The organism is Nocardia sp. NPDC003963, from assembly GCF_053605105.1.
Genome location: NZ_JBSGIP010000003.1, coordinates 1 through 57,671, shown reverse-complemented (window position 1 = coordinate 57,671; position 57,671 = coordinate 1). Strand labels below are relative to the sequence as shown.

Genomic DNA, 57,671 nt, shown 5'->3' with positions numbered 1-57,671 from the left:
ACCCCGCCACGGGGACCGAAGTCACCTTTCCGGTGGTTACCCGACCGGGCGGTTCCTGAGCGATCAGGGCAGCGGGGCACTCCAGTTCAGCAGTGTGCCGCCCGATGGATTCGCGCTCGTGCGGCACTCGCCGCCCGCACGTTTCGCGCGTGCGGCGAGATTGGCCAGGCCGCTGCGGCGATCGATATCGGGAGACAGGCCGATGCCGTCGTCGGCGACCTCGAGAGTGACCTCGTCACCGATCCGAAGGTCGACCGAGAGTGCGGTGGCGTGGGCATGCTTGACCACATTGCTGATCGCCTCGCGCACCACTGCCTCGATATCGTCGGACAGTGGTGGGGTGAGGACGGTGAGTGGGCCTGCCAGCCGGATCGAGGTACGCAACTCTGTTTCGGCGGTCATCTCGGCCACGATCGCGTGGAGATGTTTGCGGAAGTCGGCCGATTCGACTGCCGTGCTGCTGTGCAGATCGAAAATGGAGTGGCGGATATCCTCGACAATGGATTGCAGGTCGTCGATCGTCTCGCCCAATCGGGCCTTCACTTCCGGGCTGCGAGCGCGCTGGAGCGTGGTCTGTAGCCCGAGCCCCACCGCGAACAGTCGCTGGATGACATGATCGTGCAGGTCGCGCGCGATCCGGTCGCGATCGGCGACGACATCGAGTTCCCGCATCCGGTGCTGGGTCTGCGATAGCCGCAGTGCCAGTGCGGCCTGGTTGGCGATCACGGTCATCATTGCCCGCACCGCAGGGTCCAGACATTCGGCACCTGCCGGTTGAACCGTGGTCAGGACCCCGATGACGTTCTCGCCGGCCAGCAGGGGAAGGACCAGGGCAGGTCCGAATTCAGGGGCGAATTCCGGGAGGATATCGGCCGGGAGTCGTTCCAGAGTGATCGTCGAGGCCTGCCGGAATGCCTGGTCGGCCCGGGATTCGGCCAGCGGCAGCCGCTGACCGCGCAGGGCGTCGGCCCGGTCGCCGGCTGCGGCGGCGACGGTCAACTCGTGAACCTCGTGGCGTGGCTGTTCCGGGTCGTCGGGCAGGGCGACGAAAGCGGTGGCGGCCCTGGTGAGGAGGCGGGCGCGTTCGGCGACCAGATCGAGCACTTCCGCGGGTTCGCCGCCGGCGAGTAATTCGGTGGCGACATCCCGGGTCGCCTCCAGCCGGCGGTACCGCATGCGCGACTGTTCGTAGAGCCGGGCGTTCTCGATGGCGATACCGGCGGATGCGGCCAGCGCCCGGACGACGGCCTCGTCGTCCTCGGTGAACTCCGCGGCGCCGATCTTGTCGGTGAGGTACAGATTGCCGAAGACTTCGTCGCGTACCTTCACCGGGACTCCGAGGAAGCTGTGCATCGGTGGATGATGGGCCGGGAAGCCGACCGAGGAGGGATGGCTCCCGATATCGGGAAGGCGAATCGGCTCGGGCTGGTCGATGAGCAGGCCGAGGACGCCGCGACCGCGCGGGAGGTTGCCGATCAGCTCCCGGGTGCGGTCATCGATGCCTTCGTAGACGAATTCGGCCAGTTCGCGGCTGTTCCTGTCGGTGCCGCGCACACCCAGCGCGCCGTAGCCGGCATCGACGAGCTCGATGGCGGTGTGCACGATGGAACGTAGAGTTTCGTCGAGGTCCAGCCCCGCGGTGATGGCCAGCATCGCCTCCATCAGCCGGTCCATCCTGTCGCGTACGTCGACGATCTGCGCGATTCGGTCCTGGACCTCGTCGAGGAGTTCGTGCAGCCGGAGCTGGGACAGCATCTCGGTCACCGGTGGCCGATCGCCCGCTGCGGACACCTGGCCTTCCATGGCCGCTATTCTTCCATCGCCGGTGCGCGGTTGCCAAGGATGAGATCACGGACGGTGCAGGTCCAGGTCACTTTTCTCGGTCGAGCCCAGCTTCGTGGCGATGACGGCGGCCTGGGTGCGGCGCTCCACCCCGAGCTTGGTGAGCAGCCGGGAGACGTAGTTCTTCACGGTTTTCTCGGCCAGGAACATCCGTCCGGCGATCTGGCGGTTCGTCAGGCCCTCGCCGAGCAGTGCGAGAAGTGTGCGCTCCTGTCCGGTCAGTCCCGCCAGTGGTCCGGTCGCGGCTTCGGCCTCGGCACGGAAGCGGGCCATCAGAGTGGCCGCGGCACGATTGTCCAACAAGGATTTGCCTGCGCCGACCTGCCGGATGGCACCGACCAGGTCCAGGCCGGTGATGTCCTTGACCACATAGCCGCTGGCCCCGGCCAGAATGGCATCGAGCATGGCTTGTTCGTCGGTGTAGGAGGTCAGCATCAGACAGTGCAACTCCTCGTTGGCGGAGAGGAGCTCCCGGCACAGTTCGATACCGTTGCCGTCGGGTAACCGGACGTCGAGGACCGCCACGTCGGGGCGCAGCGCCGGGATCCGCGCGAGCGCCTGGGATGCGTTGGCCGCCTCCCCGGCGATCTCCATATCCGGTTCCGAATCGATCAGGTCGGCCACGCCACGACGCACTATCTCATGGTCGTCGACCAGGAACACCCTGATCATGGTCCACCTCTCTCTCCGCCGCTGGTCTCAGGGTACGGAGCATCGTCGGCTCGACGAGCCGGAATCGGGCCCGCATCCGAGGACAGGGCGGCCTCATGTCGAGGGTCCAGAGACTCTTGACCGAGGTCCGCGCGGCAGACAGCTGCCACGCCGTCCAGGATTTCCCGTAGGCGTCCTCCGAGTTCACCGGCCTGTAGCACCGATATCTGTGGGTCACCGAACGGCGGCAGCTGTTCCGGATCCAGCGCTTCGACGATGGTGGAACCGGCTTCGGCGCGCAGCGCCACCGTGCAGGGCAACAACGGCGCGATCCGGCCCGTCGTACCGAGCGCCCGCCCGGCGAGGCCCGGGTCGTGGACGGAGAGAAGAAGCTGAACTCCCGGTCCGTGGTGCGGTCGATCTCCCAGGGGCTCTGGAATACCGACTTCACCGACGATGTCGAACCCGTATTCGCGCAGTATTTTCCGGGTCGCCTCGACGACCTTCTCGAAGGGCCCCGGTGTGCGAACGGTCAGCAGGGCGGCGGCGATCGGCACGCGGATCTCGGTGACCATGCCGGCTGGAGTGACCGCCTCATCGGGAGCGACATGGTATACCTCGGTCGGCGGTCCGACCGCCTGGAGACCGGCCGCCAGGATCCAGCGGTCGAGGGCTCGATACGCGTCGGCGAGTCCGCCGTACCCGCCACGATGGCTGGTATGGGCGAAGCGCTGGCGGTCGGTACGGCGAATCGTGAATTCCTCGGTGGTGCCACCACCGGGGCACAGGGTGATGGGGAGTTCGAACTCGGCCCTGTTCGTGGTTCCGGGCCCGAACAGGCCGTAGTAGGTGGTGCGCGGCGAGCCGATCGGTGCCGCTCCGAGCGAACGTGCGAGCCGGTAGAGCTCGGCCGTACCCGCTCCGATATCGTCACGGGCACGGTCGCTCGATACCGCCCGGCGCAGCACCAGTACGGTGTGCGGTTCGGATTCGTCGATACCGACCCGGTAGTCCATCGATCGATACCTCCTCACCGCGGGATTCTGGGCCGGTGGGTGCCACGTTTCCGCGACTCCGGCCGCGCTCGGCGGCCGGAGGAGACGCCGATATCCACGCCTTCGGTGACAGCATCACAGCGGTGACAGCATCACAGCCGGCTGCGTGTTCAGTTCCATCGACCATCCGACCTTACGTGCCCGGCCGGTGGCCGCCCAGTGCCGCTGGACCTCGGACGGTGGGGACCTACGCATCCGATTCGGGCCCCGGAAACCCCGCCGGACAACGTGGAGCCGGCAGCACCGGGATATGGGTACTTGGTGGGTGCCGCCGAGGGCGTCCGACCCTGCCCCGTCCCGGTCTTCGATGGTGGTATCGACTGGAAGCACCGAAGTAGGAAGCGGTGACACGACGTGTCCGGAGCCGATGAATCCCTGGGCCCGCGCCTGATCGTGGAAATCGGGCGCGCCGAGGCCCTGCGTCTGCTCGGATCGACGTCGCTCGGACGTATCGTCTACACCGACGACGCGCTTCCGGCGGTGCGTGCGGTGAACCATCTGCTCGACCCGGACGGATCGTTGATCATCCGGACCACCCCGTTCAGCGGGCTGGACGGTAGCCTCCGCGGCCGACCTGTAGTGGTGGCCTATGAAGCCGACGATATCGATCCCGTACGGCGGATCGGGTGGGCGGTGCTGATCACCGGCCCGGCGCGGGTACTCACCCCTGGCGAACTGGCGGCGGAGTACACGCGGCGGCTGGGGCTCTGGGGAGATCAGGCCGCCGGGATGGTGATCGGTATCGATCCCGTTCTCGTATCCGGCACGAGACTGATCGAGGAGGTGGCGGTATGAAGCCCGGGCGGGCCTGCCCGGCGGAGACGATGCGCGCGTGGCGAGTCGATTCACCGCGTGGGATCGACCGCAAACCGCTCGTTCAGCGAACCGAACCGCTCCCCGAACCCGGCGCCGGTGAGTTCGTGGCCAGAGTTCGGGCCTGCGGCGTCTGCCGGACGGATCTGCACGTCGCCGAGGGCGATCTCCCGGTGCACCGGGAGCATGTCGTCCCCGGACACGAGATCGTCGCGGAGGTCGTCGATACCGGTCGTGGGGACTCGGCCGGGTTCGCGGTCGGCGACCGCATCGGTATTCCCTGGTTGCGCCATACCTGTGGAGAGTGCGCGTGGTGCCGACGCGGCGCGGAGAACCTCTGCGCACAGTCGCGCTACACCGGTTGGGACGCCGACGGCGGCTACGCCGAGTACACCACCGTCCCGGCGGAATTCGCGGTGCGATTACCCGGTGGATATGACGACCGCGAGCTCGCGCCACTGCTGTGCGCGGGGATCATCGGGTACCGGGCCCTCGCCCGGGCCGCCGTACCCGTCGGCGGCGTGCTGGGTATCTACGGTTTCGGCGGCAGTGCCCACCTCACCGCGCAGGTCGCGCTCGCCCGAGGTGTCCGGGTGCACGTCATGACCCGGGGCGCTGCCGCGCGGGCGCTGGCGCTCGCACTCGGTGTCGCCTCGGCGCAGCACGCCGCAGATCCGCCGCCGGAGCCGTTGGATTCCGCGATACTGTTCGCGCCGGCAGGCGAGTTGGTGCCGCCCGCGCTGGAAGCGCTGGGGCCGGGCGGCACACTGGCGCTGGCCGGTATCCATCTCAGCGAGATTCCGCCGCTCGACTATCGGCGCCATCTCTTCCGGGAGAAACAGCTACGCAGTGTCACCTCCAATACCCGGGTCGACGCGCGCGAGTTCCTGGCCTTCGCGCAAGATCACCGTCTCCGGGTGACGACCCATCCGTACCCGCTCGACCGCGCCGACTGCGCCCTGGCCGATCTGTCGCACGGCCGGTTCGACGGCGCGGCCGTCCTGGTGCCGTGAACCGTACGGCATCGACCCGGCCACCCGGCCGATCCCGCAGGAACTCGGCGGAGAACCGCCGCAGGAAAATCGCGATCGAAGGAGTTCGATATGAAGTCAGTGGAAGAACTGATGCATTCCGAGATCGATTCGATCGGTGTGCGCGACACCATGGATATCGCCGCCGCGAAGATGCGGCAGCGCGATATCGGTTCGCTGCCGATCTGTGACGGCGAAGGCCGTCCGGTGGGTATCGTCACCGATCGCGATATCGTCGTCGAATGCCTTGCCCTGGGGCATCATCCGGAGACCGCGACCGCCGGCGAATTCGCGCAGGGTGACGAATTGCGTACCGTCGATATCGGTGCGGGTATCGACGAGGCGCTCGCCGTGATGCGCCGATACCAGATTCGCCGGCTGCCGGTGACCGATCACGGACGGCTGGCCGGAATGATCACCGAGGCGGATATCGCGCGTGGGCTGCCCGACGCCGATGTCGCCGGATTCGTCGAGGCGGTGTGTGCGCAGAAACTTCCCGCCACCACCAGTTGAAGGTCGCCGGCGGCGTGGCGGGAACCGTGTTGTGCTCCGCCCGGCGTCAGGCGCGTGGGCGGGCGATGATCAGCGGCACCGCCACGCCGTGCAGGACCGCCTGGCTGGTGGAGCCCAGTGCCATTCCGGCGAAACCGCCCTTCCCGCGGCTGCCCACCACGACCAGTTGCGCGCCCTCGGATTCCCGCAGCAGACGGCGGGCGGGCCGGTCTTCGGCGACAGAATGGGTCACCGCTACGTCCGGACAGGTTTCCGCGTAGCCGGCCAGGCTCTCGGCCTGGAATCCGCGGGCCTGCTCCTGCATTTCGGCACGGGAGATGTAGCGAAAGAACTCCGACCAGGTGGTGACCGCGACGAGTCCGACGCCGAATCGACTCGCCTCGGCGAATGCGATATCGACCGCTTCCCGGCTGTACGCGGATCCGTCGACCCCCACGACCACCGGCATACCGGTTCGCTCGCCGCCGTCCCGGTAGGACTCCGGGATCACGGCGACCGGGCCGTGCGCGTACCGGGCGAGCGACGTGCTCACCGAGCCGAGCAGGCCGCGTCCGATCGCGCTGTGACCATTGGTCCCCACCACTACCGTGCGTGCGGTACGCGAGCGTTCGATCAGTACGGGTGCGGGATCCGGATCGACGACATAGGTGACGATCACCAGATCGTCGGCGAGTTCGCGAGCGACCTTCGCGGCCGATGCGCAGACCGCCTCGCCGTCGGCGCGCATGGCCTGGTTGTCGAATCCGACAACCCCCAGGCCGGGGCCGAAATCGATCGGCGCACCGACTGCGTACACGATGTGCAGTGGGGCGTGGTAGTAGGCGGCTGCCCGGGCGGCCCAGTGTAGGGCGGCCATGGAGGTGGACGAACCGTCGATGCCGACGACGACGGGCTGTTCGGTGTGTGTGCTCACAGGGCGCCTCCCACTCGACGGCTCGGGAGCTGTGCCGGGGACGGTCGCGGACGCTGCGCCGCTGCGGCTGCTACCGGTACTGCGACCGTAGGGCACCGCGGGCGTCGTCGAAGCGGGCCTTGGTCCCGGTTCCGGGAGTCCGAAGTCGTCTCCGCTCCGAGCGGGAAGGTACCGGCGCGAGCCGGTGCGGATCGTTCGAACGCGGTATCGGCGGGGAACACCGCACGAACCGCGGGTCGACTCGGGGCTTTCGGCATTTACCTCTCGGACCCCGGTCCGACAGGGTGTCGCAAGGGGTAGCGGACGAGCGTTGCCGCTCCGCCCTCGCGGCGGCCGGGGATCGGTGACCTTCGCCTCTCCCGGGTTCGCGGTGCCGATACGACAGTGGATATGTCGGCTCATGCGGGCCGGCCGATGGACGAAGGCGGCCGAGGATGGGTTCTCGCGAATCCCATATGACGCAGTCGGACCTGTTCACCTGGAGTATGGAGCAGGACCCGGTACTGCGGTCGACGATTGTGTCCGTGCTGGTTCTCGACACCGAACCCGAGTGGGACAGAGTGGTCGGCCTGTTCGATCGGGCGACCAGGGTCGTTCCGAGATTCCGGCACGTGCTGTCGTCGGCACCGTGGGGCCTGGCGCCACCCCGTTGGGAATCGGACCCCGGTTTCGACCTTTCCTGGCATCTGCGCCGAGTGGCATTGCCGCCACCGGCGGATCGGGCGGCGGTGCTGGAGTTCGCCCGCAACGAGATGATGACGGCATTCGACCCGGCGCGGCCGCTGTGGACCTGCACCGTTCTCACCGGGTCGCCCGAGGGCGGCAGCGCCGCTGTCCTGAAGGTTCATCACAGCCTCACCGACGGCGTCGGCGGGATGGAGATCGCCGCGCAGATTCTGGATACGACCAGGGCGGGGGTCGTCCGCGAGCCGGGCCTCACCTGCGCAGAAGCGGCGCCCGGACCGCTGACCGATCTGCTGAAGTGGAACGTGGTGACCGGATATCGTCTGCTCAGAGCCGGAGTATCCGCGGTGCCGGCGGCCGCTCGTGGTGTGACCGATCCGGCCGGGACCGTGCGCGGCGCGGTGCGGCTCGCGTCCTCGCTGGGGCGCCTGGCCCGTCCGGTCACCCGGACGATGTCGCCGGTGATGACCGAACGTGGCCTCGGGCGCCGGTTGACTGTGCTGGAGGTGCCGCTGGCACCCTTGGCCGCGTCGGCGCTGCGGGCGGACTGCACCGTGAACGACGCGTTCCTGACCGCGCTGCTCCTGGGGCTGCGTTCTTATCACCGTCGATACGACGCACCGCTCGAACAATTGCGAGTGACGATGCCGATCAGTGTCCGGGCCGAAGGCGATCCGCTCGGCGGTAACCGGATCACCCTGGCGAGATTCGCGGTTCCGGCGGGAATCGATGATGTCGTGGACCTGATGTGGGCGGTACACGATCTGGTCGACAGGTGGCGCCGGGAACCGGCGATACCGTGGTCGAACGAGGTGGCGGCCGTATTCAACCGCCTGCCCGCCGGCGCGATCGCGCAGATGCTCAAACATGTCGACTTCGTCGCCTCCGATGTGCCCGGTTCGCCGGTGCCGCTGTTCCTGGCCGGCGCCGAGGTCGAACACGTGTACGCGTTCGGCCCGACCATCGGTACCGCGTTCAATGCCACACTCGTCTCCTATCTCGGAACCTGTTGTGTGGGAATAAATGCCGATACGGCGGCCGTCCCGGATCCGGCGGAACTCACCGCATGTCTCGAGTCCGGATTCTGGGCGGTGCTGGCACGGGGAGTCGGTGAGAGCGCTCCCGCGCGAGGACGCCGAGATGTGCCGGCGGGGGCGTCTCGTCCCGACTCGGGAGAGGATCCTCGATGACCTGCCCACGAACGTTCCGGCGCCGGTGACCAGCGCCCGAGGGCGTCGCTAGAGTGACGGTCGTGGGTGCATGGGGAGTCAAGGCGCTGGAGAGCGACGAGGGTCTGGAAGTGCTGGCTCTGGTCGAGCAGATCTCCGACGGCCGGGATCGGGTCACGGCCGACGACCTGGTGAACGCCGCCGGTGCGGAAGGGTTGCTCGGCGGAGATCCGGCCGGCGACGAGTACCTGTACGACGTGACCGCCCTGGCGCTCGCCGAGATCCTCACCGGAGATACCGCGCAGCTCGCGGACCCGGCGTTCGGCGGGACTGTTTTCGTCCCGACCCCCACGGGCACCGCGGCGCTGATCACCTGGCTGACACAGCTGCGTGATGCGGGCGCGGACCGGGAGTTCCGGGAATTGTGGACGAGCGAACCACGCCACATCGTGCACATCACCGCGACCCTCGCGGCGCTGAGTCGCACCCAGGACGCTCCATAGCCGCTCCTGCCGCGGGGAGTGTGCCGAGTTCGTCGTAGTCGAGTCGCCGGTGGATCACACCCGTCGCCGACCGCCCGTCGACGGATGCGGCCGCGGTATCGGACGCTCGAGTCATCAGCATTGGACGTTTGTTCAAACGGGTGTTCACTCGGCGCAGAATGGTATTCTGAGGGGCATTCTCGAGCAGGAAATGCCTATGCCGGAAATCGACTCGAGTGCAACGCGGCCGCACGCGATTGCCGAGAAACTCGCAGCAGCCGGATTCACCGATCCATTCGAGATCGGGCGAGGCGGATTCGGCGCGGTTTACCGCTGCGCTCAGACCGGATTGGATCGCGTTGTCGCGGTCAAAGTGCTCCTCGCCGACCTCGAAAAGGAAAACGCGGATCGGTTCGTCCGGGAGCAGCTGGCAATGGGGCGGTTGACCGGACACCCGAACGTCGTGGAGGTGTTGCAGGGTGGCACCACCGCATCCGGCCTTTCCTACCTGGTGATGCCCTACTATCCCCGCGGTTCCGTCCACGCGCGGATCCGGCGCTACGGCCCTTTCTCGACGGCGGAAACCCTTCGGCTGGGAGTCGAGATCGCCGGGGCGCTCGAGACTGTGCATCGCCTCGGGATCCTGCATCGGGATATCAAACCCAGCAATATCCTGATCACCGATTACGGTGAACCGGTATTGACCGATTTCGGGATCGCGCGTGTCTCAGATAATTTCCGCACCGCCGCCGGAACGATCACAGGCTCGACGGCCTTCACGGCCCCGGAAGTCCTGTCGGGGGAGGAGCCCACCCGGGCGGCGGATGTGTACGGTCTCGGCGCGACACTGTTCGCCGTCTCGACCGGCCATGCGGCGTTCGAGCGCCGCAGTGGGGAAGAGGTGGTGGCCCAATTCCTGCGGATAACCACCCAGCCGGTCCCGGACCCGCGCGAGTACGAGATCGCCGAGGATCTCGCGCGGGTGATCGAACACGCGATGGCCCGGGATCCTGAACGGCGGCCCACCGCGCAGGCGCTGGGTGCGGAATTGCAGCGGGTGCAGGCAGCGCGCGGATGGCCGGTCGACGAGATCGCATTGCCGGTCGGGTCGGGCCCTCGGCCGGAAACCGGGAAAGCGGTGCGGTCCGTCCCCTCGACCGCGGACCTGCCGCGGACGCAGCCGCCGCTGCCATTACGGCCCGCGGTCGAGGAAAAGCGAATGCTTCCTCTCGAGATGACGAACTTCGTCGGTCGGCGTAAAGAACTGGCCGCGGTCAAGAGACTGCTGGGGAGTTCCCGGCTGGTGACGTTGACCGGTATCGGCGGGGTCGGCAAGACGCGTCTGGCGTTGCGGGCCGCGACAAGTGTGAAACCGGATTTCGACGACGGGGTGTGGCTGGCCGAGCTCGGGGAAGTGCGCGATGGTGCGCTGCTGCCGACGGTGATCGCCGCCGCGGCGGGGATCCGCGCGGCCGGGCAGCCGGTACTGGATATCCTGGTCGCCCACCTGGCCTCGAAACAGGTGCTTCTGGTGCTCGACTGCTGTGAACATGTCGTGGCCGATACGGCCGCGGTCGCCGAACATCTACTCCTGGCCTGTCCGGGGCTGCGTATTCTCGCGACCAGCCGTGAGGCCTTGAACGTGCTCGGGGAAGCGGTGCTGCGGGTTCCGTCGCTACCCGTTCCCGACTCGGACCGGCAGCCGCCGTCGGTATCGGCCGCGCCTCGCTACGACGCGGTCGGGATGTTCGTCGAACGCGCCGCCGCGGCAGTACCCGAGTTCGCACTCACCGAGGACAACGTCGCCACTGTCACCGAGATCTGCCGGCACCTGGACGGGCTCCCCCTGCTGATCGAGTTGGCGGCCGCCCGTCTCCGAGCGTTGTCACCCGAGCAGATCCTCCAGCGGTTGACCGATCGCTTCGCGTTGTTGACCAGTCGCAATCGCGGCGTACCGAGCCGCCACCAGACCGTGCGATGGTGCACCGACTGGAGTTACTCCCTGTGCAGCCCGGCCGAACAACTGGTCTGGGCCCGGATGTCGGTGTTCGTGGGCAGTTTCGCGCTCGATGCCGCCGAACAGGTGTGTCGGTGCGATCCCGAAGGCGAGGACCTGCTCGACGTGCTCGGAGCGCTGGTGGACAAGTCGATACTGATTCGGGAGGAGTCGGGTTCACTGGTGCGATTCCGCTTGCTCGAGACCGTCGGTGACTACGGTCGCGAGAAACTCGACGAGGCGGGCGAATACGCGGATCTGCGCCGTCGGCACCGGGATTGGTACCGGCAGTTGGCCGAAGGCACCGAAGGCGACCGAGCCGGCGCGACCCAGCTCGACTGGATCGAACGCCTCGACCGCGAGACACCCAACTTGCGTGCGGCGCTGGATTTCTCGCTGACCGACGACGAGCGGGATCCCGATGCCGGATTGTCGTTCGCGATCACGCTACGACTGTTCTGGCTGGCTCGTGGCCGACTGGACGAGGCTCTCTATTGGTATCACCGGGTGCTCGCCAACGGTGCTGCCCGGCCGACACCCGCGCGGGCAAAGGTGCTGCAGGCGGCATGTATGTTGTCCGACGCTCAGGGCGACTCCGCCGCGGCGGACGCGGCGGCGCGCGATGCGCGCACCCTCGCCGATCGAACCGATGATCCGCTGGTCCACGCGTACGCCGGTTTCACCGAGGGCAACCACGCGGTCTTCAGCGGTGAGCCGCAGCGGGCGCCCGCGCCACTGCAGGCGGCTCTCGCTGTACTCGGCGCTCAGGGCAGTGATACCTACGGGCAGGTCTCGGTACTGCTCTCGATCGGGTGGGCATACGAATTGCAGGGGAACAGTGCGGCGGCACTCCCGTATCACGAGAAGGCTGTCGCGATGGTGGAAGCCCGGCACGACGATGTCGACCGGGCTCCGGCGTTATGGGCCACCGCTGTCGCCGCCTGGCATCTCGGTGAGACCGAGCGTCCGCCGCGGCTGCTGCGCGATGCGCTGCGGTCCACCAGGCTGTTGAAGGACCCGCTCATGGCGGCCACCGTCCTGGAGACATTGGCATGGGTCATCGGCGTCGACGAGAACGCACGGAAGGTCTCTGTGCTCATGGGTGCGGCGGAGGTGCTGTCCCGGGCGACCGGGAGCTCGACCGCCATTTTCTCGAAACTTGTGGTGCACCACGACGAGTGTGTGCGTACGGCGCGACGCAGGCTGGGCGAGAAATCGTTCGGCGCGGCATTCCGGGAGGGAAACGCCATGGATCTCGACGCCGCGATCGACTACGCCCTGGGGGAGCGGTCGCAGACCGCGCGCGCGGGACCCACATCGGGATTGACCAAACGCGAACACGATGTCGCCCATCTGGTCGCCACAGGGCTGACCAACAAGGCGATCGCCGCCCGGCTGATGATCTCGCAGCGCACCGCGCAGGGACATGTCGAACATATTCTGACCAAGCTCGGATTCACCTCGCGGGCCCAGATCGCCGCCTGGGTCGCCGAGCAGAACTTGCCGAAGAACGGTTGACACCGTGGGCCGGCGCGGGACGGGTCAGCGCTCGGGTTTCGTATCCCGCTGGTGTCGCCCGGCGTCCGTGACGAGGGCCGGCACCACGAATGCGCGGATCTTCTCGCGCACCCGATCCAGGGAGCTCGCTTCCTCGGCGCCGCGGCTGATGTACATGATCTCGATTTCGGAGATCCATTCGCAGACCAGGCGCAGATCCAGCTCCGGCCGGATCTCGCCGGTCCGCTGCGCCGCGGCGAGTACCGGCTCCCACAATTCGTACGTGAGCTCGACCGCGCGTCCGGAATCGGTGAGCAGCGCAGTGGACAGGATCATCTCCTCCGGCGAGACCAGGCGGTGCATCATCGGGTCGAGCATGCCCTTGCGGATGTCCTCGCAGATTCCTTCGACCAGCTTGTCCTCGATCGCCGTCCAGCGTGCGATACCGGCGCGGGCCGGACCCATGTTCGCCCGGGCCCGGCGGGTCACGGATTCGGCGACCAGTGAATCGCGGTCGGTGAAATAGCGGTACACCGTGGCCCGGGAGACCGACGCCGCGCGCGCCACGTCTTCCATGGTCGTCTTGGTGATGCCGTAACGGGCGAAGCACGATTCCGCCGCGCCCAGGATGGCCGTCCGTGCGTCGTTCACTGTCTTCGTACCGCTCGCTGTCACGGATCGCACCGTACCAAGGCTGACATTTATCGAAAAGCTTTAGATAAGACGCTAGACAAAATTTGTATCACGTGCCACGCTCGATCGTATGGAGCGCGAGGAGAAGATCAGGCTCACGCAGCGGCTGATCGCTCATGTGGACAACGACACCACCGACTATGCGGACGATCTGCTCCGCGTGCCCTTCGCGGTGTTCGACGATCCGGAGCTGGCCGTCAAGGAACGCGAGGTGGTGCGCCGGTTTCCGCATATCGTGGCGCACGTCGACGAACTGCAGAAGTCCGGCGATTTCCTGACCACCGAGCTGATCGGCACTCCGCTGCTGGTGGTGAAACAGAACGACGGCAGTGTGAAGGCCTTCTCGAATGTGTGCCGGCACCGTGGTTCGAAGGTCGAATTCGGTGAGTCGGGGTGCAAGCGGGTCTTCTCCTGCCCCTATCACAACTGGTCCTACGGCAAGGACGGGTCGCTACGGGGGCTACCGCACGCCGACGGATTCGAGGGTATGGACCGCTCGGAATACGGACTGGTCGAGTTCCCGTGCGAGGTGCGGCACGGCTTGATCTGGGTGGTGCCGACCGTGGGCGCGGAGCTGGATATCGCCGCGGTACTCGGGCCCAAACACGACGCCGAGGTCACCGATACCGGGATGGCCGGCTCCTATCAGGTCCGCAAAGAGACCTGGCGGCTGGGTATGAACTGGAAGATCGCCGTGGACGGGGTGCAGGATTCCTATCACCTGTGTCAGTTGCACACCAAGACGGTCTGCAACTACCTCGAGGGCAATATCACCGCCTTCGACCCGGTGGGCCGGTCCTGGCGGCTGGTAGTGGCGCGTAAGGCGATCACCGAGGTACGAGACGCCGATCCCGACAGCTTCGACGTGCGTGACTACTCGCTGGCGAACTACACGGTGTATCCGGGCACCATGCTGGTCACCGAGCCCAACCACTTCGAGGTCTGGACCATCGTCCCGGACAAGGACGACCCCAACGTCAGCTACTGCACCATCCGGCTGCTGTCACCTCGCAAGCCGGAGACGCCGCGGGAGGAGCGGATCCTGGAGAAGAACTGGGAACTGCTCATGGAGACCCTGCACGCCGAGGACTGGTTCGTCACCAAGACGATCACCGACAATGCCGCGCACGGCCAGGTCCGCGAATTGATCTACGGCCGTAACGAACTGCCCGGTCAGATGTTCCACAATATGGTCGCCGCCGATGTCGCCACGCTCGATCGGGAGCGCACGGCCGCGCCGGTGCCCACCCGGTAGCGGCGTCGTGAGTGATAACGATCTCCTCGTGGACCGGCCCGCTCCGGGGGTGCTGCGGCTGACCCTGAACCGGCCCGCGGTGCGCAATGCGATCACCCTGTCCGCGCAACGGCGGATGGACGACGAGCTGTCCGCGGCCGCGGCCGACGATTCGGTGCGGGCCGTGATCCTCGCCGGCACGGGCGACCGGGCGTTCAGCGCCGGATACGATCTGGCCGAACTCGCCGCCCTCACACCCGCTCAGGCCGTGGCCGCGACCGCCGAGCGCGAGGAACTGCTGTGGCGGTACGTCACCTTTCCCAAACCGACCGTGGCGGCCGTGCACGGCGCGGCGCACGGCGCGGGCACCATGCTGGCCGTGTGTTCGGACCTGCGGGTCGGTGGGGCGGGGACCTCGATGGCGGTCTCCGCCGCGAAATACGGTGGTGTGAACCTCAGCTGGCTGCTCGATTCGCTGATCGGCGGGGCGCACGCTCGTGACCTGCTGTTGACGGCGCGCGAGGTGCGCGGCGCCGAGGCCCATCGGATCGGGTTGCTGCATCGCTACGCGGTCGATGTCGCCGCGGTCGCGGTGGACCTCGCGCAGCTGATGGCCGAGCGGCCCGCCGAGGGGTTACGGGAGATCAAGGCGCTGCTGCTGGAAGGCGCGGGCCGGAGTCTGCGTGACCGGTTCGACCGGGAGAACGCCGCGGTGCGGTCGAACCTGGCGGAGCAGCCGATCTCCGAGATGTTCTCGTCGTTCTTCGCAAGCCGGGGTCGGGTTCCGGAGGTCGAGGTATGAGCGGGCCGGGGGTTGTACCGCGGTACGAGCGCGCCGGGACCTCGGCTGTGTCCGGTGGGCCCGGCGCGAATGACCTGGGCTGGGACGATCCGTTCCTGCCGACCAGCGAGTCCGGTGACGAATACGCCGCACTCGTCCGGGCGCTGCGGGCCGTTCAGGAAGCGGTCACCAGGAGCCGCCCGACGCCGGCGGTCGCCGCCGCGGCGGGTGCGCGCCTGTCGGAGATCGCCGCCGCGATGCGGGAATTCGAAGTCGACGAGGATGCCCAGACTGCCGGCAAGCGCTGGGATCTGGCCGGGCGCGGGCACGCGCTGGCGCCGCCGCTGCATCTCGACGAGATCACCGCGACCTCGGCGCGGGGCCGGATCACGGTGGGTCGCTTCCATTCCGGGCGGTACGCGATGAACGGTGGCGTCACGCCGCTGGTCTTCGACGAGATCCTGGCCAGGCTCGCCAATCACGGCCGGCCGTGGGCGCGGACCGCGCATCTCGGTGTCGATTTCCGGGCGCCGGCGCCGTTGCACACCGAACTGACGGTGACAGCTCATTTCGTCCGGCAGGAGGGCCGCAAGCGTTTCCTGCGTGGCGCTCTCCATCACGGTGATCGGTTGCTCGCCGAGGCCGATGGTCTGTGGATCGAACTGAAACCCGAACAGACACACAATATTTCCGACGGACAGGAAGGAGCCGGGCGATGAGCGGCTTCTCGCTGCTGAACGGCGTGCGGGTACTCGAGGTGGCCCAGCTCGCACCCTCGTCACTGGGTGGGCATCTGGCCGATCTCGGTGCCGAGGTGATCAAGGTCGAAGCCGCGCCGGGCGGTGATCCGGTGCGGGTCGGCGGTAGCCGCGCGGTAGGCGCGCCGGACGGTCCGGCATTCATGCATCTGCGCTGGAACCGGGGCAAGAGGTCCGTGGCACTCGATCTGCGGACACCGGCGGGGAAGCAGGCGTTCCTCGATCTGGCGCGCTCCTGCGACGCGGTGATCGAGGGGATGCGCGGCGGATATCTGGACTGGCTCGGTATCGGCTTCGACGCACTGCGCGCCGTGAATCCGAAGATCGTGCTGTGCACCGTATCCGGGATGGGCACCGACGGCCCCTATCGCACGCTGGGCACCGGTGGCCCGGTGTTCGACGCCTACGCGGGACTGCGCGAAGTGACCACCCCGGACGAACCGCCGGTCGCCGGTATCGCCGGCTCGACCAGCCCGCCGATCGCCATGTACGCGCTCGGCGCCTACGGGGCGATGGGGCTGCTCGCGGCGCTGCACCGGGCCGCGAGCACGGGGGCCGGATGCCGGGTGGAGGTGTCCGGGATCGATATCGCGGCGGTGTGGATGCCGGATCTGGCCGACGCGGAGCTGAACCGTGACCGGTCGATGCCCCGGCCCACCTGGCTACCGGACGGTCGGCTGCCGGATTGGCCACGGCTGGAGGCATACCGCACCAAGGACGGCGCGGCGATCCTCTTCGGGTCCCATGTGGAGAAGTTCTGGCGCAATTTCCTGGTCGCGGTGGGCCGGGACGATCTGGTCGAGGTCGACCTGACCGGCACCGACGACGAGGCGCCCGCGCGCGCCGATCTCGTCTGGCGGGCGCTGACCGAGATCTTCGCGCAGCGGACCAGGGCCGAGTGGGTGCAGTTGTTCGTCGAGCAGCAGATCGCCGGCGGCCCGGTCAATACCGTGTCCGAGATGCTCGCCGATCCGCATTTCCGGGCGCGGGAGAACACCTATCGCGTCGAGTGCGAGGGCACCGGAGAGCTCGAGTTCCTGGTGAGTCCCGTCCGGGTGGCGGGGGAGAAGTTCGCGCCCGCTCTTCCACCGGCGGTGGGGGCCGATACCACGTGGGTGTTGCGTGAGATAGCGGGATACGACGACGAGCGGATCGCCACGGCTACCACTGGGCAATCGATACGTGAAGGAGCCTTCGCGGAAGGCTGATCCGGCGATACCCACGTAGTCGACGCCCCGGTGTGTGTTCCACCGCGGGTGTCGTCGGCGTGCGCGCGGGTGGATACGGGCATATCGCCGAAATCGGGTATTGCCCCAGCTATCTACAGGTGTTAGGTTTACGGCACGTAGTGAGCGCGATCACATCGCCCCTGTCTACGGCCGGCGTCTCCGGCGGATCACGAGGAGCTCAGATGAATCTTGCGGACTTGACTCGCTATTGGGGCAAGACCCGCCCGGACCAGCAGGCCGTCGTGTTCGGCGATACCGCCGAGACCTGGGCCGAGGTGGACGCGGTCACCGACGCGCTCGCCCGCGGTCTGGCCGCCCGCGGGGTCGGCAAGGGCGACCGGGTCGCGGTCATGATGCTCAACCGCCCGGAACTGGCGCACATCATCCTGGCCACGCTCAAACTCGGCGCCATCAGCGTTCCGCTGAACTTCCGGCTCACCGCCAAGGAACTGGCCCCGATGGTGCTGGATTCGGCGCCGCGGGTGGTGATCGTGGAGGACGATTTCGCGCCGCTGCTGGAGGTCGCCGCCGGACAGGCCGAATTCGAGACCTTCGCGATCGGTGGCGACGCGCATCGCCCGTACGGCGATCTGCTCGATCCCGGTCCGGCGGTCCGAGTGGATATAGCCGGCGACGACCCGGCCTTCATCTGCTATACCTCCGGCACCACCGGTGTCCAGAAAGGCGCCCTGGTCACGCATCGCAGCGCGATGGCGCCGGGTATCTCGCAGACCGTCAGCCACGGGTTCACCGCCCGCGACCGGGTGCTGTGCTCGGCACCCCTGGTGTACACCGGGTCGGTGCTGTCGATCTTCATGCAACTGGTGGTGGTTCCGGGCGCGACCATGGTGCTGCTCCGCGAATACGATCCGGAGATCGCGCTGGACACCCTGGAACGCGAGCAGATCACCGCGACCACCACGGTGCCGGTGATCTGGGAACGGATGACCACCCTGCCCGATTTCGGATCCCGGAAGCTGGCGAAGTTCACCTACGCCGGTACCGGGGGTGCTCCGGTGAGCCTGGACCTGGTCGACTTCTATCGTTCGCACGGGATTCCGCTCACCCAGGCCTACGGCCTCACCGAGGCGTCGGGTATGGTCTCCACGCTGAGCTTCGCCGATGCCCGCAGCCGGCCCGGATTCGCCGGGCTCGCGCTGGTCGGTACGCAGGTCAAGATCGGTGACCCCGGGGTCGATACACCGCCCGGTGAGGTCGGGGAGATCCTGGTGCGCGGCGAACACGTGATGCGCGGGTACTGGAACAAACCGGAGGCGACGGCGGCCACGCTGGTGGACGGATGGCTGCGTACCGGTGATCTGGGCCTGCAGGACGAGAGCGGGTTCCTCAAGATCGTGGACCGGAGTAAGGACATGCTGATCTCCGGCGGCCTGAATGTGTATCCGGCGGAGATCGAGCGGGCACTGCACGCGATCGAGGGTCTGGTCGATCTCGCGGTGATCGGGGTGCGCGACGACCGGTGGGGCGAGGTACCGATGGTGGTGTTCCACAGCGAGCGTCCCGCCGCCGAGATCGTCGCCGATATCGCCCACGTCTCGTCGACGGATCTCGCCAAATTCAAACGACCGAAACATGCTGTGGCACTGGGTGAACCGTTGCCACGTACCTTCTCGGGCAAACTCGCCAAACCGATGCTGCGGAAGCGGTTTCCGGAGGTGCCCGCCGAAGCGGTCGTGGTCGAGGGTCGGCCCGCCGGCGCATGAGTTTCCCACCGTGGCCGGCGATCGTCCGCTGTGCGCGGATCCGGCCGGGACGGCGCGATGAGGGGTCGTCCGGGCCGATGGCCGGGGAGAGGAACCGCGATGGCCGCTGCTGATGAAATCGGTACCTCCGCCCGGCGTTGCGTCTCGTACTGCCGCCTGTGTGCCTCCTCGTGCGGGGTGCTGCTCGATATCGAGGACGGCCGGATCGCGCGGGTCCTCGGCGACGCGCAGCACCCGATCTCCGGCGGCTACACCTGCCCGAAAGGCCGGCGGGCCGGCGACCTCGCGCACGGACCCGACCGGTTGACGAGTTCGCTGCGTCGCACCGGCACAGGCGAACACAGGCCGGTGCCGGTCGCCGTGGCGGTGGACGAGATCGCGCAGCGCCTCCGCGGCATCGTCGAGCGGCACGGGCCGGACGCCGTGGCCCTGTACACGGGTACCCAGCAGAATTTCGCGGCCCTCACTCCGCTGCTCGCACGGGCCTGGTTCCGCGGTACCGGCTCGCACAAGCTGTTCTCCACCATGACGATCGATCAGTCGGCGAAATGGGTGGTAGCCGAACGAATGGGCAGCTACCTCGGCGGCCGCCAGCGGTTCGAGGATGCCGATGTCTGGCTGCTGGCCGGCACGAACCCGGTTGTCTCCGGGAACGGTGGCGACGGTGACGGGGCCGTGGTGCACAACCCCTCGGTCACCCTGCGGGCCGCTCGTGCGCGTGGACTGCGGCTGATCGTGGTGGATCCGCGCCGCACCGAAACCGCCGCGTTCGCCGATCTGCATCTGGCGCCCCGGCCCGGCACCGACGCTGTACTGTTCGCCGGTCTGGTACGGGTGATCCTCCTCGAACGGCGTCACGATGCGGACTTCTGTGCCCGATATGTCGCGGACCTGGGCGAACTCGAGGCGGCTGTCGCGCCGGTGACGCCCGCGCTGGTGCGGGATATCTGCGGTGTCCCGGAGAATCGGTTGGTGACGGCCGCCCGCGTATTCGCCGACGGAAACCGTGGGATGGCCACCACCGGCACCGGTGTGTGTATGGGCCCGCATTCGAATCTCGCCGAACATCTGGTGGCGGCCTTGAACGTGGTGTGCGGCCGTTATCCACGGGAGGGCGAACGCGCGGACGACCGGGCGGTACTCACCCGCCCGGTCCCCGCACGGGCCGAAGTGGCGGCGCCGGCGCGGGCCTACGAACACGGGTTCCGCAGCCGGATCGACGGTGTGCGGGCGATCCGTGGTGAACTACCGTCCGGCATTCTCGCGGACGAGATCCTCGCGCCGGGCCCCGACCGGGTGCGCGCGCTGATCGTCTCCGGCGGCAATCCGGCGGCGGCGCTGCCCGGGCGGGCGAAGACACTGCGGGCGTTGCGTTCACTGGACCTGCTGGTCTGCGTCGACCCCCGGCTCTCGGATACCGCCCGCCTGGCCGATTACGTCATCGCCCCCACGACCATGTACGAGCGCGCCGATCACACCGCGATCATGGAACCGTTCTTTCCGCGTCCCTTCGCCCAGTACACACCCGCGGTACTGGATCCGCCGCCGGGGACGATCGACGACTGGCGGTTCTTCCTCGACCTCGCGGTGGCGTCCGGGCAACCGGTGAAGTTCGCCGGCCGGATTCTCGATCCGGATCGGCCACCCACCGCGGACCAGTTGCTGGCCATGATGACCGAACGCGGACGGGTGCCGTTCGGCGAACTCACGAGCGCACCGCACGGTCATCCGGCAGATATCGGGGACGCGGTGGTCGGCCCGCCGGAGCCCGGCGCCGCCGGGCACCGCCTGCGGTTGATGCCCGCCGATGTCCGCTCGGAACTACGGGCCGCGCTCGGCGAACAGGCTGTGGCAGAACGGTTTCCGCTGCGTCTGACGGTGCGCCGCATCCGGGAGGCCGTCAATTCGACCGGTATCGGGGTGCCCGGCCTGGTACCCGGGGCTACCAACCCGGCCGCCCTGCACCCCGACGATCTCACCGCCTACGGCCTGGTGGACGGTGCCGCGGTCATTGTGCGCGGCGCGGCCGGCCGGGTCCGGACGACCGTACGCGCCGACGATACGGTCGCGCCGGGCACCGTGACGATGACCCACTGCTTCGGATCCCTCGACCCGGACGAGGAGTCCGGAGTGAATGTCAACGCGCTGACCGGCACCGCCGGGGCGCAGACGATCAACGCGATGCCGACCCTGACGGCCGTTCCGGTCGCCGTCGAACCCGCGCCGCGCCCGACCCCGGAGGCGATATGACGACCCTGCGCGGCGCGCACCGCATCTGTCCGCTGTGTGAATCGACCTGCGGCCTGCTCGTCGATATCGACGACCGGCGGATCACCCGGATCGCCCCCAACGCGCGCGATGTGTTCAGCGCGGGGCACAGCTGCGCGAAAGGTCTCGGTCTGGGTGCGCTGGAAGCCGACCCGGACCGGGTACGCACGCCGCTGCTGCGGACGGCTGCCGGGGAATTCCGCGCGGCGACCTGGGACGAGGCCTTCGACGAGATCGCCCGCCGCCTACCCGAATTCGTGACCGGCGATCCGGGCAGTTGCGCGATCTATCACGGAAATCCCGGCGCGCACCATCTGGATACGACCTTCTACCTGGGCGAACTGATCGCCGCGCTCGGTACGCGCGGTATCTACTCACCGGCCAGCGTCGATACCTGGCCGAAGAACCTCGCGCATATCCTGCTGTACGGCACCGGGCTGGGGCTGAGCCTGCCGGATATCGACCGCACGGACTATCTGCTCATTCTCGGTTCGAATCCCGTGGTGTCGAACGGTAGTACCGTCACCGCACCCGGGATGGCCGACCGGTTGCGCCGGCTCCGCGCCCGCGGCGGGACCCTCGTCGTGGTCGATCCTGTCCGCACGGATACCGCCGCCCTCGCCGACCTGCATGTGCCGATCCGACCCGGTACCGACGCGCTGTTCCTGTTCGGTGTGCTGTCGGTGATCGCGACCGAGCACACGATCCGACCGCATCGGATTCCGGAACAGGTGCACGGGGTGGCCGAGGTCCTCGAACTGGCGCGGGAATTCCCGCCGGAGGTGGTCGGCCCAGCCTGCGGTATCGATCCGGAGCTCGTGCGGCGGGTCGCCCAGGGGTTCGCGGCGGCCGATTCGGCGGTGGCGCATTCCCGGATGGGCAGCTGTATGCAGGAGTTCGGCACCCTCGCGAACTGGCTGGTCGAGGTGGTCACCATCGTCACCGGGAACCTGGACCGGCCCGGCGGCGCGATGTTCGCGCTGCCGCCCGCCGGCGGTCCGAACACCTGGCCGATATCCACCGTGCGCCCGATGGTCGGCCGGTGGCGGTCGCGGGTGCGCGGGCTGCCCGAGGCCATGGGCGAACTACCCGCGGTATGTCTCGCCGAGGAGATCCTGACCCCCGGACCGGGTCGTACCCGCGCCCTGCTCACGGTGGCGGGCAATCCCGCGCGGTCGCTGCCGAACACCGGACGGGTCGAAAAGGCGCTGCGGGAACTGGAATTCATGGTGTCGGTGGACTGCTACGTCAACGAGACGACCCGATACGCCGATGTGATCCTGCCGCCGCCACCGCTGACGACCCGCGGGCATCACGATGTGACCCTCGCGCATTTCCAGGTCCGCAATGTCGCGCGCTACACACCGCCGCTGTTGGACCGCGCCGACGGCGAACCGGCCGAATGGCAGATCCTGCTGCGCTTGGCCGCCCTCGCCAAGGGCGAAACGGGCCGGACACCGGAGGAACTGGACGATGCCGTCGCCGCGGTCGCCGCGCGCCGGGCCGCGAAACTGGCCGGTGCCGAGCTCGATCGGGTCCTCGCGGCGACGGCGGGCCGCCGCGGACCCGAGCGGCTACTGGACCTGCGGCTGCGCAGTGGTCCCTACGGCGACCGCTTCGGTGAAGTACCCGGCGGCCTGACCCTCGCCCTGCTCGAGGCCGACCCGAACGGCATCGACTACGGTCCGCTGCGGCCGCGCCTCCCCGAAGTGCTGCGCACCCCGGACGGCCGGATCGACCTGGTCCCGGAGCCGATCGTCGCCGATATCGCGCGCCTGCGCGCGAGTCTCGCCCGGCCGGTGCCGGAGCTGCTGCTCATCAACCGGCGGCAGCGGCGGGCCATGAACTCGTGGTTGCACAACGCCCTGCCACAGCCGGACGACGGTCAGTGCGCGTTGCTGATGAACCCGGCGGACGCGGCCGGGCGCGCGCTCGTCGACGGGGACCGGGTCCTGGTCGGCTCCCCGGTCGCCTCGGTCACCGCGGAACTGCGTATCGATACCGCGCTGCGGCCCGGCGTGGTGAGCATGCCGCACGGCTGGGGGCACCGCGGCCCCGGGCTGCGGACCACCCGTTCGGCCGCCGCACCCGGTGCCGACTACAACGCGCTGGTGGACGATACCGCCGCACTCGAGCCACTGACCGCGGCACCGATCTTCAACGGGGTGCCGGTCACCGTCACCCGCTGCCGCGAGGAGGACCCCCGATGAGCTATGTGATCACCCAGAACTGCTGCAACGACGCCACCTGTGTCGCGGTCTGCCCGGTGGACTGTATCCATCCCACACCGGCCGAACGCGCCTACCGGACCACCGAGATGCTCTATATCGATCCGGGTACCTGTATCGACTGCGGGGCCTGCGCCGATGTGTGCCCGGTGGACGCCATCACGTCCGCGGACCGGCTCCGGCCCGAGCAGCAGCGCTACCGCGACCTGAATGCCGAGTACTACGAACAGCATCCGCGAGAAGCGGCGCCGGGAGCACATGTGCAGCCGCTGCCGCTGTCGATCGCGACCGCCGCCGTCGGAGTACCCGAACCGCTGCGGGTGGCCGTCGTGGGATCGGGTCCCGCCGCGTTCTACGCGGCGGAGGAACTCCTGGCCCGCCGCGATATCGCCGCCGAGGTGACCATGCTGGAACGGCTGCCCGTGGCCGGTGGGCTGGTGCGTTTCGGGGTGGCCCCGGACCATTGGCGCACCAGAACGGTGGACCGGGTCTTCGCGCGCACCGCGCGCCGCGCCGGGTTCGGCATGTATCTCGGAGTCGAGGTGGGGCGCGACGTGACGACGGCGGAACTGCTGGAACACCACCACGCCGTGCTCCACGCGTCCGGTGCGGCCGGGGACCGCCGGCTGGGGATCCCGGGCGAGGACCTGCCGGGCAGCCGCTCCGCGCGCGAATTCGTCGCCTGGTACAACGGCCATCCCGACCACGCCGGCCGCCGGTTCGACCTGTCGGCGCGCCGCGCGGTGGTGGTCGGCAACGGCAATGTCGCCCTCGATATCGCACGCATCCTGGTCACCGGCGCGGAGCGGCTGGGCGGCACGGATATCGCGGACCACGCACTGGCGGCCCTCGCGCAGAGCTCGGTGGAGGAGGTGATCGTCCTCGGTCGGCGCGGCCCCGGACACGCGGCCTGCACGACCCCGGAACTGCTGGCGCTGGGTTCACTGCCGGGGGTCGACGTGCTGGTGGACGGCCCGGTCGCCGCCGGTCCGGACGCTCCGACGAAACTGCGGGTGCTGGCCGAGTACGCCCGGCATCGGCCGACCCCGGGCAACAAACGGATCGTGCTGCGTTTCGGATCCACACCGGTGGCGGTCGACGGCGGCGGGCGCGCCGAGGAGCTGGTGGTACGCGGCACCGAGAGCGGGATATCGGAGTCGATCCGGTGCGGCCTGGTGATCCGTGCCGCCGGATACCGGGGCCTGCCGATCGCCGGCCTGCCGTTCGACGAGCAGACGGCGACGGTCACCAATATCGCGGGCCGGGTGATCGACCCGGACAGCGGTGCACCGGTCCCCGGCCAGTATGTGGCGGGTTGGATCAAACGCGGCGCGACCGGAGTGATCGGCACGAACCGGTACTGCGCGGCCGAAACGGTGGCGGCGCTCGTGGCGGATCATCGGCGCGGTCGGCTCCCCGTGCCGTCCGCGGCGGCAACGGAATTCGCGGCGCTGATCCGCCGTCGGTGCCCGGACGCGTTGAGCGGCGCGGACTGGCGTGCGATCGACCGGCACGAGCGCCAGCGCGGGCAGGAATCGGGACGTCCGCGCGTCAAGATCGTCGACCCCGCGGCCGCCCTACGGGTCGCCGCGGCCGGTCGTGCCGAGGAGTGAGCCGGTGGTATCCGAACAGATCCACACGTTCTGCCGTATCTGCGAACCGGGTTGCGGTCTGCTGGCCGAGGTAGCGGACGGGAAGGTGACCCGGCTGCGGCCGGATACCGAGCATCCGGTGCACAAAGGCTTCTGCTGCCACAAGGGCGTGCACTACCTCCAGGTGCACGACGACCCCGACCGTCTCGACCGCCCATTGAAAAGGCGCGCGCCGCGCGGTGCGGAGTCGGGCGATTTCGCACCGGTCGACTGGAATACCGCCTTCCGGGAGATCGCGACTCGTATCCAGGATGTCCGCCGCCGGTACGGGCGCAATGGCCTGGCCGTCTATCAGGGCAATCCGTCGGCGTTCAACGGCGCCTACTATGCGAACGCGGCCCGGATCGCGCGCGGTTTCGACACCCGGATGCGCTTCAGTGCCGGAACCCAGGACACCTCGGCGAAATACGCGGCCAGCGAGGCCGTCTACGGCGCGTCGATGGCCCATCCGATCCCGGATCTGCTGCACACCCACTACTTTCTGTGCCTCGGCAGCAACCCGGCCGTCTCCCATATGACCCTGCTGCACATCTCGGATCCGATGGCCAAGATCCGGGCCGTGCGCGCTCGCGGCGGCACGGTGCTCTTCGTGAACCCGCGCCGGATCGAATCCGCGACACCGGATACCGGTGAGGTGTTGCTGATCAAACCGGACACCGATTTCTTCTTCCTGGCCGCACTGCTGCACGAGATCGTCTTCCGGATCGGCTTCGACCGCGCCGCCGTCGAACAGCATGCCCGCAATATCGACGATCTGCTCGACTTCGTCCGGCGTTATCCGCCGATTCGGGTGGGCGAGGTGACCGGTATCGCGCCCGAGACGATCCGCCGGGTCGCCGACGAGTTCTGCGCGGCGCCCAGCGCGAGTGTCTACATGGCGACCGGCGTCAACCAAGGTCGCCTGGGCGCCCTGGCCTATTGGATGCTCACGATGGTGAGTCTGTTCTCCGGTAATCTCGGCCGCCGCGGCGGCAATATCTACTCGCGCGGTATCGCCGACGCGGTGCGGGGTTCGAAACGCCGCCGCACCGACCCGTTCTTCGAGAGCCCGCTGGGCGAACTCCGCACCGTGAGCGGCGACCTGCCCGCCGTACTGCTCCCGGAATTCATCGAACAATCCGGTGAACCGGTCCGCGCCCTGATCGTCGTCTCGGGCAACCCACTGCTGTCGGTGGGCGGCGAACAGCGGCTGCGCCGGGCGTTCGAGAAACTCGAGCTGATCGTCACGATCGATCTGTACCGGACCGTCACCGGTGAGATGGCCGATTACGTACTGCCCGCGACCGATTGGCTCGAACGCGCCGATATCAACTTCCTGAACACCCTGGGCGTGGCGTTGGAACCGTATGTGCAGTACACGCCCGCGGTCGTCGAGCCCGCGGGGGAACGGCGCGACGACTGGTGGATCCTCTCGCGCATCCAGCAGGAACTCGGCGTATCGACACTGCTCGACGACCCGGACCCGGACCCGTTCGCCCCCATCGACGCCGTCCTGCGGGAGGCCGGCACCGGCCTGGACCGGCTCGCGAGCCGGCCGTGCGGAACCGAGGTCCTTCCCGAACCCGACCCGGCCCACGTATTCGAGATCGCCGTGCAGCACGACGACGGCCTGATCGACTGCTGCCCGGAACTGTTCCGCCGTGCCTACGACACCGCGGAATCGATTCTCACCGAGCTGGCGGCCGAAAGCCCCGGCCAGCTGAAGCTGATCACCCGGCGAACGAATCACATGGTCAACAGCTGGCTGCACAACCTCCCGGTCTTCGACCAGGAGATCCACCGGGGCAACCCGTTGTGGATGCACCCGGACGACGCGCGGCACCGCGGATTCGTCGAGGGCGACCCGGTCCTCGTCCGCAATCGATACGGCTCGGCCGAAGCGGTATTGCAGTACGACGAATCCCTGCGCACCGGTGTCGTCGCCATGACACACGGCTGGGGGCAGCACAGCGCCGACGGACTCGGCGTGGCCCGGCACAAGGCCGGTGTGAACGTGAACTACCTCGCGCCCACCGGCCGGGACGGTTACGACCCCCTCAGCAATCAATCCCATCTCACCGGTATCAACGTCGAGGTGCTGCGCGCAGACCGGACCGCGGACCGGGAACCGGCAGCTACGAGGACGAGCGAATGACGGCCCAGGACAGCGGAATCGACGCCATACACCAGCGGCGGGTCGCGATCGTCACCGGTGGCGGCCGGGGGATCGGCGCCGCGATCTCCCGGCGCCTGGCCGCCGACGGGTTCGCGGTCGCGGTGAACTATTCGGCGAGCGCGGAACACGCGGCGGATGTGGTCGGCGAGATCACCGCTTCCGGTGGCCGGGCGACCGCCGTCCGCGCCGATATCTCCGACGCCGAACAGGCCGCGGCATTGATCGCCGCGACGACAGCCGAACTGGGCGCGCCGACCGTCCTGGTGAACAACGCCGGGATGAACCTCGCCGGCTCGGCGCGCAGACAGTCGCCCCGGGAGTGGGACCGGGTGATCGGGGTAAACCTCAGCGGAGCCTTCTACTGCACCCACGCTGCCCTTCCCGGAATGTACGAGAAAGGCTGGGGCCGGGTAATTTTCGTCAGCAGCCCGTCCGGCGGCCGCAAACCCGCTCCCACGATGAGCGCCTATGCCGCGGCCAAGGCCGGCCTACTCGGTATGACCCGCACCCTCGCGCTCGAGGTCGCCCGCCGCGGCATCACCGTCAACGCGGTCATGCCCGGATTCGTCGAGACCGACATCATCGCCTCCGGTGGCCCGGACGCGGTGGACACGCTCGCGGCGAGTTGGCCCCGCATACCCGCGGAGTCGATCGCCGCGACGGTGTCGTTCCTGGTGAGCGACGACGGGCAGCATGTGTCGGGGGAGGAGGTCGGAGTCTGGCTGGGTGGTCCGGTGTAGCCGTCCTCAGGTGGTCGCGGTGTCCTCCTCGAAGGCCATCGCGACCCGGGACAGTGTGCCGCCGTCCGTGGTCGGGACCGTCAGGCCCGACAGGTATGCCGATTCGTCGGAGGCCAGGAACAGGGCGACGTTCGCGTTGTCCCGCAGACTCGGTGGCCGATTCAGCTTCAGCGGAATCGGAGACACCGCGGGATCCCAGGGCCCGGCGACTTCCTCGTATGACCGCCCGACGACCGGCGCCCCGGCCGGGGCGAGGAAGTTGGGTGACATTCCGTGCGTGGGTGCCAGCGCATTCACCCGGATACCGTATTTGCCGAGGTCGAGCGACAATCCCCGGACCAGGCCGTTGACGCCCGCTTTCGTCGCGCTGTAGATCGCGGCCGCCGGATAGGCGACCAGGGATGCGGCCGAGGAGGTGGCGATGATCGATCCGCCACCGCCTCGGCGCATGGCCGGAACCGCCGCCTTGGCGCAGTAGAACACTCCACTCAGGTTCACCGAGAGCACCCGCTGCCAGTCCGCGTCGGTGAGGTCCTGGAATTCCACCTGCTCGCCGCCGGCCACGGTCGGGACGCCGCCGCGGGAGATGATCCCGGCGTTGGCGAACATGATGTCCAGCCTGCCGAAGGCTTCGAATGTCGTCTCGACACTGCGGCCGACGGCCGCCTCGTCCGCCACATCGGCCACGATCGCACGTGCGGTGCCACCTTGTCGCTCGACGAGTTCGACTGTCTGCGCAGCGCGTTCGGCGTCGATATCGACGACCGCGATCCGGGCGCCTTCCGCGGCGAACAGTTGTGCGCTTTCGCGTCCGAGGCCGGATCCGCCCCCGGTGATCACAGCGACTTTGCCGTCGAGCCTCATGGCAACTCCTGGTGGGTTCATAGCATTCGGGAATGAACAGGGACCGGTGTTTCCGGTGCCGTTCGGGATTTCGATTCCGGTACGCGGCCGATGATCGGTACCGCCGGAAATGAGCGAAGACCGCTCTGCCGGAACAACATATGTCATGAGAGCGCGCCGGTCAACGACTTCTCGGGTATGCCGGAAATTTGCTGTGGCGATTGATCGAAAATCCGCTCTTGTGCGATTAACCGATAGGGTTTAGATTAACGGCTGTGACCCACACCGCATCGGCGAGGTGGGGATCATGGAAGTTCCGGGGGCTGTGCATATCTCGTATGGAGTGTGGGACATGGCTGGTACCGTCGTCGATTCGCTGCTGTGGTGGTCGCGTATCGCACCGGATAGTGCCGCAATCGTTTTCGAAGAAGAGCGCGTCACCTATGCCGAACTGAACTCGTGGGCGGACGCGGTCGCGGCCGACCTGCTGAGCAGGGGAGTGGGCCCGGGGGACCGGGTCGGTATCGTCGGCGCGAACTCGCTGTCCTGGTGCGCGGCGGCGCTCGGGGCGCTGAAGGTGGGTGCTATCGCCGCACCGTTCGGGCATCGCCTGGTGCCCGCGGAACTCGCCGCGCTGGTCGAGGACGCGGCACCAGCCGTCGTGTACACCGACGCGGAACTCCGTCCCCGGCTGGAAGCCGTACTCGCGCAGGGTTACCGGTTCGGCCTCGCCGTGCTCGAGCATGCTGTCGCCCCACTGCGGGGTCGTCGAGCGGCCCCGGTCCCGGCGCGCGATCCGGACCTGTCCGAACCGACCATGATCGTGTTCACCAGCGGTACGACGGGCCGGTCCAAAGGAGTGGTCTTCGACCACGCGAACCTGGCCGCGGTCGCCTACGAGTGGTCGCTGATCGAATCGGTGCGGCCGGGCGGGTTCCGCCCGCTGGCCGCATTGCCGCTGTGGACCTGCGCCGGAATGGTGTGGAGTATCGCTCGGACGATGCTGCACGGCGGAACCATGTACCTGCTGGCGCGGCTGGACGCGGAGTCCGCCCTGCGCACCCTGGTCGAGCATCGGGTGACCACGCTCAACGGTCCGCCGATCCTGTTCGAGCGGATCGCGGACGCCGAGGGCTTCGCCGCGGCCGACCTGAGTCATATCACCACCGCGCATGTCGGCGGGGCCCCGGTGCCGCTGCCCCTGCTGCACGCCTGGGCGCGGCAGGGGGTGTGCCTGCGCCAGATCTACGGCCAGACCGAGATCGGCGGTACCGCCACGGCCAACCCGCCCGACTTCGCGGCGGTGAGTCCGGAGAAGTGCGGGTGGGGTGGGATATTCACGCGGATCCGAGTGGTCGATATCGAGGGCGTGGACTGCCCGCCCGGGCAACCCGGTGAAATCCTGCTTCGTGGACCGGGGATGACCCGGGGCTACTGGCGCAACGACGAGGCGACCGCGGCGACCATCGTCGACGGCTGGATCAGAACCGGTGATCTCGGGGTACTGGACGAGAACGGTTGCCTCACCTATGTCGACCGCATCAAGGACATGATCATCTCGGGCGGGCTGAACATCTCCCCGGCCGAGATCGAGCGCACCATCCTCGGGCTGTCCGGTATCGAGGAGGTCGCGGTGATCGGGGTCCGGGATCCGAGATTCGGCGAAACCCCGGCCGCGATCGTCTACGGCGACGGCTCGCGCGGCGCCGGCGATGTGGTCGCGCACTGTAACGCCCGGCTGGCGGATTACAAGGTGCCGCGCTACATCGTCGTTCGCGACGAACCGCTACCGAGAATGTCGAGTGGGAAGATAGCCAAGCGTGAACTGCGCGCGATGTATTCCGATATAGAGCGGCGGTACGAGAAAGTTCGCTGACTCGGATCGGATCCGTTCACCGCAGCTCGTAATGCCGGTTCTCGCGCCGAGAAACGGATAGCGGAATACGCGCCTCGGCGCATTCCGGAAATTCGATCACCTACGCACGAATCCATTCGCGGACGCCGTCCGGCGCCCCGCCGATTCCGCATACCCGAACGGCTCCCGACCGACAGGAGATGGACATGGAAGCACATACCGAGACGGGTCCGCTGCGGTTCGGCGTATTCCTGCCGCCCTACCACAATCCCCGCCGCAACCCGACCCTCGCACTGGCACAGGACCTGCGGCATGTGGAGGAACTGGACCGCCTGGGGTTCCATCAGGTGTGGTTCGGCGAGCACCACAGCGGGGGCTACGAGGTGGGGCCCGCGCCGGAGCTCATGATCGCCGCCGCGGCCCAGCGCACCGAGCGGATCGAGCTGTGCAGCGGGGTGATCTCGCTGCCGTATCACCATCCGCTCATGGTCGCCGACCGGATCACCTTCCTGGACCATATGACCCGGGGCCGGATCCGCATCGGAGTCGGTCCCGGCGCGCTGGTCGCCGATTCCCAGATGATGGGCATGGACTACAACCTGCTGCGCCCCCGGATGGAGGAAGCACTGGACGCGATCCTCGAGCTGCTGGCAGGTGCCGGCCCGGTGGATCGGAAGACGGAATGGTTCACGCTCGAGGACGCGCGCGTCCAGCTCGGCAGTTATCGGCATCCCGGGGTGCCGATCACTGTGGCCGCGGCGATGTCGCCCTCGGGGCCGAAATTGGCCGGGAAGTACGGTCTCGGCCTGTTGTCGGTCGGGGGCACGGGGGACAGGTCGATCGAACTGCTCGAGCAGACCTGGGAGATCACGTCCCGGGAAGCCGCCGCGCACGACCGGACGGTGTCCCGGCGGGACTGGGCGATAGTGGGCAACCTGCATATCGCCGACACCTACGACGAGGCCGTCGAGCAGACGCGCTACGGCCTGCGCGATTTCATGGACTACCGGCATGTGGTGACGCCGATGCGGATGATCGAGCCCGGGGAGCGGATCGAGCACGAGGAACTGGTCCGGCGGGTGAACGAATCGGGCTACGGGTGTATCGGCGATGCCGAGCAGGCGATCGCCTATATCCAGAGTTTGATCGAGCGGACCGGCGGGTTCGGGACGTTCCTGGCCACCGCCCACGATTGGGCCGATACCGACGCCACCTCGCGGATGTATCGAATCCTGATGCGCGATGTCGTCCCGCGCTTCACCGGGGCGTGCGAGCCGCTGCTGGAGTCCTACCGGTGGACGCAGGCTCGTAAAGAAGGCTTCGGCCAGCGGTTTGCGGCCGGAATCAGTAATGCCACAAAGGATTACGAGCGGACCACGACCGCACGCGCGGACTGACCGCCTCGTTCGACGACAAAACGGCGGCGCGTACGAGGGGCTCGCCGTACAGCAGATTCGGCACTGGGAGAGAACATGACAGGTCTGGACGGCAAGGTAGCGATGATCACCGGAGGCGCCCGGGGACAGGGGCGGTCGCATGCGCTCTCCCTGGCGAAGGCGGGCGCGAAGGTGGTGATCTGCGATATCGCGGCCCCCATCGCCGAAATACAGTATCCACTCGCCGGGCCGGAGGATCTCGAGGAAACCCTGCGCGTGGTGAAGGAAGCGGGCGGTGAGATCGCCGGTATGCAGGCCGATGTGCGCAGCAGCCCGGATATGGAAGCGGTGGCCGACCTGGCCGTATCCCGCTTCGGGCGCCTGGACATCCTGGTCGCGAACGCGGGGGTGCACGACCATGCCGAGTCGACCTGTGAGATCAGCGATGCGGCGTGGCAGACCATGCTGGACGTGAACCTGACCGGTGCCTGGAAAGCCTGCAAGGCCGCGGTCCCGCGGATGATCGCCGGCGGCGCGGGCGGATCGATAGTCATCACCTCGTCCGTGGACGGACTGCGCGCCGCGCCGTCGTGGGGGCACTACGGTGCGGCCAAGCACGGGCTGCAAGGTCTCAAACAGACACTCGCCTTCGAACTGGCCGACCACAACATTCGCGTGAACACCGTGAACCCGACCGGTGTCGCGTCGCCGATGGCGACGGGCCTGTCGAACGTCCTGCCCTGGGTGGTGCGCAAATGGGCCCACAGCGACCGCAGCAATCTCCTGGACGTGCCGATGCTCGATCCGCAGGAGATCAGCAATGCGGTGTTGTGGCTGGTCTCCGACGCGGCACGGTACGTGACGGGTGTCGATCTGCCCATCGACGCGGGCTATCTGGTCAAACACTGACGACCTGGCCCGCGGCCCCGCGACGGCCGGGGCTTCGTGGAGAAAGTTGACGAAAATCGTATGAGAGTCAGTACCGAACAGGAACTACGCCGATTCCCCGCTACCGAACTGGCCGGCCCCGCCGCCGACGGTGTCGACGCCGGTTATTGGCAGGGCTTGGCCGCAGGCGAGTTGCGGCTCCAACGCTGCACCGACTGCGGCCTGTGGCTGTGGGGCCCGCGCTGGATGTGCGGGCGCTGCCGGAACTTCGAGCTGTCCTGGGCGGCGGTCGAAGCGGTCGGCACCGTGTATTCGTGGTCGCGTACCCGGCATCCGTTCATCTCCGAGCTGGCCGGCGAAGTACCGTACGTCACGGTCCTGGTCGAACTACCCCGTGCGGGAAACCGGCGGGTACTCGGACTGCTGGTCGACCCGGTCGGTGCCGACGACATCCGTATCGGGGACCGCGTCCGAGGAGTCGTCCAGCAGCCCGCGGGCACGCGATGGCCACTGCTGCGCTGGCGGCGGGAACGGCCGGCGGATACGGAGCGGCTGCGATGAGCGCTTCGATCGTCCGGGGTGCCGCCGCCGTGGTGGGCGTCAGCGAATTCCATTGCAAACGCGGCGAATCGGGGCGGACGGAACTGCAATTGACGCTGCGCGCGGTGGTCGAGGCCGCCGCCGATGCGGGGATCGACCCGCGGGAGATCGACGGTTTCGTCTCCTACGGTGGCGGCGACAACGACGGGACGGTCGTCGGATCGGCCCTCATGGTCCACCGGATCCGCTGGTCGAACATGATCTGGGGTGGTGGCGGCGGTGGTGCGGCCGCGGCCGTCACGAACGCGGCGATCGCGATCGCGACCGGGCAGGCCGACTGTGTGGTGGTGTATCGCGCGATGTCGCAGCAGGACAGCGGCCGGCTCGGCTACGCCGAACACCACTTCGACGGCCAGATGCTGCCGCACGGGGTGGGTTCACCCGCACAGGCCTGTGCCCTGCGGACCCAGCGAATGCTCGAGGCCGACGGTGTCCCGGCCACGGCCGTCCGCGCGCTGGTACTCGCCGACTACTTCCACGCCCAGCAGAACCCGGCGGCGGCGGCCTACGGGCGCCCGCTGGATATCGCGGGATACGAGGCGGCCCGGATGATCGTGGAACCCTATCGCCTGTTCGACTGCTCCCGCGAGAACGACGGCGCCGTCGCCCTGCTTCTGATGCGCGCCGACCGCGCCCGGGACCTGGTGGACAAGCCCGCCTACGTGCTGGCCGGAGCTCAGGGGGCCACGGCGGGTTATGCCGTCGATTCCGAGAACGACCCCGACTACAGCTCGGCGGGGTTCGGTGGGCCGGCCGGAGTGGCCGCGCAGTTGTGGGCGGCGGCCGGGATCGGGCCCGCGGAGGTCGATGTCGTCCAGGTCTACGAGAACTTCAGCGGCTCCGGCGTGGCCGCGCTGATCGATCACGGTCTGTGCCCGCGCGGTCCGGCCGCGGCGACCGTGCTGACCCAGGAGAACCTGACTGCGCCGGCGGGCGGGCTGCCGGTCAATACCAGCGGCGGGAATCTCGCAGATTCGTTCGTGAACGGAATGGGTTTGGCGGTGGAGGCGGTCCGGCAGTTGCGCGGTACCTCCACCAACAATGTTCCCGGCGCGGCTATCTCGCTGTTCATCGGCGGACCGATGGCCGCGCTGGTCAGTTCCGTCCTGTTCTGCGACCGGGCGGCGCTGTGAAACCGGGGCACGGAGTGGACGAGGCGCCGGGCCGGATCGACGAGCCGCGCTCGATAGCGCAGCGGGTCCTGGGATCGTGGGAACTGATCTCCTACACGACGGTATCGGAGACCGGGCAGGTCGGGTATCCGCTGGGCGAGGGCGCGCGGGGATTGATCATCTACGCGGCGGACGGGTATATGTCGGCCCAGATCATGGCACCGGACCGCCCGCGCTACGCATCCCGCCGGGTGCACGGCGGGGATATCGCCGAACGCGGCAGTGCGGCCGCGGGGTACCTCGCCTATTCCGGCCGATACGACGTGGACGCGGCGAAGCAGGCGATCCGGCACGAGATGTTCGTTTCCCTCTACCCGAACTGGGTTGGGGATCGGCAACTGCGATATGTCGAGTTCAGCGGCGACACGATGACGTTGTCGTCGGAACCGCTGCGCTTCCGGACCACGACGCTGTTCCCACGCCTGGTCTGGCGGCGGCCCGGAGCGAGTACCGCGAAGGGAGACGACGATGGCGGTGCATGAGCCGGTGGTCGCCATCGATCGCTCGATCTGCGCGGCCGGCGAGTGCGGCCACGGTGAATCCGTGCGGCTGACCGCACCCGATCTGGTCACCGCACAGGAGCGCAGGAAGCGATTGGCCGCGCAGTATGGGGACTCGCCGGGGAACGCGGCGCTCGTCCTGCTGGATGTCGTGGCCCATATCGCCGCGCGGGCGCACGAGGCCCGCTACGAGCTGGCGGCGGCCGAAGCGAATGGCCGGTGTCCTTCGGTGCCGCGCGGCGAGAACATCTGTTACACGGGGACGCCGGCCGGTCTCGTCCGATTGATCTCGGACATCGTCGTCGCCGGAGTCGCCGACGGGGTCACCCTGATCCCGGCGATCGTCGGCGGCGCGGGCCGGGAGTCGTTCGACCGGTTGCTGGCATACGCGGTGATGCCGGCGCTGACAGCGCCGCACGGACCGCGCACCGGTCCGCCGCCGGCAGTTATTCGAGGGTTGGAGGAGAACCGATGACCAACGCGGAACTCAATGTGCGGATACGCCGATTGCTCGGCCATCTGCGGGCGGGCACCACCGACGAGGTGGCGGCCACGGAACCGTTCGAACCTTGGGAGTTCACCTCGTCCGAACGGGCGGTGCTGGAGCGGGACCGGATCTTCGGACGGGTCCCCTCGATCATCGCGCATTCGTCCGAGCTCGCCCGGCCGAACGATTTCCTCACCTTGCAGATGCCGCGCAACCGGGTCCTGGCCGTCCGGCAGCGGGACGGCTCGGTGAAGGCGTTCGTGAACGCCTGCCGGCACCGCGGATCACTACTCGAGGAAAACGCGACGGGCCGGTGCCGGCTGTTCTCGTGCGGATACCACCGCTGGTCCTACGACACCGACGGAAGTCTGCGGGCGATCACCCGGGACACGTCCTTCGGCGAGGTGGACCGGGCGAACCTCGGCCTGATCGAGCTCCCCACCGAGGAGCGCCACGGATTCATCTGGATGGTCGACGCGGCGGGTGCCGATATCGATGTCGCCGACTGGCTGGGCCCGGAGATGGATTCGACCTTGGCGCACCTGGGGCTCGAACGCTACGTGACCTTCCGGGCCGAGGGATTCGACGAGCCGTGCAACTGGAAGTTGATGCAGGACGCTTTCCTCGACGGCTACCACATCCAGTACGCGCACCCGAATACCGCCGCGAAGTTCGTCCACACCAATGTGCTGGCGGTCGACGACTTCGGCCGGCATTTCCGCTTCCTGACGCCCCGCAAGAGCATCGATCGGTGGCTGACGGACACACCGGACGATATCGATCTGTCCGCGCATGTCACCGAAACGCTGTATCTCGGTCCGAACACCTCGGTGCTGGTCCAGCCGGACCACATCGAACTGCTCACTTTCCGCCCGCACCCGGTGGATCCGGGAATGTGCCGGATGGAGATGCGGATCATCGCCCCCACCGAGGAGGCGATGGAGGTGAGCGAAGAGGTCTGGAGTGCTCGCTGGAACAAGAACTGGAAGATCCTGCTCGAGGTTCTGCACCAGGAGGATTTCCCGCTACTGCGTTCGGCTCAACAGGCATTGACGAGTGCGGATGCCGGACCACTCGTGCTCGGCCGCAACGAGATGGCCAACCATCTCTTCCGGCGCGAACTCGCCCGGATGCTGGCCTGATCAGGTGCGAACACGATATAGACGAAAGGATCCGAGGCAATGCGCCTGATAGTGGATCGAGGGCGCCGGGGCACGGAAGTGGTCCTGGCCGACCCCGAGGATTTCGGATCATTCGTCACCGAGCTGCTCGGCGGTGGATCCAGTGGCCGGGTCACCGCAGCGGAGATCGCGTGTGTCGGTGCGTTGCATCCCTCCGGCGATGTTCTCGTCAGCCCGCGCCGGGTGCGCGAGCTCGCTGGAGAGCGTGGTCACGACCAGGAGTGGAACCGCCGGTTCGGCGAAATGATCGAGTGGGCGGCGAGCCGGGGCTGGATCGACGAACAGGGCCGTATTCGCGCTCATGTCGAAGTGCGTGAACAGCCCGATGAGCGCGTCGGGAAAGCGAATCCCGGGCAGCCGAGCAGAAGGGGAGGTGAGCGCAGTGAACGGCGATGATTCCATTCTCGACCCGCGGCATCTGCGCGATGTGCTCGGATATTTCAGCTCCGGCGTCACCGTGGTGACGGCAATGACCCGACAGGGACCGGTCGGCTTCACCTGTCAGTCCTTCACCGCGCTGTCACTTCATCCGCCGAAGGTTGTCATCTGCCCGAGCCGGGCCTCGACGAGCTGGCCCGCCATCCGGAATACACCCACCTTCGCGGTCAATGTGCTCGCGGCCGGCCAGCGCGAACTGAGCGATCGGTTCGCGCGTTCGGGAGGAGAGAAGTTCACCGGCGTCGCCTGGCGGTCCGCAGCCGGCGGGGCACCCCTTCTCGACGGTGTCACCGCATGGTTCGAGCTGTCGGTGGACGTCGAATATCAGGGCGGAGATCACACGGTGGTCGTCGCGGACATTCTGGATCTGGCCGCCGAGCAGATCAGCGAGCCGCTGCTCTTCCACCGGGGAAAGTACTGCGGAGTGGAAGAATTCGAACCGCCGAACCCATCGGCCACGGCTTCGGCCGGGGCCCGGGATCGGAACTGAGGAGCAGGTATGGACAGGAACGAATTGTTCATCGACGGCCGGTGGACCGCCCCGTCGAGTGGGGAGCGAACAGTGGTCGTCGAGGCCGCGACCGAGATACCCATCGGCGTAGCGGGAATGGGCGATCTCCGTGATATCTCGGCCGCGGTGGCGGCAGCACGCGCCGGTCTGAGTGGCGAGTGGCGGGATTATCCGACCGGTGAGCGCGCCGCGCTGTTACGCAATTTCGGGAAAGCGTTGAAAGCCCGTGGTCGGGAGACCACGGCGTTGGTCAGTCGCGAGAACGGGATGCCGATCACCATCTCCAAGGCGGCCAACGGTTTCAGTCCGGCGATGATGTTCGACTACTACGCCGATCTCATCGAACGCGCCGACGGCCCCGATGTGCGCGCTCATTTCATGGGTGGCCGGACCGTGGTCCGCCGGGAACCGGTCGGCGTCGTCGCGGCGATCACGCCGTGGAATTACCCCCAAGCGCTGGCCGCTATGAAGATCGCGCCCGCCCTTGCGGCCGGATGTTCGGTGGTATTCAAACCGTCACCGGAAACCGCACTGGATGCTTTCGTCTTCGCGGACGCGGCACTCGAGGCGGGCCTGCCGGCGGGCGTTCTCAATGTGGTTCCCGGCGGCCGGGCGGCCGGCGCCGGGCTGGTCGCCCATGACGGTGTCGACAAGGTCGCTTTCACCGGCTCCACCCGGGCGGGGCGCGAAATCGGCCGGATCTGCGGGGAGAATTTCACCCCGGTCACCCTGGAACTCGGTGGAAAGTCCGCCGCCATAGTCCTGGACGACGTGGATATGGACGTCTTCACTCACGGCCTGCTCGAGCACTCGTTCGGTAACAACGGGCAGACCTGCCATGCCAGTACCAGGATTCTGGTTCCGCGCGCTCGATACGCGGAGTTCGTGGCGGCCGTCACCGAAACAGTGCGCGGTTATGTACTCGGCGACCCGCTGGAGAAAACGACGCAGATCGGCCCGCTGGTGAGTGCCGAGCATCGCGCCCGGGTGCTGGATCACATCGAGTCCGGCCGCAGCGACGGTGCGCGGATCACCACCGGCGGTGGTGTGCCCGCGGTGGATCGCGGATGGTTCGTCGAGCCGACGGTATTCGCCGATGTCGAGAATTCTTCGCGTATCGCCCAGGAAGAGATCTTCGGCCCCGTGGTCTGCGTGCTCCCCTACGACTCCGTTGATCACGCGGTCGAGATCGCCAATGATACGAAGTACGGCCTGGCCGGTATGGTGTGGACCTCGGACGAGGCACGGGGTATGGACGTGGCGACGCGTTTCCGTGCCGGAACGGTGGGTGTGAACATCTACGGGCTGGACCTCGACGCACCGTTCGGCGGACATGGCGCGAGCGGTATCGGCCGTGAACTGGGTCCGGAGGGCCTGGCGAATTACTACGCACTGAAATCGGTGTATCTCCCGACGCCCGTATGATTCGGCCGAGGGTCGGCTCGTGGCGCGGTTCCGCTCCGTGTGCGGCCGATCCACCGGATTTCTCCGACAACAGAAAGTGATGACGGAAATGGCGCGTCCCCGGACCCCGCTGATAAGCCGCGGCTCTGTCATCGCCGCGAGCATAGAGATGATCGACGGTGAGGGTATCGACTCTTTCAGCTTGCCGCGAGTGGCGAAACAGCTGAATGTGAGCACCTCCTCGCTCTATCATCATTTCACGGACCGGCGCGAACTCATGGCCGAGGTGGCACGGGAGATCATGCGCCAGACGACGATTCCGTCCGATCCGGTCGACGGTGCGTGGATCGAGTGGTTCGTCCAGCTCAGTCTCAATTATCGCAATGCGATCCTGCGCCATGCGAATGCCGCGCTCATTCTGGTCGAATTGCTTCCGCGGGACGTGCTCACCGGTACCTATGAGAGGTGCGCGCGGATTCTGGCCGAATGCGGGGTGGATCCCGCGCTGCACGTGATAATTCTCGACGGTCTGGAGAAGCTGTCCTTCGCGACGACGTTGTCGAGCCTGGCGAACAAAACCGGTGGTGGGGCAGAGGTATTTCCGAATGTCGATGCCGAACGTCACCCCGTGCTGAGCCGGGCGCTGGTGGCCAATCCGTGGTCCCAGGACGAATTGTTCGAGGTGACGATTCGTAGCTTCCTTTCCGGGGTGCGGGCGCACTCGCGGGTGGATCGCTGATCTTCCGAATCGAAAACCATATCGCGGTTCTCCTGACACCTTGCGGGCGATAATCTATTATCGTTAGATAAATTTCCGACGGCGGGTGGCCTACCCGCCGGAGGTCACCTCAATATGCCGGCCGTCCGATCGGGCTCCGGCATCGTCGAAACACTCTGCAACAAGAACGGGACCGGCCGCCGGCAACGATGGGCACGCAATAGTGCACATCGCCCGCGAAGCGTGTTCTTCTCCTGTACCGCCCGAGAGGATGTCAACGGTGACAACAACTACCGGAATTCCCGAGAATCTCATCACTGATTTCGATGTGTACAATCCGGCGCTCGCCGTCCCCGTCGATGTATTCCAGGAAAAAGTCGCGGAACTCCGCGCGCAGGGGCCGATTCTGTTCTCGCCGCTGTACGGCGGTCACTGGGTCGTCACCCGGTACCGGGAGGTGCACGAGATCCTGCGCGACGCCGAGACCTTCTCCAGCTATCCGAACAACCTGGTGAACGCCGGGCAGGGCCGGTTCCTGCCACTCGAACTGGACCCGCCCGAGCACAGCTCCTACCGGCAGGCGCTGCAGCCGCTGTTCAGTCCGGTCCGGATGAAGGCGCTGGAGCCCGAGATCCGCGCCATCGTCAACGAGCTCATCGACGGGTTCATCGAGCGCGGCGAGTGTGAGTTCATCGCGGAATTCGCCCACGAGCTGCCGACCAGGATCTTCTTGGCGCTGATGGGCTGGCCGCTGGCGGATGCGCCGAAATTCACCGAATGGACCGATATCGTCCTGCAGGGTGTGCCGGGCGCCTCGGCGGACGAGAATGCGCGGGCCCGGGCCGGTGCCGCCGATGAGATCTTCGGCTACTTCACCGCGGTCATCGCCCGGGTCCGCGCGGGCGAGTACGGCTCCGGCCATCTGACCTCCCATATCGTCGGCACCCCGCTGCGGTTCGACACCGGCGAGCGGCTGCTGACCGATGACGAGCTGTGCCGGATGTTCTTCCTGCTGGTCGTCGCGGGCCTGCACACGGTGCAGGGCGCGCTGGCCTGGGGCCTGGTCCATCTGACCCGGAACCCCGAGGAGCGCCGGATGCTGATCGACGACCCGGATGCCATACCGCAGGCGGTGGAGGAGATCCTGCGTATGGAGACGGCCTCGAGCAGCGGTCGCCGGGCGACCCGCGATATCGAGATCGGCGGTGTTTCCATGAAGGAAGGCGATCAGCTGCTGCTCCTGCTGACCTCCGCCAATCGCGACGACGCGGAATTCGAGAATGCCGATTCCTTGATCCTGGACCGGGAACCCAACCGCCACATCGCATTCGGTGCGGGCCCGCACCGGTGTCTCGGTTCGCACCTGGCCCGGATCGAATTGCGGCTGGCGCTGGAAGAGGTCCACCGGCGGCTCCCCGATTACGCCCTGGTACCGGACAACCCGCCCGTTATGCACGCCTCCCAGGTCCGTGGTTGCGAGAAATTGCCCATCACCTTCAGCAAGGGGCCGAGGTTGTCCGAGAGTGCCGGGCAGCGGTGACGACCGGTATGCGGACCAACGATATGGGGGCGACCGGCCGGCGGATCACCGTCGACCGATCGGCCTGCGCCGGACACGGATTGTGTTACGGCCGAGCGCCCGAGCTGGTGGATTGTGACGATCAGGGCGATCCGATCGTTCTCCGCTCGGAATTGGACGCCGACCAGTTGATCGCGGCGGAGTCGATCGTCCGGTCGTGCCCCGAGCATGCGTTATCGGTGGAAGCCTTGCCGCCGCCGGAACGGATGCCGTGAATATTTCTGCGCCGATCGTTACGGAGACCGGCGATTCTCGTACTTCGAAGGAACCACAGTGTCGAATACATCTCTGCCCGGAAAGGTGAGCGCCACCTCCGGCGCCCGCTCGGTTGTTCTCACCTGTTTGGCCATCACCATTCTCGACGGTGTCGACCTCATCATGTTCGGCGCGGTGTTGCCGACCTTATTGGAAGACGGGCAGTGGGGAATCACCACGGCCTCGGCGGGGGTGATCGGGAGTCTGTCACTGTTCGGCATGCTGGCCGGTGCGATGCTGGCCGGCTATATCACCGATCGGGCCGGTCGCCGTCCGGTCGTACTCGCGTGTATTGCCAGTTTCAGTCTCTTCACCGGCCTGTGCGCCGTGGCGCCGAACCTGGAGATATTCGGTCTCTTCCGGCTGCTGGCCGGTCTGGGTTTCGGCGGTGCTCTGCCCACCCTGATCGCGCTCACCCAGGAATATGTCCAGGTGAACCGGCGGCAGTTCTACAACGGTGTGATCCAGACGGGCTTTCCTCTGGGCGGCTGTCTGGTCGCCGTCGCCGCCATTTTCGTCCTCCCCGTATTCGGCTGGGAATCCATGTTCGCCATCGGCGGGCTGCTCGGGTTCGTCCTGCTCGGTATCGCCTACCGGAAGCTGCCCGAATCGATCTCCTTTCTCGCGAGCAAGGGCCGGCACGAGGAGGCCCGGCGATTGGCGGAACGGTACTCGGTGGATGCGGGTACCGAATCGGGTATCGAACTCGCTCGGGCGAGAAGTACGGAAGCCGAACCGAAATCGGCACTGCGACTGCTGTTCGTTCCGGGTTTCCGGGTGGCCACACTGCTCTTTCCGCTGATCACCTTTTTCGGCCTGCTCGTCTCGTACGGTATGAATACCTGGATCCCGCAGATGCTGAGGTCGTCCGGTTACGATCTCGGGTCCGCGCTGACATTCCTGCTCGCCTTCAATCTCGGTAGTGCGCTCGGCATGGTCGTCATCACCGGTCTCGCGGATCGGGTGGGTTCGCGCTCGGTGATCGCGCTGAGCTATATCGGCGGCGCGGTGGCGGTCTCCGTCCTGACCGTTCATCCGGCGCAGCTGGCCGTATTCGTTCTGGTGCTGATCATCGGCTTCTGCGCGTCGTCGACCACGGCCGTCTACGGGTTCGTCGGGGTCTACTATCCGGCCGCGGCGCGCGGTACGGCACTCGGCCTGGCGGTGGGTCTCGGACGGCTGGGCGGGGTGTTCGGGCCGGTGCTGACCGGTGTGATCATGGGTTCGGCACTCGGCGCGAACTGGGCCTACTTCGCCTTCGCGGGCGCCGGAGTAGCGGCCGCGGTGCTGGTGTCGTCGGTCCCGCGACGGCCATCCGGTGCGTCCGGGGCGATCGTCTCGGCGAAAGCCGCCGAATCGGTGTAGCCGTCGATCACTGCACGGTGTCGAAACTGTGCCGCCGTGTCCGGACACGGCGGCACAGCGATTTCCCGCGGAATCCGGCTGTCAGAAACGGAACCGGTAGAGGGTGTCGTAGTTCCTGGCGGCGGGGATCCGGTAGATCGCTCGGAACAGCAGGCGCTGGGGTTTCAGCGGAATCGAATCGAGGTCCAGCGCGCCGGTGGCGATGTACTCCAGGCGCGAGTTCCACTTCTCCAGTTCCCGGGCATCTCGGGTACCCCAGGCATCCCGGGTGCCCCACGGGACGAACCCGCTGACCGTGCGGGTCCATCGGGGCAGTGCGTCGAACAGCAGCTCACCGCTGCCGAACCGGTCGGTCAACCGCTGGAGCAGCTGCCGCACCTCGGATTCGGCGAGATACATCAACAGTCCCTCGGCGACGACGAGCACCGGGCGGTCCGCCGGGATCGCATCCAGCCACCCCGGTTCGGTGACCGAAGTCGCGAGCATCCGGTAGTGCTCGCGCTCGGAGTACACCTTGCGGCGTAGCTCGATCACAGCCGGAACGTCCACATCGAACCAGTCGACGCTGTCGGGCGGGTCGAGCCGGAACGCGCGGCTGTCCAGGCCGCAGCCCAGGTGCAGCACCACCGCGTCCGGATGGCGCCTGAGATAATCGCGGGTCCAGTCGTCGAACTGCCGCGCGCGCAATGCCACGAGGAACTGGTTGCTCCACGGGTTGGTCCACCGGCGCATCCGGTCGAAGTCGTAATCGATGCGTGCGACAGCCGCGGCGGCGGCGTGATCACCGAGTACGGAAGGCTCGAGACGGCTCTCGTATGCCCGCAGATACAGCGTGCACAGCATCGTCCACTCGGTGGAACCCCATTTCACACCGGTGAAATCGACCTTATCCGTCATCGGTTGCTCTCTTTCTGTGCGCGGTATTCCTCCCAGCGCCGCAGGAAGTCCGTCTGCGCATCCCGGGCGGAGAATTCGCAGAAGTTCCGGAAATCCTCCAAACGTGCACGCCGGGAGGGGCTTCGGCCGTCGAGTAGCGACAGTCCGAGTTCGGCGGTGGCGATACCCTCGCCCATGCGGGCCAGCTGTACCCGCATCACCTGGGTGAAGCCGCCGGGGGTGATCCGGTAACGGTGCTGACGTGTCGGGGCGGGTAGTCGTTCGATCATGCCGCCTTCCTGTAGCTGTCGGGCGACGGTGCTGATCGACGCCTTGCTCACGCCCAGGGCGGTGGCCAGCTCGGTCAGTGACTGGTCCGGGGGGTCGCTGATCATCAGCCACCCGTAGATGCGCCCCATGGTCCGTGGCCCGCCGAGCGTCTCCATGAACAACCCCATGCGGTCGACGAACTCCGCCTCTTCCGGAGACACCCGCATCACCTCTCGATCGGTTCGTTCAGTACATACTGAACGTACCTGACAATGCATCGACGTGTCGGGTGGTGTGTTGCCGGCGAGGTCGTACCGCCGAATGCGGTGTTCGGGTGATCTGCCGTGCCGATGGCCGTACTCGTCCGCCCGGACCTGTTCCGGGACGGCTTCCGCTACATCTTGTCCGGCCGGCCCGATGCCGCGTCGGCCTCGGCGCGATAGTTGCCCGGCCAGGCCTTGCCGAGCGTCAGCCCGCCGTCGACCACGAGATTCTGGCCGGTGACGAACGCGGCGGAGTCGGCGACGAGATAGGCGATGGCGGCGGCGATATCGTCGCCTTCGCCGGCGCGGGGGATCGGCTGGAATTTCCGGAGTCCGCGGCGGACCTCGTCGACGCTGGCGTCGAGATCCGCCCCGGCCAGACCGGCGCCGTGACCCACGATGCGAGTCGCGACCCCGCCCGGGGTGACGGCATTGACCCGGACCCGGTATTCGGCGAGTTCCCGGGCCGCACTGCGGGTCAGCTGGAGCACGGCCGCTTTGGCCGCGCCGTAGGGATGCGGTCCGAAACCGGTGCGCACACCGGCCACCGACGACACGTTGACGATGGCGCCGGAGCCCTGGTCGCGCATGATCCGCGCCGCATGCTTGGTGCCGAGGAAAGCGCTGCGCGCCAGGACGGCGAAGGAATTGTCCCACTCCTCGGCGGTGGTATCGGCGAGGTAGGTCCACGCGCCGACCCGGCCGGCGTTGTTGATCATCGCGTCGAGTCGCCCGAAACGGTCCACGGCGGTGCGGACGGCGGCGGCGAGGTGGTCCTCCCGGGTGACATCGGTGTGCAGGAAGCAGCCGTGCTCGGCCAGGCCGGATGCCACCGTTTCGCCACGATCGTCGTCGATATCGGCGACCACCACCCGGGTGCCGCGCTGGGCCAGCAGGGCGCAGGTCGCGGCGCCGATACCGCTCGCGCCGCCGGTTACGACGGCGACCTTGCCCTGTAGTTCGTGCGCTTCGGCCATGGCTTTCCTCTGCTTCCCGAACGGTGGCATCTCGGCTAATTAATCTAAAGACATTAGCTTCAGTTGTCGATGCCCGGCTTGCTGGAGGGCCCGGGTCGGGCATCCGGGGTGGTGCGGTGCATGCCCGGCTCGTTCGGATCGGGCGGATCGGGGTCGGTGTTGTGCGCCGTTGCCGTGGGCAGCGCTGTCGCGGGGTGGGATGCGGCGGTGGATAGGGGCGGGCCTTGAGGAATTAATCTAAAGTCGTTAGCTTTAGTCGAGCGCCCCGACTCGATGGAAGGGCTGTGCCAGACCGTCCGAGGTGATGCGATATATGTCCGACCTGATCCAGACCGAGCGACCGCGACCGGGTGTGCTGGTGGTACGCCTGAATCGTCCCGATGCGCTCAATGCGATGAACACCGATCTCATCGAAGCGCTGCACGGCGTACTGGCCGAGGTACGCAATGATTCCGCGGTCCGTGCCCTCGTGCTCACCGGAAACGGTAAGGCGTTCTGCGCCGGGCTGGATCTGCGTGGTTACGGCATCCCGCCGGGTGCGGCGGAGGGCGAGGGTCGGCCGCAGGCCGGTCTGCGGGTGCAGCAGCACATAGCCTCGCTGGTCGAGGCGTTCCGGGGGGTGCGAGCGCCGGTGATCGCCGCCGTGAACGGTGCCGCCGCGGGCGGTGGAATGGCGCTCGCGCTCATGGCCGATATCCGGATCATGGCCGATACCGCCGCGCTGCACGCCTCCTTCATCAAGCGCGGGTTGTCGAACTGCGATATCGGGGTGAGCTGGCTGCTGCCGCGGATGATCGGCTTCTCCCGGGCGGCGCAGATCCTGCTCACCGGCCGCTCGGTCGATGCGGCGGAGGCCGAGCGGATCGGGATCGTCTCGGCGGTGGAGCCCGCGGATCGCCTGCTCGACGCGGCCCTGGACACCGCCGAGGTCATCGCCGGAAACAGCCCGTTCGGGGTGTGGATGACCAAAGAGGTCATGTGGTCCAACCTCGAGGTGCCGAGCCTGCGCGCCGCGATCGATCTGGAGAACCGTACCCAGATCCTCAGTGCCATGACCAAGGACCATCGCGAAGCCGTGCACTCTTTCCTGGAGAAGCGCCCGCCGGTCTACCGCAATCACTGACAGGACGACAGCTGTGACTGAACCCCGGAACGGAAGGTGGTGAGATGAAGGTCGGAATCGCGGCCGGGTACTGGGGCGCGGGACCACCGCGGCGGATGGCGCAAACGGTCGCCGAGGCCGAGGCGCTGGGCGTGGACAGCTTCTGGGCCGCGGAAAGCTACGGTTCCGACGCCCTGACGCCATTGGCCTGGTGGGGCGCGAGCACCGAGCGGATCGCGCTGGGTACCTCGGTGTGCCAGATCTCGGCCCGTACCCCGACGGCGCTGGCGATGGCCGCGCAGACCATCGACCATCTCAGCGGCGGCCGGTTGATCCTCGGTATCGGCGCGTCCGGCCCCCAGGTTGTCGAGGGCTGGTACGGCCGGCCGTACCGGCGGCCGCTGGAACGCACCCGCGAGTACGTGGAGATCATGCGCGCGGTGTGGGCGCGGGAGGAACCGGTGACGTATCGAGGCCGGCACTACGAGCTCCCGTACCCGAGTGGCACCGGGCTCGGTAAACCGCTGAAATCGATCGTGCATCCGCTCCGGCGTGACATTCCCGTCTATCTGGGGGCCGAGGGTCCCAAGAATGTGGCCCTGGCCGCCGAGATCGCGGACGGCTGGACCCCACTGTGGTTCTCCCCGAAGAGCGACGATTTCTACCGCGCCGCGCTCGCCGACGGCTTCGCCCGGACCGGAGCGCGCCGGACGGCCGCGGATTTCGACGTGGCCAATGTGTGCTGGCTGGTCGAGCACGACGATGTGGAACGCGCCGCGGCCCGGCTCAAACCGGTGATCGCGCTGTACGCGGGTGGGATGGGTGCCAAGGAGGCCAACTTCCACAACGACGTGTTCGTCCGGATGGGCTGGGGCGATGCCTGCGCCGAGATTCAAGAGCTGTATCTGAGCGGCCGGACCGATCACGCGGCGCAGGCGGTGCCGACGGAAATGGTGGAGGACGTCGCGCTGATCGGACCGGTCGACAAGATCTGTGAGGACATCGTGAAACGCTGGAAACCCACCTGCCTGACCACACTGATACTCGGCGGCTGGCCGCGGCCGGAGTCCCGGGAGCGGATCCTCGAGGTGGTGCGGTCGTGACCCTGGATCCACGGACCCCGGTACTCGTCGGCGGCGGCCAGATCAGCGACCGCGCGGGTGGCCGGGAACCGGTCGATCTGATCGCCGATGCGGCAGTGCGCGCGGCCGACGAAGCCGGTAGCGCGAAACTGCTCGAACTGGTCGACTCGGTTCGGATCGTCGGGCTGCTGTCGTGGCGCTACCGCGACCCCGGTGCGCTGGTGGGCGCCCGGATCGGCGCCGAACCCCGGCACACCGGCTACACCGGCAGCGGTGGCAGTACGCCGCAAGTGCTGGTCAATGCGGCGGCGGAGGATATCGCGGCCGGGCGGGCCGATATCGTCCTGATCGGCGGCGCCGAATCGTGGCGGACCCGGATGAAGTTGCGCGGCGAGGGAATCCGGCCGCAGTGGACGGTGCAGGACGAATCGGTACCGGCCGCGCCGATTCTCGTCCCCGAGGTGCCGATGCGTTCGGAGACCGAGATGCGGGCCGGGCTGGACCGGCCCGCGTATATCTACCCGATCTTCGAACAGGCCCTCCGGCTCGGCGCCGGCCGGTCCCGCGCCGAGCACCGCGCCGTGATCGGCGCGCTGTGGGCCGGGTTCAGCGAGGTGGCCGCGCAGAACCCGTACGCCTGGACCCCGCGGGCGCATACTGCCGCGGAGATCACGACGCCCCGCGCCGCGAACCGCTGGATCGCCGCTCCCTATACCAAGCTGATGAACTCGAACAATATGGTCGAGCAGGGCGCCGCGCTGCTGCTGTGTTCGGTGGAGACGGCCACGAGACTCGGTATCGCCCGGGAGAACTGGGTGTTCCCGCAGTCCGGCACCGAGGCGCACGACACCTACGATATCGCCGCCCGCGGCGCGCTGGACCGATCACCGGCCATTCGCCTCGCGGGTGCCCGCGCGCTCGAACTGGCGGGGGTCGAGCGTGACGATCTCACCCATATCGACATCTACTCGTGTTTCCCCTCGGCTGTTCAGGTGGCGGCCCGGGAACTGGGCCTGGCGACCGGCGATCCGAGTCGACCGTTGACCGTCACCGGTGGGCTGACGTTCGCGGGCGGTCCGTGGAACAACTACAGCACCCATGCGATCGCGGCCATGGCGACCCGACTGCGCGAAGCCCCGGGGACCTACGGTCTGGTGACCGCGAACAGCGGCTATCTGACCAAACACGCGTTCGGCGTGTACCGCACCGAACCGCCGCGGGCCGGGTTCCGCCGCGACGACGTCCAGGCCGCGGTGGATCGTGAGCCGACCGTTCGTACCGAACCCGGGTACGCCGGGTCTGCCACGGCCGAATCGTGGACCGTGGTCTACGACCGCGCGGGGGAGCCCGAACGTGGCTTCCTCGCCGCCCGTACGCCGGGCGGCGGGCGGACTCTGGCGTCCACCGTCGAACCCGAGGCCGTGGCCCGCCTGGTGGCCGCCGAGACAGCGGGGGAGTCCGTTGTGATCTCCGTGGACGGAAATTTCCGGTTCGAGACCGATTAACCGGGTCTTGGTAGGGCTTCGAGCTCGAACGTTGACCAAAAATACCTAACGACATAAGGTAAAAGTCGAAGGGTTCCCGAGTCGCCGACAGGGCGCCCTCCGGGGGAGCGAGGAGAAAACATATGTCCGCGGAGGATTTCCGTACGCTCTACGAGCGGCACGTCGGCCATGTCGTCACCGGCGATATGAAGGCCGCCCTGGCCGATATGGTGCAGGAGAATCTGCCGGCCGTCTTCGAGGGCGTCACCGTGCCCCGGGGCGCGGTGAACGGGTACGAGATCAAGGCCGTCCGGGCCGAGGGCGATAAGCAGATCGGGGAAACGGTCTACGACACTCCCGCCGGGGTGATCGGCCTGCGCTCGATCTGGGAACTTCGCGACGGCGTCTGGAAGGCCGCCGCGCTGGAGAACTTCCCGGTGCCGGGAGACCCGGCATGAGCGGGTCAGGCCCGGAGGCGGTAGCGCAGCGTGACCCCGCCGGGCCCCCGCTCATGCCCGACGAGCACAGCATGAGCGGACCGGAAATGGGGACGGGCGCGGAGCACGGCTCCGGAGGGCTGCCGCTCGACGGCACGAGCGAGCCGGAGGCCGGGGCGGCGCTATCACGTGACTATCCCTGGGGGCCCGCCGAGGACGGGCTCGACCAGCCGTATTGGGACGGTTTGGTCGCGGGCGAGCTGCGGCTTCAGCGCTGCGGGAACTGCCGGGTGTGGATCTGGGGGCCGCAGTGGATCTGCGGGGCCTGCCACACCTTCGATCCCGGGTGGGAACCCGTCGCACCGGTGGGCACCGTCTACAGCTGGTCGCGCAGTCACTACCCGTTCATCACCGAACTCGCCGACCGCACACCGTATGTGACCGTGCTGGTGGAACTACCCGCCGCCGGACACCGCCGCGTTCTCGGCATCCTCACCGGCGACGACGCCGCCGATGTCCGGATCGGTGAGCGGGTGGCCGGACATATCGAACTCGACGAGGGCGCGACCTGGCCGCTGCTGCGGTGGCGGCGCGACACCACAGAAGGAGCACGGTCGTGACCGGTGCATTGCTGCGCGGCGCTGCCGCGGTCGTCGGCGTCGCGGATATCCACTACAAACGCGGTGCCGCCCCGCACGGCGAACTCCGGATGACCCTGGAGGCGATCGTCGCGGCCTGCGCCGATGCCGGGATCTCGCCGCGCGAACTCGACGGTTTCGTGTCCTATGCCGGTGGCGGCCACGACGGCGCGATACTCGGCGGCGCGCTGGGTGTCGAGGATGTGCGCTGGTCGAACATGATGTGGGGCGGCGGGGGCGGTACCGTCGCCGCCGCGATCAACAATGCGGCGGTGGCCATTGCCACCGGCCAGGCCGAATGCGTCGTGGTGTTCCGGTCGATGGCCCAGGAGGACACCGGCCGGCTCGGCTATGCGAAGTACTTCTACGGGTCGCACTACCTGGCCCACGGCGTCGGTTCGCCCGCCCAGGTGTGTGCCCTGCGCACCCAGCGGCTGCTCGAACACGACGGGGTACCACGCGAGGCGATGCGGGCCCTGGTCCTCGCCGCCTACCGGCACGCCCAGAACAACCCGGGCGCCGCCGGATACGGGAAACCGCTCGACGAGCAGACCTACGAATCCTCCCGGATGATCACCGAGCCGTTCCATCTCTTCGACTGCTCCCGGGAGAGCGACGGCGCGGTCGCACTGGTCCTGGTATCGGCCGAACGGGCCCGCAGCATTCGCCCGGATGCCGCCTATGTGCTGGCCGGAGCACAGGGTGCGCCGGGCGGTTATTCGTCGATCATCGACAACGACGACCTCTACACCAGCGCGGGTTTCGCGGGCCGCCCCGGCCGGCCCGGTGTGGCCGACCGGCTCTGGGCCGCCGCGGGTCTCGGTCCCGACGATATCGATGTCGTGCAGGTCTACGAGAACTTCAGCGGCCCGGCCGTGGCGGCCCTGATCGACCACGGCCTGGCACCGGCGGGCCCGGCGGCGGGGGAGGTGCTCACCGTCGACAACCTCACCGCGGGCATCGGCAAGCTGCCCGTCAACACCAGCGGCGGCAATATCGCCGACTCGTTCGTCAACGGTATGGGCCTGGCCGTCGAAGCCGTCCGGCAGCTCCGCGGCACCTCGACCAATCCCGTCGCGGACGCGCATCTCTCGCTGTTCATCGGCGGACCGATGGCACCCCTGGTCAGTTCCACCCTGTTCGGCCGCGAAGAAACCCTCTGACCACCCGCGCACTACCCGAGGACGGATATGGACACGGACACCACCCTGGACCGCCGCGCGTTGTTCATCGGCGGCGAATGGGAGAAGCCGCAGACCGAGGCCACCGTCGAGGTGATCGAGGCGGCCACCGAAACGGTGCTGGGCACTTCCGCGCTGGCAACGGCCGCCGATATAGATTCGGCCGTGGCCGCCGCCCGTCGCGCACTGCCGGCCTGGCGGGCACTGAGTTCGACCGAGCGCGCGGAATATCTCGACCGCTTCGCCGCCGCGCTGCGCAGCCGGGCGAAAACCACCGCCGCGCTGGCCAGCCGCGAGAACGGTATGCCCCTCTCGCTGTCGATCAATGTCAACGGATACGCCCCGAGCCTCATGGTCGGCTATTACGCGAACGCGGTGCGCGGTGCCGAACGTGATGAGGTGCGGCCGAGTGCGTTCGGGGGTCGTACGGTGGTACGCCGGGACCCGGTCGGTGTCGTCGCCGCGATCACGCCGTGGAACTACCCGCAATCGCTGGCGGCGATGAAACTCGCCCCCGCGCTGGCCGCGGGGTGCACGGTGGTGTTGAAACCGGCGCCCGAAACAGCCTTGGATGCTTACGTTTTCGCCGACGCGGCAGTGGAGGCGGGGCTCCCGCCCGGCGTCCTGAACGTGGTCGCGGGCGGGCGGGAGGCCGGCGCCCACCTGGTCGAGCATCCGGGCGTCGACAAGGTCGCCTTCACCGGGTCCACCGAGGCCGGGCGCGCCATCGGCGAGGTCTGCGGGCGGTTGTTGCGGCCGGTCACGCTCGAACTCGGCGGCAAATCCGCGTCGATCGTCGCCGCCGATGCCGACCTCGAGGTGTTCGCGGCGAACCTGCTCGAGGTGTCGCTGGTCAACAACGGCCAGACCTGCCACGCCGGCACCCGTATCCTCGCGCCCCGCAGCCGCTACGCGGAGGTGGTGGAGGCGGTCACCGAAACCGTGCGCAACCTACGGATCGGCGATCCGCTGGACCGCGCGACCCAGATCGGCCCGCTGGTCAGCGCCGCCCAGCGGGACCGGGTCCTCGGGTTCATCGAATCGGGCCGCTGGGACGGATACCGCATCACCACCGGCGGCGGGACCCCGTCCGACCTGCCCACCGGCTGGTATGTCGAGCCGACGGTGTTCGAGGGTGTCCACAATGCCGCGCGGATAGCCCAGGAGGAGATCTTCGGACCCGTGCTGACCATCACCCCCTACGACGGCGAAGCGGACGCGATCGAAATCGCCAACGATTCCCGCTACGGGCTCGGCGGCACGGTATGGACGACCGACGAGGAACGCGGCCTGGCCATCGCCGACCGGATCGAATCCGGCACCGTCGGGGTGAACCATTACCAGCTCGACCTGGACGCGCCGTTCGGTGGTGTCAAGGACTCCGGTCTGGGTCGCGAGCTGGGTCCGGAAGGGCTCGCCCCCTACTACGCCGCGAAATCCGTCTACTTCGGCACGCGGTGAGCACCATGACCGATGGAACGGAGTCGACGATGCCCCTCCCGCTGCACGGCGTCCGTGTCCTGGACCTCACCGACGGGCCGGGCGAATCCTGCGGCCGCTACCTCGCCGATCTGGGCGCGGAGGTGATCCGCGTCGAACAACCCGGCGGGTCGTCTTCGCGGTCCGCCGAACCGATCGTGGACGGTGTGAGCATTCCGTTCGCGCTGCGCAATGCGAACAAGCTCGCCGTTACTGCCGATCTCACCACGGAGAGCGGCCGGGCGCGGTTGCGTGAACTGGCTGCCACGGCGGATATCCTCGTCGAATCCCAGCCACCGGGGCGGTTGACCGGCCTGGGTGTCGGTCCGGACGAAATGCGCCCCGGTGCACAGAGTTTGGTGTGGGTATCGATCAGCGGCTTCGGTCAGGACGGTCCCTACCGTCATTGGCAGGCCACCGAGCCCGTCCTGTACGCACTCTCCGGTGTGCTGTCCCGATCCGGTGCACCCGGTGCGGAACCGCTGCTCCCGCCCGCCGGGCTGATCGAAGAGACAGTGGGCGTGCACGCCGCCTGGGCCGCGCTGCTCGCGTATCACCGGCGCCTCGACACCGGTCGGGGTGACACCGTCGATCTCTCCGCCTTCGAGACGATCGTGCACGGTTTCGATCCCGGTTTCGGCACCCAGGGATCGGCGGCGGCCGGACGCTCGGAGGATTTCCCGCGCGGCCGCCCTGACGCCGCGAACTTCTATCCGGTGTTCCCCTGCCGCGACGGCCGGGTCCGGATCTGCATGCTGGCGAAACGGCAGTGGCGCGGCATGTTCGAATGGCTCGGAGCCCCAGCGGAATTCGCCGATCCGAAGTACGACACCATTCCCGCCCGGTTCGCCGCGGCCGACACCCTGCACCCCCTGATCGAAAAGCTCTTCGCCGAATTCACCCAGGCCGAACTCGTGGCAGAGGGCGCCCGGCGCGGTGTCCCGGTCGGTGGAGTGCACACGCTCACCGAGGTGCTCGAAACAGAACACTTCGCCGCGTCCGGCGCCCTCGTGGACACCGAAATCGGTGCGGGTGCGCGCGCTCGGGTTCCCTCCGGTTATGTCTCGTTCGACGGCCGCCGGGCCGGATTCCGCACATCGGCCCCCGAACTCGGCGAACACGACACCGCCGAACCCCCGCGGGCTCGCGCCGAGTCCTCCGCGAACACCCACGTCGATCACGAATCCGTCCACAGCGACGAAGCGGTGCTTCGAACGGCGGATTCACCAGTAGCCCGGCATGATTCGGCCCCCGCTACCGAAATGGCTCCGCTCGCGGGCTTGCGTGTACTGGACCTCGGGGTCATCGTATTCGGGGCCGAGCTGAGCCGGCAGTTCGCCGATTACGGCGCCGATGTCATCAAAATCGAGAACGCGAACTTCCCGGACGGCCTGCGCCAGTCCCGCCGCGGCTCCGCACTGGCCGCCTCCGTCGCCTGGGGACACCGCAACAAACGCAGCCTCGGCCTGGACCTGCGCAGTGCCGACGGTATCGCGGTCTTCCGTCGGCTGGCCGCCGACGCCGATGTGGTGCTCGCCAATTTCAAACCCGGCACCCTCGCCTCCATGGGCCTGTCCTACGACGTACTCGCCGAGCTCAACCCACGCCTGGTCGTCTCCGAATCCAGCGCCTTCGGCAGCACCGGCCCCTGGCGCACCCGCCTCGGCTACGGCCCCCTGGTCCGTGCCTCGTGCGGAGTCTCCGCCCTCTGGCGCTACCCGGACGACGCGGAACTGCTGTGCGACGGCCAGACCGTCTACCCCGACCATATCGCCGCCCAGGTCACCGCGGTGGCCGTACTCGCCACCCTGATCGGCCGCCGCCGCACCGGCCACGGCACGCATATCGAAGTGGCCCAAGCCGATACGGCCCTCGTCCACCTCGGCACCCAACTGGTGACCGAAGCGCTGCGCCCGGGTACGGTCACCGCCCCCGGCAACGCCGACCCGTACGCGGCCCCGAGCGGCGTCTACGCCTGCGCGGGCGACGACGAATGGTGCGTCGTCACGGTGCGTGACGACCACCAGTGGGCCGCGCTGTGCGGGGTTCTCGACCGGCCGGACCTGTGGTCGGACCCCCGCTTCTCGACCGCCGCGCACCGCATCGCGCACAGAGCGGAACTCGACCGGTTCCTCGCCACCTGGCTCTGCGACCGCGACCCTCAGGAGGCGGCCACCGAATTGCAGGCGGCAGGCGTTCCCGCCGGCGCGATGCTGCGGCTCCCGCAACTGCTCACCGACCCGCACCTGACCGCCCGCGCCACCTACACCCAGGTCGAGCACGACCGACTCCCCATGAGCCTGCCCGCCGCCGCCCGCGCGGCCGTGTTCACCGGTATCGCCGACCCGCCGACCTGCCAAGCTCCGCTCGCCGGCGAGCACACCCGGGAGATCTGCCTCGAGCTCGGGATGGACAGCGCCGAAATAGACGCGCTGATCGGGGCGGGGGTCCTCCAGCCCTCGGCTCCGGAGGCCGAGCCGATCCGGGAGCCGACTACAGGGTAATCGGCAGCCTTGGCCTCGGAGAACCGCGGGTTCGAGTCCCATTCGAACCCATCGGTGGCCCGGATAGGTGCCGGAGCAGAGGATCGGGATGTTCTCCGCGTCGACAGCGCGCCGGGCCCGGCCGCTGTATACGGTCACCTGGACTCTGTGCAGTGCATTACGGTTTCGCCCAGCCGTTCAGTTCATGGCACCCGTGATCATCGCGCGGGCATCCCGACCGTGGACATCCTGATTCCTGAGTGACCGGAAAGCCCTGTTGTACAACGCAACCACGGCGAACTGACCGATGGTCAGCTCGGTCGGCACTGTCTCTGCCCGGACGTCTTCTTTCGCGGTCCTGGAAACCACTGGTAATCGTCGGGGGCGGCCGTCCAGGAAGTTCTGGAACGGTTCGGATTCCTCGGGTGTCTCGTAGGTGTCGAGTACTTCCAGGTGATACGCGGTGCGTTCGAACTTGTGGAAGAACTCGTCGAACGCTTCACCTCGTAACAGCCGCATAGCCCCTGATCTCCCGTCCCATCAGAACCTCGAAGCAGGTCGAGTTCCGCCAGAACCCTGACCACTAGTTCACGCGCCGCCCGGCCATACACCGCTGCGCTGCGGAGAACTTCGAACATCCTCATGTACAGCAGGCACTCGGCGGGCTGCGTCACCTGAATGCTTGCGGTAGGTGTCTCCAGCGCTACCAGTTCGTCGTCGAAGATCCAGAACCCGGCGGACGCGACCGCTTCCCGCTCGGTCATCAGCGGGATGATGCCGAGCGAGATATTCGGTAACGCCATCAATTCCAGGAGCCGCCCCAGCTGTCCGGCCTGGACCTCGGCGTCACCGAACCATATACGGAGCGCCTGCTCCTCCAGCACGATCACGAACCGCTGACCGCCACGTTGGAGAATCCGCTGTCGCTGCATTCGTACTGCGACGGCCTCCTGCATGTCATTCGTTGTGCCGAGGAACTTGATCCAGAACGACAGCATCGCTGCTGAATACTCGGCGGTCTGCAATAAGCCGGGGATGACATTGTGCTCGTAGATGCGGAACACCCGCGTCTGTTCGTACCGCTTCTGTGTGTGCGCCGAGAACCCGTTTCATCCCGGCTCAGCTCTCGCGCCGGAACTCGATATAGGCGGCGTCGACCACTCGAAGCGCCGCGATGAGGTCTGCGATGTGAGCGTCTGCGTCGCAGGCGCGGCACCATGCCCGGATATCGTCATCGCTGGGCTGTTGAACGCCGTTTTCTATATTGGATACCCGCGTGAAGTGCTGGCCGGTGACTTCGGCGAGCCGGCGGCCGGTCAGCCCCGCGTCCTTCCGAAGGTCACGGAGCCGACCGCCCAGCGCGCGCCGCGCCTCGTGCGCGGAGCTGGACGGGCTCGTACTCACTGTGCGGTATCGCCAGCTTCCACACCGCGTCGAATGCGGTGCGGCAGATATCTATATCGTGCGGATCGGTAGAGGTCACTTGGGACTGCTGCACGCATAGGTGAGGTTCCGACTTATATCTCCGGTAGCGGTTTCGTGGTCGGGGTAGCTCCCCGTAGCGTGCCGCAGCGGGCCGGGTGGTTTGACTCCTGAGGTTCCTGTCGCCGGAGAACTTCCGGCTGACTCTGCGGGGGTATGTCGCGCCACCCGGCCTGCGTCCGCGGCGTGACCGAAGAGAGGCATGACCACAAGCATGGGCAAGGTACTGGAAGTCGGATTGTCCGCCGCGGATCCCCACCCGGATAGGAGAGAAGGGGCCCGTTACTCATGGTCGTTATCGGTGTCGATCCGCACAAGAGCACTCACACCGCCACCGCGGTGGACCCGACCACCAACGCTGATCTCGGTTCTGTCCGGATCGAGGCCACATTGGCCGAATACCGGCGATTGATCGCCTGGGCAAGGCGGTGGCCGCAACGGCGGTGGGCGGTGGAGAACGCCGACGGACTCGGACGCCACCTGGCCCGATGGCTGATTGCGCGCGGTGAGACGGTGCTGGATGTGCCGACCACCGCGACCGCGCGGGTGCGGGAGCTGTCTCGCGGCGGCCGACGCAAGAACGATCGGATCGATGCTGCCGGAGCGGCCTGCGTCGCTGCACTTCAGGGTGAAGGCC

At 67.7% G+C, this 57,671-nt stretch carries 51 protein-coding genes and 1 pseudogene; 40 read left to right on the top strand and 12 right to left on the bottom strand.

Translation table 11 applies throughout. The features are described from left to right. Positions 1-63 precede the first annotated feature (63 nt). From ACWEWT_RS10960 to ACWEWT_RS10950, 3 genes are read right to left on the bottom strand one after another with little or no spacing between them, the layout of a single operon-like run. Positions 64-1,803, bottom strand: a complete 1,740-nt coding sequence (locus tag ACWEWT_RS10960; protein WP_452558153.1) for a GAF domain-containing protein — start codon at positions 1,801-1,803, stop codon at positions 64-66. A gap of 45 nt (positions 1,804-1,848) precedes the next feature. Further along, positions 1,849-2,514 (bottom strand): response regulator, encoded by a 666-nt coding sequence (locus ACWEWT_RS10955; RefSeq protein WP_452558152.1) that lies wholly within the window; start codon positions 2,512-2,514, stop codon positions 1,849-1,851. Continuing rightward, a complete protein-coding gene (locus ACWEWT_RS10950) occupies positions 2,511-3,527 on the bottom strand; it encodes a GyrI-like domain-containing protein (RefSeq protein ID WP_452558151.1) in 1,017 nt (338 codons plus the stop codon). Before ACWEWT_RS10950 ends, ACWEWT_RS10955 begins: the two co-directional genes overlap by 4 nt. Before the next feature lie 375 nt (positions 3,528-3,902). On the opposite strand from ACWEWT_RS10950, the gene ACWEWT_RS10945 reads away from it, so the two are divergent. From ACWEWT_RS10945 to ACWEWT_RS10935, 3 genes are all read left to right on the top strand, one after another. Then, a complete protein-coding gene (locus ACWEWT_RS10945; RefSeq protein WP_452558150.1) occupies positions 3,903-4,343 on the top strand; it encodes a pyridoxamine 5'-phosphate oxidase family protein in 441 nt (146 codons plus the stop codon). A gap of 29 nt (positions 4,344-4,372) precedes the next feature. Then, positions 4,373-5,374 (top strand): zinc-binding alcohol dehydrogenase family protein, encoded by a 1,002-nt coding sequence (locus tag ACWEWT_RS10940; protein ID WP_452558365.1) that lies wholly within the window; start codon positions 4,373-4,375, stop codon positions 5,372-5,374. 90 nt (positions 5,375-5,464) lie between these two features. Next, on the top strand, positions 5,465-5,905 hold the full coding sequence (locus ACWEWT_RS10935; RefSeq protein ID WP_452558149.1) for a CBS domain-containing protein: 441 nt from the start codon (positions 5,465-5,467) through the stop codon (positions 5,903-5,905). Between the two features lie 46 nt (positions 5,906-5,951). On the opposite strand, the gene ACWEWT_RS10930 is transcribed toward ACWEWT_RS10935, so the two are convergent. Continuing rightward, positions 5,952-6,818, bottom strand: coding sequence for a universal stress protein (locus ACWEWT_RS10930; protein WP_452558148.1), 867 nt, complete (start codon positions 6,816-6,818; stop codon positions 5,952-5,954). Between the two features lie 434 nt (positions 6,819-7,252). Between ACWEWT_RS10930 and ACWEWT_RS10925 the strand changes: the two genes are divergently transcribed. From ACWEWT_RS10925 to ACWEWT_RS10915, 3 genes are all read left to right on the top strand, one after another. Then, a complete protein-coding gene (locus ACWEWT_RS10925) occupies positions 7,253-8,692 on the top strand; it encodes a wax ester/triacylglycerol synthase domain-containing protein (protein ID WP_452558147.1) in 1,440 nt (479 codons plus the stop codon). 62 nt (positions 8,693-8,754) lie between these two features. Further along, positions 8,755-9,174: a hypothetical protein gene (locus tag ACWEWT_RS10920; protein WP_452558146.1), complete on the top strand. Its 420-nt coding sequence runs from the start codon at positions 8,755-8,757 to the stop codon at positions 9,172-9,174. A gap of 196 nt (positions 9,175-9,370) precedes the next feature. Further along, positions 9,371-12,667: a protein kinase domain-containing protein gene (locus tag ACWEWT_RS10915; protein WP_452558145.1), complete on the top strand. Its 3,297-nt coding sequence runs from the start codon at positions 9,371-9,373 to the stop codon at positions 12,665-12,667. 24 nt (positions 12,668-12,691) lie between these two features. On the opposite strand, the gene ACWEWT_RS10910 is transcribed toward ACWEWT_RS10915, so the two are convergent. Continuing rightward, positions 12,692-13,330: a TetR/AcrR family transcriptional regulator gene (locus ACWEWT_RS10910; RefSeq protein WP_452558144.1), complete on the bottom strand. Its 639-nt coding sequence runs from the start codon at positions 13,328-13,330 to the stop codon at positions 12,692-12,694. 79 nt (positions 13,331-13,409) lie between these two features. Between ACWEWT_RS10910 and ACWEWT_RS10905 the strand changes: the two genes are divergently transcribed. The 10 genes from ACWEWT_RS10905 to ACWEWT_RS10860 all read left to right on the top strand — a co-directional run bounded on the left by ACWEWT_RS10905 (position 13,410) and on the right by ACWEWT_RS10860 (position 28,108). Further along, positions 13,410-14,594 carry an aromatic ring-hydroxylating oxygenase subunit alpha gene (locus ACWEWT_RS10905; RefSeq protein WP_452558143.1) on the top strand — a complete coding sequence of 395 codons (1,185 nt, stop codon included), beginning with the start codon at positions 13,410-13,412 and terminating at the stop codon, positions 14,592-14,594. A gap of 7 nt (positions 14,595-14,601) precedes the next feature. After that, positions 14,602-15,375, top strand: a complete 774-nt coding sequence (locus ACWEWT_RS10900; protein ID WP_452558142.1) for an enoyl-CoA hydratase/isomerase family protein — start codon at positions 14,602-14,604, stop codon at positions 15,373-15,375. Then, complete coding sequence (locus ACWEWT_RS10895) at positions 15,372-16,073, top strand: PaaI family thioesterase (protein ID WP_452558141.1); 702 nt, start codon at positions 15,372-15,374, stop codon at positions 16,071-16,073. The genes ACWEWT_RS10900 and ACWEWT_RS10895 overlap by 4 nt, the downstream gene beginning before the upstream one ends. Further along, entirely contained in the window at positions 16,070-17,320 is a 1,251-nt protein-coding gene (locus ACWEWT_RS10890) for a CaiB/BaiF CoA transferase family protein (RefSeq protein WP_452558140.1), read from the top strand. The genes ACWEWT_RS10895 and ACWEWT_RS10890 overlap by 4 nt, the downstream gene beginning before the upstream one ends. 203 nt (positions 17,321-17,523) lie before the next feature. Next, positions 17,524-19,065, top strand: coding sequence for a class I adenylate-forming enzyme family protein (locus ACWEWT_RS10885; RefSeq protein ID WP_452558139.1), 1,542 nt, complete (start codon positions 17,524-17,526; stop codon positions 19,063-19,065). A 99-nt stretch (positions 19,066-19,164) separates the two neighbouring features. Continuing rightward, positions 19,165-21,315, top strand: coding sequence for a molybdopterin-containing oxidoreductase family protein (locus ACWEWT_RS10880; protein WP_452558138.1), 2,151 nt, complete (start codon positions 19,165-19,167; stop codon positions 21,313-21,315). Further along, entirely contained in the window at positions 21,312-23,543 is a 2,232-nt protein-coding gene (locus ACWEWT_RS10875; RefSeq protein ID WP_452558137.1) for a molybdopterin-dependent oxidoreductase, read from the top strand. The genes ACWEWT_RS10880 and ACWEWT_RS10875 overlap by 4 nt, the downstream gene beginning before the upstream one ends. Next, on the top strand, positions 23,540-25,174 hold the full coding sequence (locus ACWEWT_RS10870; RefSeq protein ID WP_452558136.1) for an FAD-dependent oxidoreductase: 1,635 nt from the start codon (positions 23,540-23,542) through the stop codon (positions 25,172-25,174). The genes ACWEWT_RS10875 and ACWEWT_RS10870 overlap by 4 nt, the downstream gene beginning before the upstream one ends. Positions 25,175-25,178: 4 nt before the next feature. Next, positions 25,179-27,347, top strand: a complete 2,169-nt coding sequence (locus ACWEWT_RS10865) for a molybdopterin-containing oxidoreductase family protein (protein WP_452558135.1) — start codon at positions 25,179-25,181, stop codon at positions 27,345-27,347. Continuing rightward, positions 27,344-28,108 carry an SDR family oxidoreductase gene (locus ACWEWT_RS10860; RefSeq protein ID WP_452558134.1) on the top strand — a complete coding sequence of 255 codons (765 nt, stop codon included), beginning with the start codon at positions 27,344-27,346 and terminating at the stop codon, positions 28,106-28,108. The genes ACWEWT_RS10865 and ACWEWT_RS10860 overlap by 4 nt, the downstream gene beginning before the upstream one ends. Positions 28,109-28,114: 6 nt before the next feature. Here ACWEWT_RS10860 and ACWEWT_RS10855 read toward each other — a convergent pair whose 3' ends face one another. Continuing rightward, positions 28,115-28,972 carry an SDR family NAD(P)-dependent oxidoreductase gene (locus tag ACWEWT_RS10855; protein WP_452558133.1) on the bottom strand — a complete coding sequence of 286 codons (858 nt, stop codon included), beginning with the start codon at positions 28,970-28,972 and terminating at the stop codon, positions 28,115-28,117. A gap of 331 nt (positions 28,973-29,303) precedes the next feature. Here ACWEWT_RS10855 and ACWEWT_RS10850 point away from each other — a divergent pair, with 331 nt between their 5' ends. The 15 genes from ACWEWT_RS10850 to ACWEWT_RS10780 all read left to right on the top strand — a co-directional run bounded on the left by ACWEWT_RS10850 (position 29,304) and on the right by ACWEWT_RS10780 (position 43,280). Beyond that, positions 29,304-30,827, top strand: coding sequence for a class I adenylate-forming enzyme family protein (locus tag ACWEWT_RS10850; protein ID WP_452558132.1), 1,524 nt, complete (start codon positions 29,304-29,306; stop codon positions 30,825-30,827). A gap of 185 nt (positions 30,828-31,012) precedes the next feature. After that, a complete protein-coding gene (locus ACWEWT_RS10845; RefSeq protein WP_452558131.1) occupies positions 31,013-32,203 on the top strand; it encodes an LLM class flavin-dependent oxidoreductase in 1,191 nt (396 codons plus the stop codon). Positions 32,204-32,278: 75 nt separating this feature from the next. Next, positions 32,279-33,091: a mycofactocin-coupled SDR family oxidoreductase gene (locus ACWEWT_RS10840; RefSeq protein ID WP_452558130.1), complete on the top strand. Its 813-nt coding sequence runs from the start codon at positions 32,279-32,281 to the stop codon at positions 33,089-33,091. Between the two features lie 60 nt (positions 33,092-33,151). Further along, positions 33,152-33,631, top strand: coding sequence for a Zn-ribbon domain-containing OB-fold protein (locus tag ACWEWT_RS10835; RefSeq protein WP_452558129.1), 480 nt, complete (start codon positions 33,152-33,154; stop codon positions 33,629-33,631). Beyond that, the gene (locus ACWEWT_RS10830) at positions 33,628-34,803 is read left to right on the top strand and encodes a thiolase C-terminal domain-containing protein (RefSeq protein WP_452558128.1); all 1,176 of its coding nucleotides are present in this window, start codon (positions 33,628-33,630) and stop codon (positions 34,801-34,803) included. The genes ACWEWT_RS10835 and ACWEWT_RS10830 overlap by 4 nt, the downstream gene beginning before the upstream one ends. Beyond that, positions 34,800-35,324, top strand: a complete 525-nt coding sequence (locus tag ACWEWT_RS10825; protein WP_452558127.1) for a lipocalin-like domain-containing protein — start codon at positions 34,800-34,802, stop codon at positions 35,322-35,324. Before ACWEWT_RS10830 ends, ACWEWT_RS10825 begins: the two co-directional genes overlap by 4 nt. Beyond that, positions 35,311-35,817 carry a hypothetical protein gene (locus tag ACWEWT_RS10820; RefSeq protein WP_452558126.1) on the top strand — a complete coding sequence of 169 codons (507 nt, stop codon included), beginning with the start codon at positions 35,311-35,313 and terminating at the stop codon, positions 35,815-35,817. Before ACWEWT_RS10825 ends, ACWEWT_RS10820 begins: the two co-directional genes overlap by 14 nt. Then, positions 35,814-36,971 carry an aromatic ring-hydroxylating oxygenase subunit alpha gene (locus ACWEWT_RS10815; protein ID WP_452558125.1) on the top strand — a complete coding sequence of 386 codons (1,158 nt, stop codon included), beginning with the start codon at positions 35,814-35,816 and terminating at the stop codon, positions 36,969-36,971. The genes ACWEWT_RS10820 and ACWEWT_RS10815 overlap by 4 nt, the downstream gene beginning before the upstream one ends. 39 nt (positions 36,972-37,010) lie before the next feature. Next, positions 37,011-37,406 (top strand): hypothetical protein, encoded by a 396-nt coding sequence (locus ACWEWT_RS10810; protein WP_452558124.1) that lies wholly within the window; start codon positions 37,011-37,013, stop codon positions 37,404-37,406. Next, positions 37,384-37,938 carry a flavin reductase family protein gene (locus ACWEWT_RS10805; protein WP_452558123.1) on the top strand — a complete coding sequence of 185 codons (555 nt, stop codon included), beginning with the start codon at positions 37,384-37,386 and terminating at the stop codon, positions 37,936-37,938. Before ACWEWT_RS10810 ends, ACWEWT_RS10805 begins: the two co-directional genes overlap by 23 nt. 9 nt (positions 37,939-37,947) lie before the next feature. Then, on the top strand, positions 37,948-39,384 hold the full coding sequence (locus tag ACWEWT_RS10800) for an aldehyde dehydrogenase (protein WP_452558122.1): 1,437 nt from the start codon (positions 37,948-37,950) through the stop codon (positions 39,382-39,384). Positions 39,385-39,403: 19 nt separating this feature from the next. Beyond that, positions 39,404-40,102, top strand: a complete 699-nt coding sequence (locus ACWEWT_RS10795) for a TetR/AcrR family transcriptional regulator (protein ID WP_452558121.1) — start codon at positions 39,404-39,406, stop codon at positions 40,100-40,102. Between the two features lie 250 nt (positions 40,103-40,352). After that, complete coding sequence (locus tag ACWEWT_RS10790) at positions 40,353-41,621, top strand: cytochrome P450 (RefSeq protein ID WP_452558120.1); 1,269 nt, start codon at positions 40,353-40,355, stop codon at positions 41,619-41,621. A gap of 8 nt (positions 41,622-41,629) precedes the next feature. Then, positions 41,630-41,875 (top strand): ferredoxin, encoded by a 246-nt coding sequence (locus ACWEWT_RS10785; RefSeq protein WP_452558119.1) that lies wholly within the window; start codon positions 41,630-41,632, stop codon positions 41,873-41,875. 58 nt (positions 41,876-41,933) lie between these two features. Beyond that, positions 41,934-43,280, top strand: coding sequence for an MFS transporter (locus tag ACWEWT_RS10780; RefSeq protein WP_452558118.1), 1,347 nt, complete (start codon positions 41,934-41,936; stop codon positions 43,278-43,280). An 81-nt stretch (positions 43,281-43,361) separates the two neighbouring features. Here the strand turns inward: ACWEWT_RS10780 and ACWEWT_RS10775 are convergent, their stop codons facing one another. The 3 genes from ACWEWT_RS10775 to ACWEWT_RS10765 all read right to left on the bottom strand — a co-directional run bounded on the left by ACWEWT_RS10775 (position 43,362) and on the right by ACWEWT_RS10765 (position 45,666). Continuing rightward, a complete protein-coding gene (locus ACWEWT_RS10775) occupies positions 43,362-44,177 on the bottom strand; it encodes a class I SAM-dependent methyltransferase (RefSeq protein ID WP_452558117.1) in 816 nt (271 codons plus the stop codon). Then, positions 44,174-44,647 (bottom strand): GbsR/MarR family transcriptional regulator, encoded by a 474-nt coding sequence (locus tag ACWEWT_RS10770; protein ID WP_452558116.1) that lies wholly within the window; start codon positions 44,645-44,647, stop codon positions 44,174-44,176. Before ACWEWT_RS10770 ends, ACWEWT_RS10775 begins: the two co-directional genes overlap by 4 nt. Before the next feature lie 173 nt (positions 44,648-44,820). Beyond that, positions 44,821-45,666: a glucose 1-dehydrogenase gene (locus ACWEWT_RS10765; RefSeq protein WP_452558115.1), complete on the bottom strand. Its 846-nt coding sequence runs from the start codon at positions 45,664-45,666 to the stop codon at positions 44,821-44,823. A 313-nt stretch (positions 45,667-45,979) separates the two neighbouring features. Here ACWEWT_RS10765 and ACWEWT_RS10760 point away from each other — a divergent pair, with 313 nt between their 5' ends. The 8 genes from ACWEWT_RS10760 to ACWEWT_RS10725 all read left to right on the top strand — a co-directional run bounded on the left by ACWEWT_RS10760 (position 45,980) and on the right by ACWEWT_RS10725 (position 55,573). Beyond that, a complete protein-coding gene (locus tag ACWEWT_RS10760) occupies positions 45,980-46,789 on the top strand; it encodes an enoyl-CoA hydratase/isomerase family protein (RefSeq protein WP_452558114.1) in 810 nt (269 codons plus the stop codon). Between the two features lie 44 nt (positions 46,790-46,833). Next, entirely contained in the window at positions 46,834-47,871 is a 1,038-nt protein-coding gene (locus tag ACWEWT_RS10755; protein WP_452558113.1) for an LLM class F420-dependent oxidoreductase, read from the top strand. Then, entirely contained in the window at positions 47,868-49,355 is a 1,488-nt protein-coding gene (locus ACWEWT_RS10750) for an acetyl-CoA acetyltransferase (protein WP_452558112.1), read from the top strand. Before ACWEWT_RS10755 ends, ACWEWT_RS10750 begins: the two co-directional genes overlap by 4 nt. A 122-nt stretch (positions 49,356-49,477) precedes the next feature. Then, on the top strand, positions 49,478-49,792 hold the full coding sequence (locus ACWEWT_RS10745; protein WP_452558111.1) for a hypothetical protein: 315 nt from the start codon (positions 49,478-49,480) through the stop codon (positions 49,790-49,792). A gap of 86 nt (positions 49,793-49,878) precedes the next feature. Next, complete coding sequence (locus ACWEWT_RS10740) at positions 49,879-50,391, top strand: Zn-ribbon domain-containing OB-fold protein (protein ID WP_452558364.1); 513 nt, start codon at positions 49,879-49,881, stop codon at positions 50,389-50,391. Then, positions 50,388-51,572 carry a thiolase C-terminal domain-containing protein gene (locus tag ACWEWT_RS10735; RefSeq protein WP_452558110.1) on the top strand — a complete coding sequence of 395 codons (1,185 nt, stop codon included), beginning with the start codon at positions 50,388-50,390 and terminating at the stop codon, positions 51,570-51,572. Before ACWEWT_RS10740 ends, ACWEWT_RS10735 begins: the two co-directional genes overlap by 4 nt. A gap of 27 nt (positions 51,573-51,599) precedes the next feature. Further along, on the top strand, positions 51,600-53,051 hold the full coding sequence (locus tag ACWEWT_RS10730; protein WP_452558109.1) for an aldehyde dehydrogenase: 1,452 nt from the start codon (positions 51,600-51,602) through the stop codon (positions 53,049-53,051). A gap of 29 nt (positions 53,052-53,080) precedes the next feature. Beyond that, positions 53,081-55,573, top strand: coding sequence for a CaiB/BaiF CoA transferase family protein (locus tag ACWEWT_RS10725; protein ID WP_452558363.1), 2,493 nt, complete (start codon positions 53,081-53,083; stop codon positions 55,571-55,573). A gap of 177 nt (positions 55,574-55,750) precedes the next feature. Here the strand turns inward: ACWEWT_RS10725 and ACWEWT_RS10720 are convergent, their stop codons facing one another. The 3 genes and pseudogenes from ACWEWT_RS10720 to ACWEWT_RS10710 form a co-directional block, all read right to left on the bottom strand. Beyond that, a complete protein-coding gene (locus tag ACWEWT_RS10720; RefSeq protein ID WP_452558108.1) occupies positions 55,751-56,071 on the bottom strand; it encodes a DUF6879 family protein in 321 nt (106 codons plus the stop codon). Between the two features lie 74 nt (positions 56,072-56,145). Further along, positions 56,146-56,616: pseudogene (locus tag ACWEWT_RS10715) on the bottom strand (DUF5753 domain-containing protein); the annotation flags it as partial. A 55-nt stretch (positions 56,617-56,671) separates the two neighbouring features. Beyond that, positions 56,672-56,956: a helix-turn-helix domain-containing protein gene (locus ACWEWT_RS10710; protein ID WP_452558107.1), complete on the bottom strand. Its 285-nt coding sequence runs from the start codon at positions 56,954-56,956 to the stop codon at positions 56,672-56,674. A gap of 366 nt (positions 56,957-57,322) precedes the next feature. Here ACWEWT_RS10710 and ACWEWT_RS10705 point away from each other — a divergent pair. Further along, positions 57,323-57,671, top strand: a 349-nt coding sequence (locus tag ACWEWT_RS10705; protein WP_452558106.1) for an IS110 family transposase, incomplete at its 3' end; no start/stop codon positions are given.

Excerpts from the sequence above, each read along its gene's own strand:
- ACWEWT_RS10850 (WP_452558132.1), top strand. The coding sequence starts at position 29,304 with ATGGCTGGTACCGTCGTCGATTCGCTGCTGTGGTGGTCGCGTATCGCA.
- ACWEWT_RS10895 (WP_452558141.1), top strand. The coding sequence starts at position 15,372 with ATGAGCGGGCCGGGGGTTGTACCGCGGTACGAGCGCGCCGGGACCTCG.
- ACWEWT_RS10890 (WP_452558140.1), top strand. The coding sequence starts at position 16,070 with ATGAGCGGCTTCTCGCTGCTGAACGGCGTGCGGGTACTCGAGGTGGCC.
- ACWEWT_RS10725 (WP_452558363.1), top strand. The coding sequence starts at position 53,081 with ATGCCCCTCCCGCTGCACGGCGTCCGTGTCCTGGACCTCACCGACGGG.
- ACWEWT_RS10845 (WP_452558131.1), top strand. The coding sequence starts at position 31,013 with ATGGAAGCACATACCGAGACGGGTCCGCTGCGGTTCGGCGTATTCCTG.
- ACWEWT_RS10935 (WP_452558149.1), top strand. The coding sequence starts at position 5,465 with ATGAAGTCAGTGGAAGAACTGATGCATTCCGAGATCGATTCGATCGGT.
- ACWEWT_RS10855 (WP_452558133.1), bottom strand. The coding sequence starts at position 28,972 with ATGAGGCTCGACGGCAAAGTCGCTGTGATCACCGGGGGCGGATCCGGC.
- ACWEWT_RS10740 (WP_452558364.1), top strand. The coding sequence starts at position 49,879 with ATGGGGACGGGCGCGGAGCACGGCTCCGGAGGGCTGCCGCTCGACGGC.
- ACWEWT_RS10810 (WP_452558124.1), top strand. The coding sequence starts at position 37,011 with ATGCGCCTGATAGTGGATCGAGGGCGCCGGGGCACGGAAGTGGTCCTG.
- ACWEWT_RS10815 (WP_452558125.1), top strand. The coding sequence starts at position 35,814 with ATGACCAACGCGGAACTCAATGTGCGGATACGCCGATTGCTCGGCCAT.
- ACWEWT_RS10840 (WP_452558130.1), top strand. The coding sequence starts at position 32,279 with ATGACAGGTCTGGACGGCAAGGTAGCGATGATCACCGGAGGCGCCCGG.
- ACWEWT_RS10835 (WP_452558129.1), top strand. The coding sequence starts at position 33,152 with ATGAGAGTCAGTACCGAACAGGAACTACGCCGATTCCCCGCTACCGAA.
- ACWEWT_RS10790 (WP_452558120.1), top strand. The coding sequence starts at position 40,353 with ATGTCAACGGTGACAACAACTACCGGAATTCCCGAGAATCTCATCACT.
- ACWEWT_RS10925 (WP_452558147.1), top strand. The coding sequence starts at position 7,253 with ATGGGTTCTCGCGAATCCCATATGACGCAGTCGGACCTGTTCACCTGG.
- ACWEWT_RS10775 (WP_452558117.1), bottom strand. The coding sequence starts at position 44,177 with ATGACGGATAAGGTCGATTTCACCGGTGTGAAATGGGGTTCCACCGAG.
- ACWEWT_RS10940 (WP_452558365.1), top strand. The coding sequence starts at position 4,373 with ATGCGCGCGTGGCGAGTCGATTCACCGCGTGGGATCGACCGCAAACCG.
- ACWEWT_RS10915 (WP_452558145.1), top strand. The coding sequence starts at position 9,371 with ATGCCGGAAATCGACTCGAGTGCAACGCGGCCGCACGCGATTGCCGAG.
- ACWEWT_RS10785 (WP_452558119.1), top strand. The coding sequence starts at position 41,630 with ATGCGGACCAACGATATGGGGGCGACCGGCCGGCGGATCACCGTCGAC.
- ACWEWT_RS10755 (WP_452558113.1), top strand. The coding sequence starts at position 46,834 with ATGAAGGTCGGAATCGCGGCCGGGTACTGGGGCGCGGGACCACCGCGG.
- ACWEWT_RS10955 (WP_452558152.1), bottom strand. The coding sequence starts at position 2,514 with ATGATCAGGGTGTTCCTGGTCGACGACCATGAGATAGTGCGTCGTGGC.
- ACWEWT_RS10800 (WP_452558122.1), top strand. The coding sequence starts at position 37,948 with ATGGACAGGAACGAATTGTTCATCGACGGCCGGTGGACCGCCCCGTCG.
- ACWEWT_RS10720 (WP_452558108.1), bottom strand. The coding sequence starts at position 56,071 with ATGCGGCTGTTACGAGGTGAAGCGTTCGACGAGTTCTTCCACAAGTTC.
- ACWEWT_RS10860 (WP_452558134.1), top strand. The coding sequence starts at position 27,344 with ATGACGGCCCAGGACAGCGGAATCGACGCCATACACCAGCGGCGGGTC.
- ACWEWT_RS10830 (WP_452558128.1), top strand. The coding sequence starts at position 33,628 with ATGAGCGCTTCGATCGTCCGGGGTGCCGCCGCCGTGGTGGGCGTCAGC.
- ACWEWT_RS10880 (WP_452558138.1), top strand. The coding sequence starts at position 19,165 with ATGGCCGCTGCTGATGAAATCGGTACCTCCGCCCGGCGTTGCGTCTCG.
- ACWEWT_RS10905 (WP_452558143.1), top strand. The coding sequence starts at position 13,410 with ATGGAGCGCGAGGAGAAGATCAGGCTCACGCAGCGGCTGATCGCTCAT.
- ACWEWT_RS10885 (WP_452558139.1), top strand. The coding sequence starts at position 17,524 with ATGAATCTTGCGGACTTGACTCGCTATTGGGGCAAGACCCGCCCGGAC.
- ACWEWT_RS10765 (WP_452558115.1), bottom strand. The coding sequence starts at position 45,666 with ATGGCCGAAGCGCACGAACTACAGGGCAAGGTCGCCGTCGTAACCGGC.
- ACWEWT_RS10730 (WP_452558109.1), top strand. The coding sequence starts at position 51,600 with ATGGACACGGACACCACCCTGGACCGCCGCGCGTTGTTCATCGGCGGC.
- ACWEWT_RS10960 (WP_452558153.1), bottom strand. The coding sequence starts at position 1,803 with ATGGAAGGCCAGGTGTCCGCAGCGGGCGATCGGCCACCGGTGACCGAG.
- ACWEWT_RS10760 (WP_452558114.1), top strand. The coding sequence starts at position 45,980 with ATGTCCGACCTGATCCAGACCGAGCGACCGCGACCGGGTGTGCTGGTG.
- ACWEWT_RS10875 (WP_452558137.1), top strand. The coding sequence starts at position 21,312 with ATGACGACCCTGCGCGGCGCGCACCGCATCTGTCCGCTGTGTGAATCG.
- ACWEWT_RS10745 (WP_452558111.1), top strand. The coding sequence starts at position 49,478 with ATGTCCGCGGAGGATTTCCGTACGCTCTACGAGCGGCACGTCGGCCAT.
- ACWEWT_RS10820 (WP_452558126.1), top strand. The coding sequence starts at position 35,311 with ATGGCGGTGCATGAGCCGGTGGTCGCCATCGATCGCTCGATCTGCGCG.
- ACWEWT_RS10870 (WP_452558136.1), top strand. The coding sequence starts at position 23,540 with ATGAGCTATGTGATCACCCAGAACTGCTGCAACGACGCCACCTGTGTC.